Origin of the sequence: Leuconostoc kimchii IMSNU 11154, from assembly GCF_000092505.1 — a bacterium.
GTDB classification, from domain to species: Bacteria; Bacillota; Bacilli; order Lactobacillales; family Lactobacillaceae; genus Leuconostoc; species Leuconostoc kimchii.
In genome coordinates, this window is record NC_014136.1 from 288,358 (window position 1) to 346,028 (window position 57,671).

Genomic DNA, 57,671 nt, shown 5'->3' on the forward strand with positions numbered 1-57,671 from the left:
ACTACAAGAACCGCAACGACACTACCACCAATAGATCCTTCCCAAGTTTTGTTGGGACTAATCTTTGGTGCCAACTTGTGTTTACCAATTGCACGACCAACAATGTAAGCACCCGAGTCAGTGATCCAAACAATCAACATACCAAACATCACTGTTGCCAAGCCAACACCACGGGCTTGATAAAAGTAATGAAACCCTGTGCCAATATATAGCATGGCTAGCATAAGTGCCCCTGCATCATCAAAATTAAAGTGGTTACGCACAATGACTGTATTGAGCAACATCAGAAAAGCAAGTATATAAAATACGACGTGTGCACTCTTTATGAATGGTATACCATGCCAAAAACTATTTGGCAATATCATTGCAATAACACCAATAAAACTGATAAATGCCTCAGTTGAAACAAAAAAGCTATGTTTCATCCGTAAAATCTCACCGACGGCAACAACACCCATCATTAATGTGAGAATTAGCAAAGGTAATTTACCGATAACTAATAGCGGTACAAAAATAATTAAAGCTACAATAGCTGTTATAACACGCACTTTCATGTCTTAGGACTCGCTTTCGTATTTATCTAAACCACCAAATCGACGATCACGTGACGTGAAGGCGGTAATAGCCTGTAACAAATCATCTGCCGTAAAATCAGGCCATAGCACATCTGTAAAATAAAGCTCTGCATAGGCTGATTGATAGGGCATAAAATTACTTAAACGTAATTCCCCCGATGTACGAATCATTAAATCAGGCGCGGCCAGTTTTCCTAAACTAGCTGTTTGCAAGGCTTCCGAAAACAAGTCCCCGTTGATATCATTTGGTGAAATATCACCATCCGCAACTTGTTGTGCCAGCTTTTTTGTAGCTTCGACAATTTCTATTTGTCCACCATAATTTAAGGCAAAATTTAGGATCATGCCAGATCCTTGAGATGTTTGTACTATGGCATTTTGAACCGCATGACGCGTACTTTTTGGTAATTCATCAATGTTACCAATGATTTGAACACGAATATTGTTTTTAATTAAATCTGGTACAAACTCTGAAAAAAAATCGACAGGTAATTGCATCAAAAAATTGACCTCATCGTTTGGCCTTGACCAATTTTCAGTAGAAAAAGCGTATAATGTTAATACTTTCACACCCAAATTACTGGCTGCAGTCGCGATTTTTTTAACCGTATTCATACCTGTTTTATGACCAGCAACACGTGGCATTAAGCGCCGCTTTGCCCAGCGACCATTACCGTCCATAATGATTGCAATATGATCTGGTATTTTAAGTTGCGCATTAGCGACACTAACATTTGTTTTCGGTTTAAAAAGTGCCAAGATAGGCCCCCTCCTTCATGCATCAAAGCGCATTGGTATCTAGTATATTTTACCAGATGTTAGGCCTAGGTACAAAAAAACGTGATAGAATCTCTCTAATCACGTTTAAAATTACTGCACAGTGACTGACTTTGCCAAATTTCTTGGTCGATCAACATCAAGATGGCGATCTAATGTTGCATAGTAAGCAATTAATTGTGCAGGTATTACTGCAAGTAACGGCATTAATAATTCATTAACATCAGGGATTATATAGGCATCACCTGTTTTAGCTAGTGACTTGCTAGCAATAACGATCGTATTAGCACCTCGGGCTGCAACTTGTGCAATTTCACCACGAACTAATCCTGCCGTTTTTGATTGTGTGAGCAGTGCAAGGACTGGTGTATTCTCCTCGATTAATGAAATTGTGCCATGTTTTAACTCACCCGCTGCAAAACCTTCCGTCTGAACATAAGAAATTTCTTTCAATTTGAGTGCAGCTTCAACAGCTACTGCAGCATCTAAACCACGACCAATATAAAAAGCTGAACGACGATTTTGCAATGCTTGCTCCGCAATGTCCTTAAATGACTCTTTTTGGTCAATAATCACTTGCATTTCTACGGCAACTTTGGCTAATTCGTTTTTCAAATCAAGACCACTTTGACCCACTGCATGTGCCAAAATTGCCTCAACAATAATTTGTGCTGTATATGCTTTTGTTGAGGCAACGGCAATTTCTGGACCAGCTAACAATGGCAACGCAAAATCTGCTTCACGTGTTAATGTTGAATTCATCACATTAGCAATAGTCAACGAAGGATAGCCCTGTTTAACAACATTGTCTAATACTTCCCGTGAATCAGCTGTTTCACCTGATTGACTCAAGAAAATGAAGAATGGTTTCTGACTCAGCAAAGGTTGATCATAAGCAAATTCTGATGAAATATGCACTTCTGTGGGTATACCAGTCCATTGTTCAAAATAGCGTTTCCCAACAAGGCCTGCATGGTATGAGGTGCCCGCGGCAACAATGTACAAACGATCTGAACTTTGGATAGCTTCAATTATTGAAGCATCAATATTTTGAATATTTGCCTCATCATCAAAATAATGTTGTGATAATGTGTGCGCGACAATAACTTGCTCATCAATTTCCTTCAACATGTAGTAAGGATAAACACCCTTATCTGTTTCAGAAGCATTGATATCTAAATGAAATGCATCACGTGTCAACTTTTGACCTTGCGCATCAAACAAACGCACTTGATTTTGATCTACGATTGCTACTTCACCATCCATCAATTCAATAAAGTCTTGTGTGACATCAAGCATTGCAGCAGCATCTGATGTCACAACATTCCCTTGGTCAGATACACCGATTAACAGTGGTGACTTTTTCTTTGCAGCATACATTAGAGTTGGCGTTTCACGATCCATTAACAAAAAACCATAAGCAGAATTATCATCAAGCAAAGAAATCATTTTTCGCAAGGCATCAAATGTAGACACCCCATCTTCTTTTGAAAATTTATCAATCAATTGAACGGCAACTTCAGTGTCAGTTTCAGACTGTAGCTTGACCCCTTGTAAATAAGTATCACGTAATTCATCATAGTTTTCAATAACACCATTATGAACCAGATAAAAGCGACCATCTTCAGACATATGGGGATGCGCATTCTCAACTGAAACGCCACCATGAGTTGCCCAACGTGTATGTGCGATACCAGCTGTTCCGGTAATGTTTTTACCTTTGGTCGCTGCTTCTAACATTGAAACACGCCCTTTTTCTTTAACTAAAAAGTCTCCGGCATCGCCACCATTAACATAAACACCTGCTGAATCATAACCACGATACTCTAATTTTTCTAGTCCTTTTAGTAAGCTTGGTAACACCTGATTCAATCCTGTAGCACCAACAATTCCACACATATATATCATCCTTTTTTTAATTGGTTATGTTTATAAATTAATCTAACACCCAATATTTTAAAGCATACAGCCACCTTTGTCAACAATATAAAATAATTGGTATAGTTACGATTATAAGTTTTAAATGAGATATATTTGAAATTTATTCATCGTTTATTTTATCAGTTGTGGTAAACTATTAAAAAATTGAAAGTGAGCTTTATTGTGATACAAAACGTGACATGGCATATTATTAATGCCAAAATTTTAGATGTCTTTAATCTACGATTCGATGATACGGAACTATGGATTGATAAAAATCAAATTATTTACCGTGGTCATAGGTCAGATCTAAGTGCCATACACACATTTGATGCTCAAGGACAATATATCGTCCCTGGATTAATCGATGCGCACGTTCACATCGAAAGTTCTCTACTCGCACCCAGCGAATTCGGTAAACTCGTGTTATCTCATGGTATTACACGTATCTTTGCTGACCCACATGAAATTGCGAGTGTCTCTGGGGTTTCAGGAATCCAGTACATGCTAGAAGATGCGCGTCAATCGCCGTTACACATTCACTATATGTTACCCTCTTCGGTACCAGCCACACCATTTGAACACGCTGGTGCTACCTTACATGCAGATGCGCTCAAACCTTTTTATAGTGTGCCAGAAGTTAATGGTTTGGCGGAAGTAATGGATTTTCCTGCGGTATTTAATGAAGATGAAGATATGCATCAAAAAATTGTTGATGCCCAATCTGCTGGCAAACACGTTGATGGTCATGCTTCCGGTTTATCACGTCAACAGCTTGCCAGTTATCGTAAATACGGTATTGATACAGATCATGAGAGTGAAAATGCGCAACAGGCACTTGAACGCTTAAATGCAGGATTTTCAGTTTTTGTACGAGAAGGTACTGTAGAGCGTGACGAAATTGCTATTTTACCGGCAATTCATACAGCTAACCAGTCACATTTTTCATTTGCCACTGACGATAAAACAGCAAATGATATTCAAAATGAGGGATCCATTGATTTTAGCGTCAAATTAGCTATTAAACATGGCATGGAACCAGCTATGGCATTTACAATCAGTAGTTACAATGCTGCACAAGCGCAACATATACAAAATGTTGGCGCTCTGACAGATGGCTTTGTGGCTGACTTAGTAGTTATCGACAAACTAACTGATTTTACTGTCCAAAAAACAATGGTTAATGGTGAATGGTATACAGCTCCTGAAACCACAGTAACCCCCTTGGCTAACCAGCAACTTAATTTTTCTCTTAGTGCAGCAGACCTCACTTTACCCATCGATGCAACCAAACCCGCTCACGTCATTAATATTATGCCGCACCATATTACAACAGAGCATTTAGTGGAACACGTCCCTACAGTTGATAATCTTTTTACACCCGATGACATTTATGCTAAAATAATTGTTGCAGAACGCTACCATGATCTGGGACACGGTATTGGCATTATCAAGGGATTTGGTCTCAAGTCAGGCGCAATTGCATCAACGATTGCTCATGATTCTCACAATGTCATTATTGCAGGAACCAATGATGCAGATATTATTTTAGCAGCCGATACATTACGTGAAATTGGCGGTGGCCAGGTTGTCGTGAATAACGGAGAAATCACCAAACTTCCCTTGGCTATTGGCGGTTTGATGTCTGATCAGTCATTCCAACATGTCATTAAGGCTAATAAAACATTACAACAAGCTTTTTCTAATATGAGTGATATTTCCTATGATCCTTTTCTAACGCTGTCATTTATGGCCCTACCTGTTATTCCTAGTCTAAAAATAACGGACCAAGGCTTATTCGATTTCAATCGTTTTTCATTCATACAAATTCAGGATTAATTATGCAAACACTTAGTATCTCTCCAGAAAAATTACTCACAGTTTTAATTGGTAAACCGATCGATATTGCTATTGATTATACCGGTTTGCTACTACTCGCGGCTGAAAAAAATACCAAAAATAACTTACCTTCTGAAATGGCTGGCGCCATTGTTTACTATGATAATCAAACAATTACCTTTGTTTCTCTTGTACACCCAATCAGCATACCAACAAAATTAGGTTTATTTACCACAATAGACACAAAAATCCATCGTGAACCTTATAATTGGTTTGGACCACAGTCTTTAGTCATTGAAAAAAAATTAGCCGATTTTTCTAAAAATTATAATGGTCCGATCACCGAGACAGGCGATATTCCTCGTGGCCTTATCCCAAATAATATTGCTGAACCGGCTATTTTATCTGATCGTTACTGGCTGGATTACACAAAGTTTGTTAACGATCCTAGTGGCCTTTTCGCCAGTCAAATTAAACCATTATTTAAAAAAACAAAAATAAAAAGTCGTTCTTGAGAAACATATGTTTCTCAAGAACGACTTTTTAATTAAAACCAATTGATTAACTAATCATGCTCAACGCCTGAACTACCGTCACTAATATTCACACGACGTGGACGTGAACCGTCTGCTGGACCAATATAACCACCCGCCTCTAAATCATCAATCAAGCGTGCAGCACGATTGTATCCAATACGAAACCGTCGCTGAAGCAAAGATGTGGATGCTTTCTGTTGCTCAACGATAAATTGAATTGCTTCTTGAAACAATTCATCTTCGCTGTCACCTTGACTAGCATTTTCGCTAGTATCTTGCGCAATTTCGTCATCAGTCACAGTCATCGCCTCTGAATATTGCGCTTCCTGTTGCGCCTTAACAAATTCCACCACATTAGTGACATCTGTATTACTAATAAATGCGCCTTGTACACGTTGTGTCGGTTTGCCTGGCGGTGCAAAAATCATATCTCCCTTACCTAACAATTTTTCGGCCCCATTACTATCCAAAATTGTGCGTGAATCAATACCAGAGGCTGTTCTAAATGCTATACGTCCAGGAATATTGCTTTTAATGGTACCATTAATAACTTTAACATCTGGCCTTTGTGTTGCTAAAATCATATGAATACCAGCTGCACGTGCTTTTGCCCCCAAACGTGCAATTGACACTTCAATCTCAGAACCCACCGTACTCATCAGATCGGCGAATTCATCAACAATAGCCACAATATAAGGCATTTTTTGCATAATTGAGGCACCAGATGTTTTTGCCTCGGAATTTTGTTTATCAACTGCTAAATTATATTCCCCAATATTACGTTTACCAAATTGTGCGAGTAGCTTATAACGGTTTTCCATTTCATCAACCACTTTTTGTAGTGATCGAGCTGCTTTACGTGGATCAGAAACCACGGGTGTCAAGAGATGTGGTATACCGTTATAAACAGATAGTTCAACTACCTTTGGATCAACCATCATTAACTTGACTTCGTTTGGTTTTGCTTTTAGTATCAGTGAAATGATGATTGCATTTAACCCAACTGATTTACCTGATCCTGTCGAACCAGCAATCAGCAAATGAGGCATGTCTGCTAGGTTAGCCATAATGATGTTACCAGTGACATCACGACCTAATGGCACATTAAGCAAGTGTTTATCATCTTTGGGTGCCTGTTCTACCATGTCTCGGAAGCTTACAGTTGCTTGCGTATCATTGGGTACTTCGATACCAACATATGGTTTACCAGGAATTGGCGCTTCAATACGTATTGACTTCGCTGCTAAAGCCAATGCCAAATCATCTGCTAAATTAGCAATGCGATTAACTTTTACACCTTGTCCTGGCTTCAGTTCATATTGTGTAACCGTTGGCCCAAGTGAAACACTTGTCACCTCAGCTTCAACACCAAAACTTAATAATGTATCATGAACCAATCGTGATTTTTCAGTTAAACTTTGAAATTCTTGTGTTTGATCAGTCGGTGCCACTTGCGTTAACAAATCAAATGTCGGTAACTTGTAATCTGGATTATCTGTTGCTGGGGTACCGGTTGCCAGTTCAACTGACTCCTCATCAGATGTTGTTGATGTCTCATCATTTGTTACTGGATTATCTATTTGCTTCTCAGGCAGATCAACAACTGGTTTATTTTCAGACGTTGGTCCTTGCCATTTGATTTCCGGTTCAACAAAATCAGCTACTTTAGGTGACACCTGTTCAGAATTTTGCCTACTTAGTTCCGACGCATCCGCATCCACTGTTTTATGAACACCAAGTGGATCATCCCCATAATCAGTAATATCTTTTTTAGGACGGTTATTTTTTTTGAATAGTGGTGGACGAGCTGGCATATTAGCACGTTGCTCCTGAACGTAGGCTACACCCTCTTGTGCTTTTTCAATACCTTTTTGTGTCAAATCACGAGCTGGAATACGGAAGAAAATAATAATGCCGCTGAATAACAAAACAATGGTCACAATCCATGTCCCAATATTTGACATTAAAGTAAATAATAAATGATACAGCGCTGCACCAATGACACCACCACCTACCGGTGTGTTAGCTGATTTATTAACAAAATCTTGACCAATAATACGCAGTACTTCTTGCGTGTAGCCTTGACCATTTTTCAATGTGTACGTAAAAAATAATAGTGATGACATAATGAGTAAAGAGGTAAACATCATCAATAAGCCGAACCAAAAATGTGTCGCGATTTTAGGCAATTTTTTAAATACAAAGTAATAAATAAGACCTGCTGTTAATGGTACTAAAAACCCAAGATACAAGTTACCGAAGAAAAAACGGAAAATATTCGCAATATATGAACCTAGTAAACCTAGCCTAAATATACCTAACACACCAAGGAGTGCGCTCGCTAAAATAGTAACATTTTTACTCACAATACTGCCTGTGCTTACTTTTCTTCGTGATCTTGTTGTACGTCGCTTTTGTGGTGCTTTTCGAGTTGCCAATTATTTTCACCTTTAAGATTAATTAATTCCTGATACTTCATTTTATCACGAAATTCAGGCAAACAGCTATGCCTTTCGATTTTACAAGCCGTTAATATAATATAAAAAGTCGCAACCGAAGTTGCGACTTGATATAGCTCGTGAGAGAATCGAACTCTCGATTCCGCCGTGAAAGGGCAGCGTCTTAGCCACTTGACCAACGAGCCATGGTCAGTGTAATTTCATTGCTGAAACAACTATACTAGAATACCAAGAAATAAAATAACTGTCAAGAACTATTTTAACTTATCTTGTTCATAAGTATGAATCGTATCCAACTTGGGAAACGCTTGTTGTCGCAAGGCTTCATACAAAACAATTGCTACCGTATTTGATAAATTCAATGATCGAATATGTGTATCATTTTGTGGAATACGAATGGCCTTTTCTGGATTTTGTCGCATAAACACTTCTGGAAGGCCTGTCGTCTCCTTACCAAACAAGAAATAATGATCTCCCTCAGTTTCACCATAGTTTGGTTGTGTATAATCCATATTCGCAAATTTTGATACTAAGTAAAGATGATCTTGTTCACCTAAAGTATCTAAAAAATCAGGTAAACTATCATGCTTAACTAACTGCACATGCTCCCAATAATCTAGTCCAGCGCGTTTAACATGCTTATCATCGAGATCAAACCCCAACGGCTCGATCAAGTGCAAAACAGCATTAGTTCCAGCAGTTGTACGTGCTATGTTACCAGTATTTGCCGGCATTAATGGTTCAAACAATACGATATGATTTGTCATCTTAACTCTTCTTCCACTTCTACTTCATCTTTATAAAAATCAGAATTGGCGCGCCACCAAGTAAATAATCGTGTCACAATAACTTTTGCAACAGCATACGTTGGTACAGCTAATATTACGCCAAGCACCCCAAAAATATGGCCGCTACTCAATAAAACAACAATGACAGTGACAGGATGAATAGACAAGGCTTCACCCAATATTTTTGGTGCAATTACATGCCCTTCTATAGGTTGCTCAATAGCCAAAACAATAATGGCTAATAATAGTAATTTTGGTCCCCCAGCTATTAAAGCAACTGTCCACACTGGCACTTGTGCTATGATTGAGCCGACATATGGTATCATGTTGAAAAAACCTGCCATCAAAGCGAGCAAAATACCATATGGCAAACCAATAATCGTAAACCCTATACTGAACATAATCGTCACTGCAAAAGCCACACCAAGCTGTCCACGAATATATTGCGCAATTTGTTTACTGATGTCACTCAATAACTCCTGAAGTGAGTGTTTTGCTTTTGGGGGAAATTTTTCAGCTATAAATCCTGAAAATTTATGACCATCCAATAACATATAATACAAAATAAACGGTGTCGCCACGGCCGTGATACCAACAGTTGTCAAAGTGGATGCAAATGAACTAATTCCTGCCACGCCACTAGTCAGGTACTTGCGACTCCAATCAATCATATTTTGATTAATATCAGTGTTTGTGTTATTTAAAAACTCACGAACAGGCGCAAATTGACTAGACTTAAACGTTTCATTAATGAAGCGTTGACTGGTATGCCAATATCCAGGCCAATTGTCTATAAAAGTGACCACTTGGCTACGAAGCACCAATACAACTAATGTAATAATACCACCTGCTGCTGCAAGTAGTAATATTAAAATTAATCCAATCGATAAATTACGAGGTAATCGTGTATACTTACTAATAAATTTAACAGCTGGGCTTAAAAGATAATACAGTACACCAGCAATCAAAATAGGTGCGCCAACGGCTGTAAATAGTGCACGAACGGGTTCTAAAATAAACCGTACCTGCCACCCAAGAAATAGAATGAGTAGCAAGAGCAAAATAACAAGTAGCCCGTTGAGTAGGTTATTTCCTGAAAACCAACGTCTATACCATAATTGTTCTTCTTTGTTTTTTAACACAAGTTCCTCCAAGTTATGAATTGTTTTAAATCATCTAACCATGTTCTAATCAATCAATATGAATGATACTGTTACCTTATATATTACCATATTTCAAACAACTGATGGCGTGAAAACACCGTTATATTGTCACGAAAGTAGTCAAATATGATAATATTAAATTATCTTATATTTTTAGAAAGAATACTTATGCCTACAACAGCCACAGCACATACTAATATTGCATTTATTAAATATTGGGGTAAAAAAGATGCGCGCTTAAATTTACCGACAACCAGTTCTTTATCCCTAACACTCTCACAATTTTATACAACAACAACAGTCACACAAAACACCGACAAAGATCAACTTGTTTTAAACGGTGAGCTAGCCGACCCTACTAGAATACATCATTTTTTAAATACAATACGTGATATCCTTGGTGATTTTCCTGCTGTGACAGTCACTTCAGAAAACCATGTGCCAACCAGTGCAGGTCTAGCCTCTTCGGCTTCATCTTTCGCTGCGCTAACAGGTGCAGTAACAAGAGAAATGGGATTTGATTTGTCTAATCAATCCTTATCTCGGTTAGCACGCCGTGGATCTGGTTCCGCCTCACGATCGTTTTACAGTCACTTTGCTATCTGGCATGCTGGTATGGATGATGCCTCATCTTTTGCTGAAAGTTTAAATGCCCCTGACATGCCGATTGCCCTTGTCGTTGCCGAAGTGTCCACTTCAGCAAAGAAAGTGAGCTCAAGTGATGGCATGCAACGTGCAATCACTTCACCAAACTACGATGATTGGCTCAACCGCAGCGCGACACAATTTATGGATATGCAGTCTGCCATTCAACAATCAGACATCGAAAAAATTGGTACGCTTGCTGAAGAAAACGCTTTAGCTATGCATGCGCTTAATCTCACTGCACGCCATAAACCATTCACCTATTTCACGCAAGAAACCCAACAAATACTTGCCCTAGTATCAGATTTACGACGACAAGGGATCCTAGCCTTCGCAACAATGGATGCTGGTCCAAACGTCAAAATTATAACGACTTTAAATGATGCACCAAAAATTGTTACAGCACTACATTCTGCTTTACCATATATCCATCTCGAAACTGCTACAAGCGGATCAGGTATTACCTATGACTAAAGTTAATATTCCAGGTAAACTCTTTTTGGCAGGTGAATATGCGATTACACATCCTGGCAATACTGCTATAATTGCTACAATAACAACTGGTTTAACCATTGAGATACAGGATGCCCAGAAGAACCTATCTGTTGCCAAGTCAAACACAATTACAAAGTATTGGCAGTTTCAAATGGGTGTCACAGAAGACCAATATACTGATGACTGGCGTTATGTCCGTGCAGCCATTAAACTACTTGATGACTATGTCACTAACCATCAGATCCATTCTCATCTAAATAATGTTAACATTACTATTTCAAGCCATTTAAATAGTAAATCTGGTAAAATCGGACTAGGCTCTTCGGCAGCAGTTGTTGTTGGCATCATTGAAGCTTTGGATAGACACTTCCATCTTCAATTACCAATCTTGACGCGATTTAAATTAGCTGGTTTAGCCCATTTGCATGTCCAAAAAAATGGCTCATTAGGTGATATTGCAGCAATTACTTACGGTGGTATCATTGCTTACCAAAGTCCAGATTTGTCCTTATTGCCACACATCAACCAGCAGTGGCTTAACCCAGACATTGTTGACATGGCTTGGCCGTCTCTAGACATTATCTCGTTGCCATGGCCCGTAAATTGGCAAATACTACTTGGTGCTACACATGAATCAGCAGACACCAAGGTAGCTATTTCACATACCCAATTAACACCTCAATTTTTATCTCAAAGCCAACAAATTGTTCAAGAATTAATTAACACGATTATTGACGTTAATTATCATAAATTGACCATCAAATTACGTGCTAATCAAACACTGCTTACCAATCAACTGCCTACAGGCTATGTCACACCAAAGCTCGCCTTTCTACTGACTACCTTAGGCGATACTGCTGGTAAAATTAGTGGTGCTGGCTTTGGTGACAATGGATTTGCTATCCTTAACAGTCATAATGACATTTTAGCGAATACTTGGAAATCTTACGGTATTGATGCACAAATTATCAGTATTTCACCACAGAAACGGGGCTAATAATGCAGGAATCTAAACAAGCTCATCGAAAAGATGAACATTTATCACTTGGTGTTAACCTCTGGCGTCAAAGAAAGCATGTACAAATCGGGGCAACCTTTGAAGATGTCAGATGGTTACCTGAAACATTCCCAGAAATGGCGGTGACAGATGTTGACGTGAGCACCACCCTTTTTAATCACCAGTTCAAATGGCCATTTTATATTGAAGCAATGACCGGTGGGTCTAATTTAACTGGTCGTATCAACGGTCAACTTGCTGAAGTAGCAAAAAAAACAAATTTAGCAATGGCAGTTGGTTCACAATCTATTGCCCTAAAAGAACCAAATGCTGCAGAAACATTTAAACTTGTTCGCAAAAATCATCCAAATGGCTTTCTAATTGCTAACTTAGGTGCTGATCATCCCATCAAAAATGTCCGATCAGCCATTGATATGATTGATGCTAATGCGATTGAAATGCACGTTAACGTCGCACAAGAACTCGTTATGTCTGAGGGCGATCGCAAATTTTATTGGTTAGATAATTTAGCAACCATTATCGCCAAATCACCTGTACCAGTTATTGTTAAAGAAGTTGGATTTGGTATGAGTACAACTGCTTTTAATACACTTAAAGAGCTAGGCCCCGCTGCTATCAATGTTGGTGGTGGTAATGGCACGAACTTTGCAATTATTGAACGACGCCGTAATCGCCAGCCTGATTCGTTTAATATTGATCACTATGGTTTGTCTACAGTCGAAAGTTTGTTGTCTGCGAAACTGGTGCACAACCAGATACCTCTCATTGCAACGGGCGGTATTCAATCGGCTAACGACATTGTCACCAGCCTCATGCTTGGAGCAACAATGACTTCAAGCGCTGGCTTTATGCTGGAAACACTCATGGACCAAGGGCAAATAGCACTTATTAAACAAATTGAAGAGTGGCAACTCGCCTTACCGCGACTTTTTACACTATTAGGTGCAAAAAATAACACCTCACTACAAAAAAAAGACCGGATTTACACGCCGGCTCTTGAAAATTTTATATCACAACGAAAAAACGCGAACTTGTAAAGTTCGCGTTTTTTATTAATTAAAAATTTTCAACCAAAGTGACTTTATTTCTACCTTGAAGCTTGTATAAAGCCAATCCCAGAACAAACCCAATTAACGTTGTTGTTAACCATTCTAACCCAACGTTAGCCATTGGAATCGTATTGACATACCATGTTAAAAATGGTTTGAGTAACGCTATATTAAATGGTAAATGCTGAATACCATCAATAATTGCTGGTATAAATGTTAAAATCATTGTTGGTAAATAAACGATGCGTGCTTGATTGAATAATGGTGAGGCAATCCCTAAAATAATCAAGGCAATAGCAATTGGATATAAGAACATTAACAATGGTTCAGCCCAGCTGATAATCGTATCCAGCCCAAAATTTGAAGCACCAAATGACAAGCCAATTGTCAAAATTAACCACGAACGATACGAAACCTTCGGAAAAATGCGATGAAAATCTTGTGCAAATGAAGCCGTCAACCCAATTGCAGTTGTTAATACTGCTAGTGTCCCCATCACTGCTAAGAAAGCACTACCAAAGTCACCTAAATAATACATCATGATTTGCGTTAGCGCAACTGTGCCGTTTTCTGAGAACTTAAATTGTGACAATGATGTCGCGCCTAATAAGATTAACCCAACATAAACAATAGCTATGCCCAAAATAGCAATTAATCCAGTTTTAGCAGTAATTTTTGAAATAACCGCACTTTGTTGGAAACCCATCATTTGGATGGCACGAACAATTGTGATACCGAAGGCTAACGCGGCTAACGCATCTAATGTGTTGTACCCTTCCAAAAAGGCTGATGAGAAAGCTTCGGTTTGATAAGCTGCATTGGCAGCGTGAGATAAACTACCCATTGGATGGAGGATAGCTAATAAAAAGATCAATAGCAGTAATATAATGAAAAGTGGATTAAGATATTTTCCAATATATTTGGTAATATTTTGTTCTCGTGAACCAATCCAAAATACTAAGGCAAAAAAGATAGCAGAAAACAAAAACAATCCAACACCTTGTGCTTGTTTTGGCAACCAATTAGAAAAACTGAGTGAATAAGCAACTGTTGCAGTCCTAGGTGTCGCTATCATAGGTCCTAATGATACGTGCGTTGCAATTAGGAAAAATATTGCAAATCCACGACCAACTGGTTTCGCGATATCATAAATACCAGCGGATCTCGTTTGAGAAAGCGCAATCAATGCTAACCATGGAATAATAATAGCACTCATTAGGAAACCAGTTGTCGCTATCAGCCAATTTTGCCCAGCTAACTGGCCTAAATGTACAGGGAAAATCAAATTTCCTGCACCAAAGAACATCCCAAATATCAGTGATGATAATAATAATGTTTTTTTAAAATCTAATTTTTCTTTCATATCTATTCCTCGAAGTCTTATCTTGTAATTTATGGCATTTTATGTCACATTTTTGTGTGACTCGATACAAACCACCTACTGACTTTTCCATTATTTCTCTCCTCATTGAAATGATACTAGCTAATTTAGAACAAAGAAAAACCCGTTGTATGCCATAAAGACATACAACGGGCGAATTATCGCGGTACCACCGTTTGCATTAACAGGTTAATCACCTGAAATCTCTTAATTGCGGGTATATTGTACAAGTACCGACAACCATACGATGTAACGGTCGTAACCGGTTAGCACAAAGAATAACCCTTTGTGCTAACTTTCTCCAGAACTACTTTCAAGCAACTTATCTGACACCTTTTCACTTAACGGTGTTCCCTCTTCACAGATATAATTGTTTTACTCTTTCCTTCATTGAAAATGTTAACTTGAATACCATTTTACATGAATCTAGCACATTGTCAATCAAAATAAGACAAAAATATTAATCCTTAGCTCGCTATATATTATTTAATCAAATCTAATTTATCAAAATCTATGACAGCGATAACTGGTAAATTACGGAAAAAATTATTATAATCCATGCCATAGCCCACCAAAAATTCGTCAGGAACATCAAGACCAAAATAATCTACTTCAAAATCAACAACACGTGCCGCCTTTTTATCAGCTAAGGCCACGGTGGTAACACTTGAAGCACCTTTTAGGTTAAAATAATTGTTCAACCACTGCATGGTACGACCGGAATCAATAATTTCATCTACCACTACCACATCGCGACCAGTTAAATCCATACTGACGTCGTGAACAACTTTAACCTGACCAGTTGATTCATTCCCAGAATAACTTTTAACATCAATAAAATCAAAATCAACATCAAGCGGCATTTTACGTAATAAATCTGTGGCAAAAATAACCCCGCCTTTAAGTACTGCAATAAAAATCGGACGCTGCGCATGATCTTCAAATTGTGCTGTTAACTCATTGGCAACACGTTGTACCTGAGCTTGAATGTCCGTCTCAGTTGCTAAAACTGTTTTAATAGCTGGATGATTAATTAATGACCTCATGCTAAACCTACTCTCTTAAAAATTTCATCAATATAGCGCAGGTGATAGTGGTAATCAAAAGCATCATCAATTTGATTTTTACTTAAATGTGACGTGATCATCTTGTCGGCATCGACAAGATCTCTAAACATTAAACGTTCATCCCACGAACGGGCAGTTAAGGGCTGTACAGTATCATAAGCTTGTTCTCGTGACAATCCAGAATCGATTAAGCTAAGTAGTAGCCGTTGTGAGTAAATCAATCCGTAAGTGCGATCCATATTTTGACGCATTGTTTCAGGAAATACACCTAAGTTATTCAAAATGCCTGTATGGCGATGCAACATATAATCTATAATGGCCGTTGCATCAGCTAAAATAATGCGTTCTGCAGAGGAATGAGAAATATCACGTTCGTGCCATAACGTCACATTTTCTAAAGCAGTTACAGCGTATCCGCGTAAAACACGTGCCAAACCAGTAATATTTTCATCGCCAATTGGATTACGTTTATGTGGCATCGCTGACGAACCTTTTTGTCCCTTAGCAAACCCTTCTTCAACTTCATGTATTTCTGATCGTTGCAATGACCTAATTTCTGTCGCCAACTCTTCCATCTGCGTACCAATTAATGCGATTGTTTGAATATAATCTGCATGTAAATCGCGTGGTAAAACTTGCGATCCAATGGGCTGTGGTGTTAACCCCAGTTCCTGCATCGCCACTGCTTCAACATACGGTGGCACATTAGCAAATGTCCCGACAGCGCCAGATAACTTGCCTGTTTCAACCTCAGCCGCCACACGATCGAAACGTTCAATAGCACGCGTAGCAGAGGCATAGAAGCGGGCCATTTTCAAACCGAAGGTTGTTGGTTCCGCATGAACCCCATGTGTACGTCCCATCATGACCGTATTTTTATACTTCAAAGCCAATTTTTTAATCGCATCACGCCACGCTTGTAAATCTTTTTTAATAATGATATTAGCTTGCCGTAATCGTAACGCCTGAGCAGTGTCAACAACATCAGTTGATGTTAAACCATAATGAATCCATTTACGTTCATCACCTAATGACTCTGATACATTACGTGTAAATGCAACAACATCATGACGCGTTGACAATTCAATTTCAGCAATACGTGCCACGTCAAATGTCGCTTTAGCGCGAATTTTTTCTAAATCCTCTGCTGGAATGTGCCCAGCAGCCACCCAGCCAGCATCAACAGCAACTTCGACATCGAGCCAGGTCTGATATTGATTTTGCGTCGACCAAATATCACGGAGTTCTTGACGAGAATAACGTTCTATCATTTTTAGATTCCTTTTTTGTTTTATTTTTGTTAATAGTAGCGTTACGGTTAAAAGTTATCCCACCATCATTAAAACGGCACCATTGCCATAACCAAATCTTCTCTATATATTGTAACAGTAAAACCACTCTTTGCGTTCGCAATTTTATGAGCTTTATCTCACAAAATAAAATAATGTTCGTTTTTAGCGAACGCTATCATGCTTTTTTTAATAAAAGACGAACATTAATAATGTAACCGTTTTATTCAATAATGGTGCGTGTTGCTTTAACAACAAATCTTGATATTAAAAACGCTACGGTATACAACATCGCAATCGCCCCAAACACAACTTGATATGACATACCGAGGCCATGGACAATGAAACTAGCCAGTTGGTTACCCGACAACCCAGCCGCAGCCCATGCAGTGAGCGTCATACCATGAATTTTTGAAATTGCTTTCATACCAAAACGATCTGCCAATAAGGGTGGCAACGCTGAAAAGCCACCACCATAACCCGCATTAATCAAGAAAAATGTCGTAACAATCACAATTATTTCAACCGTACTCGTCTGAGGTGCGAAATAAGTCAGTAATACCATGATTAAGGACATCAAAAATATTAACTGATATACTGTATTACGATCCTTTAGTCTATCAGAAAACGTCGCAAAACCAATACGACCAGCGGCGTTGAAAAACGCATCAATACTCATAATTGTCGCAATAGCCGTCACTGAAAACGCCATTGTGCCACCTGTTTGTGTAAGTCCTGTCAAAATATCTTTTTCCTGTGAAATAATTGCCAGTCCTGCCGTTATATTAAGATAAAACATCAGCCAAATACCGATAAAATTAGTATTTTTAACCAGAGCCATTGGATTGAAGCGATGTACTAAAGGTTGTTCATGCCATTCTAACGGCTTTCTAATCAGTGCAACTGCAGTCAGCATCATGACAGCAAACACACCAGCTAAAATCACAAACATCTGCCATAACCCAACATGTGTTTGTAAGGCCATCATGATTGGCGAGAAAACCATTTTTGCTAATCCAAAGCCAGCAACCGCAAGCCCTGTCCCTAACCCTTTATTATCCGAAAACCACAGCATCAAATTTTTAACTGGCGTTAAATAACCAATACCTAATCCTATGCCCATCACAACACCATAAAAAATATAAATACCAATTAATGATTTTTGTTGAATACTGATTCCTGTACCAATCATGCCAATCACAAAAAACGCTGTTGATAATAGTGCTGATTTTTTGATATTACGTTCCACAAAATGACCCAGTGCTGCTGCCGATAACCCTAAAAATAAAATTGCAATCGAGAACGCCCACTCTACTTCTGGCACACTGGCACCTATTTGATCCGCCACTGCTTGTTTAAAGACACTCCATGCATATACTGTCCCAATACTGCCGTGAATTAGTAAGGCAGGCAAAGCCGCTCGTAACCATTTATTTTCCATGATATGTCAACATATGGCAGTATGTACATGGTTTCAACGACTATCTGCCACACGCTTTTCCTCTCGATTTCTGTTATTTTTATTTATTCAACGCAAGTACAAATAAATTGACATCATTTAATAATAAAGTAGCGAATTTTTTGATGTCATCAAATATAGAGCAGTTGATTTAAGACAAACGCTTTTCTTGATGATAATTGATAGGTAACCATTCTAAAACATGTTCAATTTGTTTATCCCAGTAGTACCATTCATGCTCACCTGGACTGGTTTCATACGTGACATTGTAGCCTAGGTCACGTATTTTGGGGATCGTATTTTGATTCATCTGGTATAAATAGTCTTGTTCACCAATCCAAGCATATAAATGCGGTAATTGTTGATGTGCTTGCGCTTGTTTTTTAGCCAGCGCAATGACATCATTTTCTGACCCTATAAAATCATCCAGATCACCAAAAACACCTTGCCAATACGCTGCACTTTGCCAAGTTTCCCGTTCAGGAAAGTTTGGGTCTCCCATGAGTGCCCCAGACAATGATGCAGCGTAACTAAACTGATTCCCGTTAAAAGCCATTTTGAACGCACCATAACCTCCCATCGATAAACCAGCTACAAAATTTTTCTCTCGCTTTGTTGAGATTTGAGGAAATAATTCTACTACTTTTTTGGGCAATTCAATTGATAGTGCATCAAAGTAAGCCATCCCATATTTCGTATTCGTATACCAAGCTAAATCAGTGGATGGCATAACAATTGCAATTGGCGTTTGGCGAATCAGACGCTCAATACTGGTTCTTCTTTGCCAAATTGCTTGATCGCCAGACATACCATGTAGCAGGTATAACACCGGAATATCTGTTAACGTCTCGTTTTTCCAATCAGGATTATGATCAGATAGCTCAGGGAGTATCACATTCATCATCCGATCCATTCCCAAAATTTTTGAATAATAATTAACTTGTAAAAACGCCATAGAACTCCTTATCTCATTTAATTTTCTAAGAGTTGATTATCAAGTTTAAAATAAGCCAGTAATGACACCCTGTTCGTCAATATCAATATCAAACGCTGCAGGGTGTTTTGGCAATCCTGGCATGGTTAAAATATTACCAGTCATAGCCACAAGAAAACCTGCACCCAATTTAGGCACAAACTCGCGAACACTGATAACAAAGTCTTTCGGTGCACCAAGTTGCGTCGCATTATCAGATAAAGAATATTGTGTTTTTGCCATGATGATAGGCAATTTATCCCAACCCCGTTGCTTAAATTCTGCCAATTGCTTTCGTGCCTTTGGATCTAATTCAACTTTTTTACCCCCATAAATCGTCTGAACAATCGCATTCAATTTATCAATAGCTTCATCTTCAGGCTGGTATAATGGTGTGAAATCAGACTCCTGCTCAACTGTTTCTATCACGGCTGAGGCTAGTTCTTGCGCCCCAGCACCCCCTTTGGCCCAAACTTCTGTTGTATAAGCCGTTGCGCCAAATTGACCAACGTAGTCCTTAATGGTTTGTAATTCCGTCGCAGTGTCTGCGGTGAATCGATTAATTGCTACAACAATTGGTACCCCGTAACGTCCCATGGCTGTTAAATGTTGCCCAAGATTTTCCAAACCAGTAGCAAGCGCACCCACATTTTCTGTGTTTAAATCTGCCAATGCCACACCGCCATGATGCTTTAATGCACGCACCGTAGCAACCACAACAATCGTATCCGGCGACTTGCCAAGTAATGGTACTTTCACATCCAAAAATTTTTCACCACCCAAGTCAGCGCCAAATCCAGCCTCTGTAACTGCATAATCTGCCAATTGAAGCGCTGTTTTAGTGGCCAAAAGGGAATTAGTTCCTTGGGCTATGTTGGCAAATGGTCCACCATGAATGATGGCTGGTGTATGGGCAATTGTTTGTACAAGATTAGGCTTAATCGCATCTTTAAGTAGGACAGTCAGTGCACCAGCGACACCTAGGTCTTTGACTGTCACCGGATTTTTTTCATATGTATAACCAACAACAATCCGAGCAATACGTGCTTTCAAATCCATTAAGTCTGTTGACAATGTTAAAATGGCCATCAATTCCGATGCCACAGTAATATCAAAACCATCTTCACGTGGTACACCAGAAGTTGGTCCGCCCATACCAATAGTCACATGCCTGAGCGCACGGTCATTAATATCCAACACGCGCTTCCACAAAATACGTCTCGGGTCAATATTCAATGGGTTTCCTTGCTGTAAGCTATTATCCAAAACAGCAGCTAATGTGTCATGTGCTGACGTTAAAGCATGAAAATCGCCAGTAAAATGTAAATTGATGTCAGCCATCGGCAAAACTTGAGCATAACCACCACCAGTGGCGCCACCTTTCATGCCCATAACAGGACCAAGCGACGGTTCACGGAGCGCAATCATAGTTTTTTTGCCAGCCAGTTGTAACGCATCAGCCAGTCCCACTGTGACAGTTGATTTTCCTTCACCTGCAGGCGTGGGATTAATTGATGTCACAAGAATTAATTTACCAAGCTTTTTTTTACGATCAACCGTTGGATCTAACGTTATTTTCGCCTTATCATACCCATAAGGCATAATTTCATGTGCCTTAAGGCCAACACGAGTTGCAATTTCAGTAATCGGTTTAATTTCGGCTGCTTGCGCAATTTCAATATCTGTTTGCATGTTGACTTCCCCTTAATTTAGATCTATCCATTATTTTAGTATTGTATCAATATTTTCAGCATTATATACCACTTAAAATATTCACAATGTTTGTCATTCCTTATGCACTGCTTGATAGGCAATATCATGTCGATATCGTAATTCTGTATCTAGACTATCTATTTTATTATAGACTTTTTGTTGCGCATATGTAGCTGTTTTGTCATGACCAATAATTGTCACGACACGACCACCATTTGCCCTTCCTGCTTTCACACCTGCAAAATTAATTGTCAATGGTAACACATCTTCCGCCAGTGGTACGCGTGCACCACGTATTGGTGCCTCGGGGTATCCTTCTGACACTAAAACCACCCCAACATAAACATCGTCAACTTGCCACTCGGCCGCTGATGATCGACCATTCAGTAAGTCTAAAATTAATGCATAAAAATCACCAGTGTACTGTGGCAAGACAACTTGTGCCTCAGGATCACCAAATCTCACGTTGAATTCGATGACCTTTGGACCCATCTTAGTCAACATCACACCAGTGTAGAGCACACCGGTAAATGGTGTCCCCTCTTGTTGCATTGCCCTAATTGTTGGTGCCACGAGTTCTGAAATTGCCTGTGATTTTGTGATTTCACTAATCCAACGTACTGGACTATACGCACCCATTCCACCAGTGTTTGGTCCTTTATCCTGATCAAAACGGCGCTTATGGTCTTGTGCCAATGGTGCATGTACCATTGCCCCATTTGGACCCACAAGCGTAAAAATAGAAAATTCAACACCTTCAAGATATTCTTCAATCACTAACACGGCAGTTGGATTACCTTGATACAAATGAGTTAAATACGTCACAGCTTGTGCCTCATCAAAAATAATGGTGACCCCTTTACCCAATGCTAAGCCATCTAATTTAAATACAATAGGTAATCCAAACGTTTTTAATACATGCTCTGCTGCTGCTAGAGAATGAACTGTTTGAGACTTTGCAGTCGGAATGTCGTACTTTTGTAAAAGCTCATTTGTGAATGATTTTGAGCCCTCCAATTGCGCTGCTGCCTTAGAAGGCCCAAAAATAGTTAATCCCGCTGCTTCAAATAAATCAACAATGCCTAAAGTCAGCGGTTCTTCATTCCCAACAAATGTCAAATCAACTGCCTGTGCTAACGCAAAATTACGCAAAGCGGGTAAGTTTGTCGCTGCGATGCTTTCACACTGTATCCCCGAATCAGTCATACCATCATTTCCAGGTGCGACAATTACCTGACTGACCTGCTGACTACGCAAAAACGTCTGCGCTAAAGCATGCTCGCGTGCACCGGAACCAATAATCAATACTGTTTTCATCGTATCCTCTAGCCTCTTAATATCATATTATAAGTCTAGTTTATCAGATTTAAACACTACTTTGTTCGTTTATAAATTATATTTTTCTCAAAAAACAAAAAAACGTTCGTTTTTTACGAACGTTTATCTAATATTTATGATCTTATCCGAACGTTTGGAATGTATCCGGTTACAACCAAGTTGTTTGACGCCGGCCCTCGATTGATGCACTCAGTGCCAACTCACTAATTTCCAGTGTATCGAATACCGGTAACATTTCCATGAATGTTTCTGGCGTTTGCATATTTTTTAAAGCATCACGCGTTGTCCAAAATATTTCACCCTCACGTCCAGAATGAATCTCACCTTGATAATTCGTCGCCTTAAATAGCATGACAATATATCGTGCACCATCTTGTATTGGCCATTCTTTTATACCAACTAATGTTGGATTTATCACTGTCAGGCCAGTTTCTTCATATGCTTCGCGAATAACACTTGCTACAATTGTTTCGTTAGTTTCAATATGGCCACCTGGAAAAGTAACACCCGGCCAAGATGGATTTTTTCGATCCTCAACCAAAACTTCCTTGGTCGTTGAATTTTCAATCATAATCATATTCGTTAATTCAACAGGTATTGTTCTTGACATGTGCATTCCTCTGTCAAAAATTATAACATAAAATGCTTACCTAACAAACGCACATGATATCGCTTTTAATGTTTAAAATGACGCGTACCTGAGAAAACAAGTACAACCCCTAATTCGTCTGCCTTGGCAATTGAATCCTTATCCTTGATTGACCCACCTGGTTCAACAATCGCATTAATACCGTGCTCAGCCGCGTATTGCACAGAATCATCCATTGGAAAAAAGGCATCTGAAGCCAAGACAGCTTCATCAAATCCCACTTTAGTGGTCGCTTTTTGAATTGAATAAACAACAGAATCAATTCTATTAGGTTGCCCTGCACCCATTCCTAATGTTTGCCCATCTCGAGCAACGATAATCGCATTAGATTTAACATGCTTCACAACTTTTTGTGCAAAAATCAGCGCGCGTAATTGTTCAGCAGTTGGCTGCGCTTTTGAAACGACTTCAAAATTTGCTTCTGTTTCCTCATGTAGATCACGTTCTTGCACAACAACGCCACCCAATACTGAGGTCACTTCCAATTTTTGAGGAATAACAGTTGTAAATGGTAATTTGAGTAACCGTAAGTTTTTCTTAGCTGACAAAATTTCAAAAGCCTCTGGCGTAAAGCTTGGCGCAATAATGATTTCTAAGAAAATACCATGCATCTTTTCAGCCGTTATGGCATCAACCTCACGATTCAAGGCAACAATGCCACCAAATATGGATACACTATCAGCTGCAAAAGCTTTATCCCAAGCTTCCTCTAATGTCTGCCCTTGGCCGATACCTGCAGGATTCATATGTTTAACTGTTACAACTGTTGTCTCTTTAAACTCGGCAATGATACGCAAGGCAGCATCTGCATCACGAATATTATTGTATGATAATTGCTTACCATGTAATATATCAGCATGCAACACCGAATATGTTTCCGGCAAGGCAACCTTATAAGCAGCGGCCTTTTGATGAGGGTTTTCGCCATAACGCATATCATCAAACTTTTCATATGGTAATGTTAGCTTGTCAGGAAATTCTGAGGTTGTTAAATAATCAGCGATTAAAGCATCATAACTCGCTGTATGTTGAAATACTTTGGCTGCAAGCAATTGACGATAAGTCGTATCTACTTCCCCAGCCTGAAGTTTATTAATTATAACATCATAATCATTTGGATCAACAATTGGTAAGACAGCAGAAAAGTTTTTTGCAGCTGACCGTAACATGGAAGGACCACCGATATCAATATTCTCAATAGCCTCAGCCTGGGAAACACCAGGTTTTTGAATGGTTGTTTTAAATGGATAAAGATTCACAACAACCATATCAATTGGCGTAATGTTAAATTCTGACAATTTCGCCATATGTTCAGGCAAATCACGTCGTGCTAGCAGTCCCGCATGTACACGCGGATGCAAAGTTTTAACGCGACCATCCAACATTTCTGGAAAGTCCGTTACATCGTCAATGGCAATAACATCAAGTCCTGCTTCAGTAAGCACGCGATGTGTCCCACCAGTTGAAACTAATTCATATCCTAATTCAACTAATTTTTTAGCAAATGGTACAAGACCACTTTTATCAGAAACGCTAAGTAATGCACGTGTCATTGTAAGAATACTCCTTTATTAAGTAACTGTTCTAAAGTGTTTGGATATAAAACATGTTCGACATTATGGATACGTGTCTCTAGGGCTAATAATGTATCTTCAGGTAACCTTGGCACTGACTGTTGGTCAATAATAGTCCCTGTATCAACACCACTATCCACAAAATGTACCGTAACGCCCGTCTCACCGACACCTGCTTCATAAGCATCTAAAATACTATGACGCCCAGGAAACTGAGGTAACATTGCTGGGTGTAAATTAATAATCTTACCAGGATATGCATCAATTAATTTTGGTGTCAAAATCCGCATATAACCCGCTAGCAAAATACCATTCACATCATCTTTTACTAATTGCTCAAGAATGACTTGTTCAGCCAATGATTTCGTGTCATAATCAGAATATTTAATGACTGTAGCTGGTACGCCAAATAATTTAGCAAGATTTAGCGCGCCCGCTGTCGATTTATCAACGATTAATCGCACAATTTCAGCATTTAATTGCCGTTGTAAAATCGCATCATGTAAGGCTTGAAAATTTGTGCCAGTCCCTGATGCAAAAACAGCTAATCTTACTTTTTTCACCATGGCTCATCTCCCGAAAAAGTTACTCTGGACCCTGATTCAGCAGTGATTTCACCAATAACGTACGCTGCTTGACTGTTAGCTTTTAATTGCGTCATAACTGCATCACGGTTTTCTAACTTAACCACTAAAATCATGCCCAAACCATTGTTAAACGTTAATAACATATCCTCAATAGACAACTGACCTGCAACCTGAAGTTGATTAAATATTGGCAATATTGGCCACGATCCCCAAATGATGTGAGCAGACAAATTTGACGTGTATGCACGCGGTAAGTTTTCAGTAATGCCCCCACCAGTGATATGAGCCATTGACTGTACCAAGCCCTTTTCAACCAACGGCCAAACTGTCTCAGCATACAAAGCAGTTGGTGTCATTAACACGTTTTGCTCATCGACAGACAAATTTTTAAAATCATCAGCTGTTTCAATCCCAAGCACTTGGCGGACAAGAGAGTAGCCATTCGAATGGATGCCGGAAGAAGGTAACCCAATCAAAACATCCCCAGCGGTGACATTTTCAGGTTTCAGAAGCTGATCTTGTTCTGCAATACCGACAGCAAACGCGGCAAGATCAAAATGATTTGGTGCGTATAATCCTGGTAACTCAGCACTTTCACCACCAATAAGTGCCATGCCAGATGCTTTAGCGGCTTTTGCAACACCAGTGACAATTTCTGCTACAACTTCTGGTCGCATTTTATCCACTGCCAAGTAGTCTAACATAAATGCTGGTTTAGCCCCTTGTGCCAAAATATCATTAGCTACCATGGCAACTAAATCTTGACCGATGGTGTCATGTTTATTGGCTGCAATGGCTAATAGCAACTTAGTGCCAACACCATCCGCGCCAGACACTAACACAGGATTTTGATAACCAGAACCTAGTGAAAAAGCTGCACCAAACCCACCAATACCATCCAATACACGTGGCGTGTATGTGTCAGCAACAGCATCTTTCATCAGTGCCACTGCTTTTTCACCAGCTTTAATATCTACGCCTGCTCGTTGATAGGCATTTTGTTCCGTCATGCTTGTACTCCCTGAATTGTTTGTGAATCTAAATGAATCGTCCCATCTGCCAACATTTCCTCATTACGTAACGAAGCAACTTGACGTGGATGGTAAGTATCTATTGGTTCGGGTGAAAAATGCACGTCACCAGACGTCACAAACTTTTCCAGACTTGCCGCGTAATCATAAATGGGGCTTGGGTATTGCCCATCAAAATAGGCAGTTGTCAATCCCGTCCCCTGCCCATCATATGGCAAGTCGATAGCTTTGACTAAGGCACCAACCGATAAAAAGCCAAGTGAATCAGCTTCAATTTTGTCGCGCATTTCTTCTAGTGTATTATTAGCACCCATTAATTCATCTGTCGTTTGCATATCAATACCATAAAATGAAGGGAACTTAAATACTGGACTAGCAATACGAACATGTACTGATTTAGCACCTGCCTCTTTAAGCATACGGACAATAAACATTGACGTTGTACCACGAACAATTGAATCGTCCACCAAAACAACATTCTTATTGCGAACAACTTCTTTAACAGCGCTCAATTTCATTCGAACTGCACGTTCACGCTTATCTTGTGTGGGTTCAATAAACGTACGCGCAATATATTGATTTTTAACCAAACCCATTTCATTTGGTAAACCAGTTTCTTCAGCAAATCCTGCTGCAGCTGACAAACTTGAATTTGGCACACCAACAACAATATCCGCATCTGGTACTGGATTTTCTCTGGCTAGTGCGGCTCCCATACGTTTACGTGCCTTATGAACATTGACACCGTAAATAGTCGAATCTGGCCGTGCAAAATAAATGTATTCCATCGCATCAATATTTAACGTTGTTTTATCAGTATATTTGTCAATGGTCAATCCAGTGTCATCAATAACAATTAACTCACCTGGTTGTACATCTCGAACAAATCGCGCGCCGATAACATCTAATGCAGCCGTTTCCGAGGTGACAATATAGTTTCCTTCGGCCATTTGTCCAATGACAAATGGCCGAAAAGCGTGCGGATCCAAAGCCGCGTACAAACCATGTGACGTGAGTAATAAATATGCAAATCCACCATGAACAGTACGAAGTGCCTCTTTTAATTTATCTACAAATGCGACCGCTTTTGACCGGCGAATTAAGTGTAGTAAAATTTCAGAGTCAGACGAACTTTGAAAAATCGCGCCGTCCTGTTCTAAATTTTGGCGTAATGTTTTCGCATTAGTTAGATTACCATTATGAGCCAATGCAATTTGCATGTCATGAAAATTAACCATAAGGGGTTGAATATTTTCAATACCATGTGAGCCTGCAGTAGCATAACGGACATGCCCAATGGCACTTTTACCGGTTAATGCCTCGATTCGTGCTGGATCACGAAAGACATCGCTTAATAAACCTAAACCACGCTCTTGCCATAGATGACCATTATTATTTGAAACAATTCCGGCACCCTCTTGGCCACGATGCTGTAATGCATGCAAACCATAATAAGTGATCTGAGCCGCATCATCACGCCCCCATACGCCAAAAATACCACATTCTTCATTTAAACTACGCACGTTGACCCGTGATTTTTCGGTTTGTTGGTCAACGTGTCGTTGCGCTAAGCTTCTAATTTCCATGAGATGCTCTCCTGATAAACCTTTTGAGTTTCTTGACGAGACAAGATGATTTGTTGTGTTGCCGTTGTCAGCATCATATCGTTTGTATTCGTTACCTGCCCGAGTAAGGTTGCTTTTTGACCAGCCAATTGTTCAAAAGCAACAACTTGACTTTCTGGTACACTGACAATAAACCGACTTGGTGTTTCAGAAAACAAGTATTTATCAGCCAACGTTGTTTTAACATCAAAACTCAACTGTCCTGAAAAACTACTTTCTACCAATGCAACAATCGCCCCACCTTCTGACAAATCATGCGCACTTGCTAAAAGATGTTGGGCAATTGCGGTACGTACTAACTTTTGAGATGACATTTCTGCTGCATCATCAAATTCAAAAAGTTGGCCACCAATGTCCCCTGTTTGCATTTTTTGAATTTCCGAACCATTAAAACTATCCAAAGTTTCACCAATAATATAAATCTTATCTCCGACATTTTTGAAGCCTATTGTTGTTGCTATGCTCACATCTTCTAACAAACCAACCATACCAACCATTGGTGTTGGATAAATTGCTTGACCATCTGTTTCATTATAGAGTGACACGTTACCAGAAATAATTGGTGTGTCCAATTTTTTTGCAACAGCATTAATCCCTGCCACTGCCTGGTCCAACTCATAGTATACTTCTGGATTATCTGGTGAACCAAAATTCAAACCATCTGTAATACCAATTGGCAATGCACCTGTTGCTACAATATTCCTAGCGGCTTCAGCTACTGCCATTTTGGCACCAACATAAGGATTTAAATATAAATAGCGCGCGTTGACATCGGTAGTCATTGCCAAAGCCTTTTTAGTTCCGCGAATACGAATTAAACTGGCATCCCCACCCGGCTTAATCACTGTATCTGAACGTACCATTGAGTCAAAATGACGAAATAATTTAGCTTTAGAAGCAATTGTTGGTTGGGCAAGTAATGACAAAATCGTCTGTTTCACATCTGATACATCCGGCTGATACTGCCTTTTTGACATGTCTAATAGACGTTTTGGTTCGACCATTGGTAAAGTTTGTTTAGGCGCATGTGTCAAAAAGTCAATCGGTACGTCAGCCACAACTTGATGGTCAAATTCTAAAATATAACGTCCATTATCTGTTACATCACCAATAATGACAGCATCTAAATCTGCGTCTTCGAATAAATCAATGATTGCCTGTTCTTCTCCACGTTTAACAACAAATAACATACGTTCCTGTGATTCAGACAACATCAATTCATAAGGCGTCATGTTTGTCTCGCGCTGTGGTACTTTGTTTAAATCTAACGTAATACCCATACCTGCTTTTGCGGCCATCTCCGAGCTAGAAGATAGTAACCCAGCAGCACCCATATCCTGAATACCAACGATAATATCCGAATGCAACTTAACTGCCTTAAGCGTTGCATCCATGACCAGTTTTTCTAAAAATGGATCTCCCACTTGAACAGCCGAACGATCTGAAGCATGCTCGGTTGAAAATTCCGCTGATGCAAACGACGCGCCGTTAATGCCATCACGTCCTGTTTTCGCACCGACATAAATAATTGAATTACCAACACCTTTCGCTTGTCCAACTTGCATGGCAGCTTGATCCATCAAACCTACTGCCATCACGTTAACTAACGGATTACCTGAGTAAACTGAATCAAATCCGATTTCACCACCAACAGTTGGAATACCAATCGCATTACCATAACCTGCAATACCTGCAATGACACCATCAACAATATGTCTTGTATGCGCATCATCTAATTCACCAAACCTAAGCGAATCCAGCACTGCAATTGGTTGAGCGCCCATTGAAAAAATGTCACGTAAAATGCCGCCCACGCCAGTGGCTGCACCTTCATATGGTTCTACAAAACTTGGGTGATTGTGACTCTCTGCTTTGAAAACAACTGCTTGACCATCACCAATATCTAAAATACCAGCGCCTTCACCTGGCCCTTGTAAAACACGCGCATTCGTTGACCAAAATTTACGTAAAATTGGTTTTGATTTTTTATAGGATACATGTTCTGACCACATGCCTGAAAATATGCCTGCTTCAGTAAAATTAGGTAATCGATTAAGTTCAGTGACAATGAGATTGTACTCTGATTCCGTCAGTCCCCATTGTTTATATACTTTTGAATCGCGAACTTGCTCAGGTGTTAGTTCTTTATTTTTGACGATTGTCATTTTTATACCTTTCGTTAACCCGTTCTACCAACCAATGACTGACTTACACATTTGTTAAAATGCTAGATAGTATACTTTTAAAGAAGTTTTGACCATCAATGTTGCCTGTTACCTCATCGACAGCACGTTCTGGATGTGGCATCATGCCAAATATATTGCCACGCTCATTCATAATACCTGCAATATCATGCACCGAACCATTTGGATTGTTTACGTATCGAAAAACAATTTGATTATTCGCTTCTAACTTTTCCAAAGTCACATCATCTGCAAAATAATTCCCTTCACCATGCGCAATTGGCACAATAATTGATTCAGACGTCTCATAGGCGTTCGTATAAGCTGTTTCATGATTAGCAATGCTTAACTCAACTTCATCACAAATGAAACCTGGGTTTGCATTCATGAGGAGTTGCCCTGGTAGCAATCCTGCTTCCGTCAAAATTTGGAAACCATTACAAATACCAACAATAACTTTCCCATCGTTTGCCGCTTGCGTAACAGCACTCATAATAGGCGAAAATCGCGCAATTGCACCTGTTCTCAAATAATCCCCATATGAAAAGCCACCAGGCAAAAAAATGGCATCAAAATCCTTTAAATCGGTTTGCTTGGGTGAAACAATTTGTGCATCGACACCGAAATCCTGCAAGGCATATAACATATCAAAATCACAATTAGAGCCGGGAAAGCTAATCACAGCCGCCTTCATGCATTCACCTCATCTGATACCAAACTCAAATCGAAATGATAGGTTTCAGTATTTTGATTAATGAGCAATGCATCTGTGAAACTCTCCACCTCAGCAGTAGCTGCATCAATGTTCTTAGCATCTAATTTGACTTCAAAATACTTACCTTGTGACACTTGCGCCACACCTGCGTAATCCAATCGCTTAAGCGCAGATTTAATAACTTCACCTTGTGGATCTAAAATTGATGGTTTATACGTAACATAAATTTTCGCTAGATACATGTGTTTTCTCCTTAGATAACCTGTTGCAATCGATTAAGTACATCACGATAACCCACTGTGACATCCCCACTGTGTTGTCGAAAAATATCTTTGTCTAATGATTTACCAGATAGTGTGTCTATCAATCGCATATTATCTGGTGACAATTCATCAGCCAGGCGTAGGTCACCGGTGGCCGTTCTACCAAATTCCAGCTTAAAATCAACTAAGCCAATCCCTATTTGTTCAAATAAAGCGTGTAATAATTGGTTAACGTCCTGTGAAACCCGACGCAATTGTGCTAATTCTTCACTAGTGGCAAGATTTAAAGCCAAAATTTGTGAATCATTTATAAACGGGTCATCCAAAGCATCTGATTTAAAATAAAACTCTTGCACAAGTGGCTCTAATTTTGTCATTGGTGTCACCGCATACTTACTCACAAAGTGCCCTGATGCATAATTTCTGCTGACCACTTCAATTGGTATAATATCCAAAGCAGTCACAAGTTCATCAGTCGCTGAAATTTTTTTAAGATAATGATTTTCAATGCCTTTCCTTGTGAGATAATCAAACAATAAATGACTAATTTCACTATTTAAAGCACCTTTCCCAGTAATTGTTTCTTTGACTTTACCGTTTAACGCAGTAGCTTGGTCTAAATAATGCACCCACAATATATCTGGATCATTTGTTGTGTAAACTGTTTTTGCTTTTCCAGTGTACTTTAAACTTTCTTGTTTAATGTTCTGGTTTTGATACGTCACGTTGACCATGTATTTGGCTCCATTCATATAATTTTTTAATATTTTCTTCACCAAGAACAGTAATATGACCCATTTTTCGATTGTGTTTCATCACTGACTTTCCATAGTCATGGAAATGCCATTCAGGATGATTTACAAGATCTTCTCGGGCTTGTTGGAGCTCATTGCCCAATAAATTGAGCATCAATGCTGGTTTTTCAGATACAATTTCTGGTAATGGTAGGCCCATAATACTGCGAATATGACCTTCAAATTGAGATATATTAGTCCCTTCAATAGTATAATGACCTGAATTATGCGGCCGTGGAGCTAATTCGTTAACCCATATGTGATCTTCACTAACAAATAGTTCAATGCCTAAAACGCCCCGTAAGTTCAAACTGTCAGCAATGCGGGTTGCAATATGACGAATTTTTTCGGCCTCAACCTCACTTATTTTTGCTGGCGCAAAACTCGTTTTTAAAATATGATTGACATGCACATTTTCAGCAATAGGCCATAATGATACATGATTTCCCACATCGCGTGTCACCATAATACTCAATTCTTTTTTAAATGCCACACGTTGTTCCAAAATCAAAGGCACGTTTGGAAAATCAGCCTTTAATTGCGCAATATCTGATTCACTTTCTACGGGCCACTGTCCGTGACCATCATAACCACCACTCACCGTTTTGAGTATTGCTGGCAAAGTTATTCGTTGAATAGCCGATTTAAAATCATCCAACGATTCAATAGCCATAAATTGTGTCACTGGTACTTTAGCAACATCACGAATAAATGCTTTTTCCGTTAAACGGTTACTTGTGATTTCAAGTAGTTTCGTACCTTGTGGCACATCTGTTGTTTGTTGTGATAATGCAGTCACATCAACATTTTCAAACTCATACGTTAAAATATCACTGTGCGAAGATAGTTCCTTTAGCGCAACTTGATCATCATAGTTCGCCACAATTTGAAAATCTGATACTTGCCCAGCTGGTGAATCAGCCGTCGGGTCCAAGATGCCAACTTTATAACCCATTGACTTAGCAGAAAGTGCCATCATTTGACCTAACTGTCCGCCACCAATAATACCAATCGTTGCAGGCGGTAATACAACATTTGTCATAATAAGTCAGCCTCACTATCAATTGATTTTTGTGTTTGTTGTTTACGAAATGCAATCAGATTATCCAAAATTTTTTCATCACGTAGCGCGATAATTTGTGCAGCTAAGATGGCGGCATTTTTTGCACCTGCATCGCCTATTGCAACAGTTGCCACAGGAACACCTGCTGGCATTTGAACGATGGATAGTAGTGAATCTAAGCCATTTAGGGCATGCGATTGCATTGGCACACCAATCACTGGTATTGTTGTATTTGCAGCAATCATTCCTGGTAAGTGTGCAGCACCACCAGCGCCTGCAATAATAACTTGTAGCGCATTTTTAGCAGCTGATTGTCCAAAACTTTGTAACTGATCAGGCATTCTATGAGCCGAAATAATATGCTTTTCATATGTTATTCCCAATTCATCTAATAACACCGTCGTTTTTTTCATGGTTTCCCAATCACTTGTTGACCCCATGACAACAGAAACTTGCGACATAATCTCCTCCATTGTTCGCCTTATATCACAAAAACAAAGTAACATTTAGCATTTGTTCGTTTACAATTTAAATTTAACAGATTTTAAACTTAAATACTTCGTTTTTAAATAAGAATATTCACACAAATAAAATAAATGTTCGTTATTTACGAACATTTTAACTTATTTTCAATTAAGCTCCGAACGTTTGGATTTGAAGCGTTTTCATTTCAGTAAAAACTTAATATTCGTTTTTACTGAAAAAAACCTCTAATTTGGAAAAAATCCAAATTAGAGGTTCACTATATTTTTTACGTATTGTTTTTTAACGACTTGTTCGGGCCATACGTTTTTCTGCATAACCCAATGCACGACTAATGCCAAACGTCAAAACAAAATAGATAAACGATGTAATTAATAACGGAAAGAACGGCTTAAAACTAGCACCTTGAACAACACCAGTTTGGAACATCAACTCCCCAACACCAATAACTGAAACAACCGACCCTTCTTTAATAATCGTCACAAACTCATTCCCCAATGCTGGTAAAATATTTTTAACTGCCTGAGGTAAAATAATATACCGCATTGCTTTTCCTTTAGACAATCCAAGTGATCGTGCTGCTTCTGTCTGACCATAATTCACTGAGTTAATCCCTGAGCGAATAATTTCAGCAACATAAGCAGCAGAGTTCAATCCCATAGCTAAAGCACCAGCAGCAAATGCCGATAAATTCAGACCAATAACTTGAGTACCAAAAAATACCATAAATGCTTGTACCAAAAGCGGTGTGCCACGAATATATTCGACGTATATATTACCAACTGCTTTAAGTATAAAATTTGGAGATAGTTTGAACAAAGCTAACAATGTGCCAAGAACGACACCAACAACAACTGCAATTGCAGCCAATGCCAATGTAATTAATGTCCCTTTGATAAATAAATTACCATACTTTGCCCAGAATGATTGTTTTGCAAACATCAATGTATTTGCTTCTTTTTGATAAGCTTTTAGTTTCCCAGATGATACAATATCATCAATAGCATGATTAATTTTTGATTTCAACACTGGTGAGTTTTTAGGCATCGCAACAGACACGGCACCTTCACCTTCATTTGGCTTAGGATAAATAACCTGCAACGCTTTATTCTGCTGTGCATAAGCTTTAGAAATCGGATCATTTAGTACAACACCGGAAATTTTTCCTGCTGACAATTGCGATACAAGGTCTGGTACCTTTTGCAAACTGACAAGCTTAGAGTCAGGCATATTATTTTGCACGAATGTTTCTTGTGTCGTTTGACGTTGTGCGCCAACTTTTTTATTAGAAAAAGACTTAACATCTTGGGTAAACGATGTGGCATTCTTTTTTAAAATTAAAACAGTCTGCTTGGGTGACAAATAAGATTTTGAGAAATCAACCACTTTTTCACGTTCAGGTGTTGCGTTAATACCTGAAATAATCACGTCAATCTTGCCAGTTTGCACCGCACCAACAAGGCCATCGAATCCCATTTCTTTAATTTGTAATTTGACACCCAAATCCTTAGCAATCTGTTTAGCCATGGATACTTCAAAACCAACAATTTGATCACGACCATTCACAGTTGCATGAAATTCAAAGGGAGCATAATCAGCTGATAAACCAACTACTAGTACACCACGCTCTTTAATTTTAGTATAAGCTGGGTCTGATTCCGCTGCACTCACTTGAGGTGCTAGCGATACGAGCAAAGGCACAAGTAGTATAATACTCATAACTAATGTAGCAATATTTTTCATCATTTTATGTTTCATATTGGTTATTCTCCTCTATCCTAAATCACGTAATTAATCATAACTTAATATGAATTTTTATGCAACAACGTCGTGATAATATCCATTATTTTACTGTATATTCCAGCAATAAATGTATAAATCTTCATAAAAAAACGCCACATCGTGACGTCACCTGTTGTAAGTATCTGTAGGCCATGTTTTGTTCCAGTAATATGCAGGTACATATTACCTTCGGTAATCATCTATCTAAGTTTGTTTTATCAAACTATACCAACCATCGCTTCAATTCGCTAGATTAGCCGCCCCTACCAAAAGTTTGGGTTGCCCGCTTGTGGGGTTTACCTCGTCTCAAACGCTAGCTTTCACTAACGCATACGTTTCTATGGCACCTTCGAGTCTATTAAGACATAGCGCGTAACACCTTAGCCTGTTCGACCGCCGTGACATTTCTGTCCCTGGGTTTATTCTTTATCCCAGCACAAACACTACAACCATCACAGGTTGTGCGAGCATGGACCTTCCTCACGTCAGAAATATGACGCGCAATTACCCGATACTTACAAAATAAAATATATTAGCGTGCTTTTATGTTACTTATGCATTATTTGAAGCATCATGTCCAAATACAGCACGTTCCAAATTAGCTACACGTTTGATTAAATCTAAATTAGTAACTGTTTGAACAGGCTTTGGTGCTGCTACCACAACTGGCTCTTCAGGTACCTCAACAATAGGATCGGCAGCCACAGCTATCGGCTTTGGCTGCTTCTGCAATGCAACTAGCTGTTCTTGTGATGACTTCAAAGCACCTTGTAGACGCGCCACTTCATTCTGCAATTGATCAACACGACCCGCATAAGCGCCATAGTCCTTGATAATATCATCCAAAAAGCTGTCGACATCAGCCGGATCATAACCAACGCCCATTCGCTTCTGCTTAAAAACGCGTTCTAAAATATCTTTTTGCGTGTATTTTACTTGTTCCACAAGTTCACACCTCATTTATTTTTTTACTTATTCTATATTACCAATAATTCTATACAAATACAAGGGCATTACGCTTTATTCATAAAAATTATGTTTTTCAGCCTGTATCTCTTCATATTCAGTTGCATACTCCTGCAAGCGATCCATATCAATTAATGTCAAAGGATAGGGCATAATGGCTTGTTGCTTCTGTATCACCCGGTAGTCATATACTGTCTTACCTTCAAATGCCGTATCATAAACAAGCAACGCACCGTCAGTGTGTGTTAACATAAACTTTTGATAACTTTGTAGTTGATGTGGACCCTGATAAGGTGCATTCGAGACACTTTCTGCAAAATCACTTTTAGCCAATAATTCTTTTAGCTTGGCTTGACTGTTAGCTTGCCACTGACTACCAAATGCTTGAAACGGCAGCATGATAGCTACTTTCAAACTCGGAAATTCCGCTTTTAATTCGATGACAACTTCAACCGTCCATTGCTCAATACCCAGTTGACCACCAGTAATTATCCACTCAAGGCCATTATCAATTTGTTCTCTTAGTACACGTTTTAAAGCATATTTAATCACAACTATTTTGGGATCTTTATCACCAAACGTCCCCATCTCATAACTTCGATAACCGGTAACCCAGAGTCTTAGCATCTCTTCACCTCTACAATAAAAGCCTTGCTCTCGCAAGACTTTTGAAATATTAATTGTTTCCAGTCGTGGCGCCAACAGCAGCAGATCCAGAAATACCAGCCTCTGCCGGTGTTTCTCCAGATTGTGGCAACGAATTCACTGCTGGTAACCCGCCATTACTCCATTTTTCACCTTTAACTTCATATTCAACAATATTGCCCTTCACACGTGGCGTCACCGTATCAGGTGCTGCCCAATCAGTATTTGGCTTATTTTGCATAGCATATGACATCACTCTTTGATAAAATTGTGCTGGCAAATCTTGGTAATTCCATGGAATATAATCCTTGTTAGGCCAATCATAACCAGTCCAAACTGACAAAGCATACGACTTTGTATACCCTGTAAACCATGCATCTTTAATCGCTTGGTTTGGCATATTTTCTTCATCGCCGTAACCAACTAAGCCTGACTTACCTGCTTGATGCAAACCGGCAATAGCCGCATCAGCCGCCGTGGCATTTGGTTTAATAACACCTTTCATCATATCAGTTAACATGAATGCTGTACTTGTCTTCATTGCACGTTTTCCAGTAACGTTATAATTATGTGTTGTGCCATCAGCAGTTACAATTTTACTAATATAAGTCGGTTTATAATAAGTCCCACCATTGGCAATAGCCCCAAAAGCACCAGCCTCTTCTTCGGTAGACACATCAATACCAATAGCCGCTGAACCACCAGGTGTCTCTTTTGTTGGCACACCCAATCCGTTCACAAATTTCTCTGCATTTGCACCGCCGACTTCTTCTAAAGTTCGAGCAGCCGGAATATTACGTGATTGCGTTAAAGCACTTCTCATTGTAATATTTCCCATATCTTTTCGATCCCAGTTATAAACAGTTGTACTAGTACCAGGATACTTATACTGCTTATCTTCAACGGTGCGATTAGTGGGCCAATTTAGATATTCAATCGCTGGACCGTAATCCAAAAGTGGCTTAACAGATGATCCACCCGACCTACCTGTTAACGTTGCATGATTAGTGCCCTGCAAAATTGGCATATTACGCCCACCTACTTGAGCTACGACACGTCCCGTATTTGGGTCTGTCATTGTGGCACCAATTTGAGCGTCTTCTGAAGGAAATGCAACAGTATTACCATTAGCATTGTCATACATAGATTGCTGTAACTTTGAATCCATGTTTGTATAAATTTTCAAACCAGCTTTAGTTGTATCATAGCCTAATGCCTCTGCTTCCTTTAACGTTGACTGAACATAAGCATCCGCCACCTTACGGTTGTTATTAGCTAGCTCTGCTTTAGATGTTAAGTCTTGTAGTCCATCAGACACTGGCTTATTAATCGCCTCGTTAGCTTGTTTTTGAGTCACCGCGCCGTATTTAACCATTGCATTCAAAACAGTATCACGCCGTTCTTTAGCTCTTGAATTATCTTTCAAATAAGGATCATAATTAGTCGGCGACTGTGGCATACCTGCTAATAATGCAATTTGATCCAAAGATAATTCTGTTAACGGTTTGCCATAAAAATACTCGGACGCAGTTTTCATACCAGAAACACCATGTCCCATATAGACTTTATTCATATAAAAAGTTAATATTTCGTCTTTTGAAAAATTTTTCTCAACACGCATTGCCAGCCAAGCTTCTTGTGCTTTCCGTTTAATTGTTTGATCAGCAGTTGACGTACTAAACACAGATAACTTAACCAATTGCTGAGTCAAAGTTGAACCACCTTGCATGCCCAAAGAAGAACCACGAACATTGGCCAATGCTGCCCCCGCAATACGAATCGGGTCAACACCGTTATGTTTATAAAAACGTCGATCTTCAGTCGCAACAACAGCCTGTTTTAACGCTTTTGGAATCTCATTAGAATTGGCATAATCACGCTCAACGGTTGATAACTTCCAAATTGATTGACCCTGTGAGTCATAAATAGCACTTGACGGTTCGGAGGCTAAATTAGATTCTGTAATATTTGGGGCATCGTTTGCATACGTGATAAACACCGCAGTTCCAGCCAAAGCACCTATCACACCTAACACAAGTAACCATAGAAATATGATCAGAAACCATCGTCGTTTCTTTTTTGGCTTTCTCGGTTTTTTAGGGCCATCAGAATTTCCTGGACGTGGCGTTCGTGGGGGCTCAGTTGCTGGATGATTGTCATACATATTTTGGTTACGATTAACACGTGACCATTGATTCTCATTTGCCATAATTGCTGGAGTACTCCTAATTGTCAGTTTAAATGTTCAAAGTATCGGTCAACTGCTTTTAAATAATCCAAACTTGGATTTAAGCTGTTCGGCACAACGTAGCTGTCACGCACAATATCTTGGTAAGAAATTGACTGTTTTCCTTTTAATTTTTGCCACTGTGCAATTAAGTGCTGGGCTGGATAAACATACGTTTCATTTAAAGTTGTAAATTTAATAATCACAAAACCGATACCATTTTGAGCCAAAATACTGCCTAAATGAACGATTTGATGTTCATGAAAATTTTTCAATGGAAAAGATGTTTTATTCTTGGTTTCTTTTGCATCAAAATCAATATAATGCCCTTGGTAAACACCGTTGTAGTCTGTGGTAGACGCCTGTTTGAAGTAGGCCTCAGTAACTTTTGCTGCAGACCGCGCTGGATAATCAACTTTCACAATTGTGATTGGCGTGGGCTTTTTGTGAATAACGGCTAAATGATTCGCTAAATAATAATCATTGGCTAAATTGATCTCTTCTTCAAGTCCCATACCGCGTTTACCAAACATCAAAGCTTTTTTCGTTGTTTTACCGGTACGTATCGTGTTTTTAACGTCTGCTGTATGATGTGTTCCAATAGGATAATTGATTGCCATTAAGATCCTGATCCTTATTTTTAAACTATATACTTACTATTTTACCATAAAACAAAAGATGGTAAATTTTAATTTACCATCTCCTGCATGATATCAATATTACAACTGTTCAATTAGTCTACTTAAACATTATTTTTTATCACTTTTAGTGTATTTAAATCCCTCTGTCAGGCTTGCTAATCCATCAGCAGACTCAACAACAAAAGACTGTTTATCATCTGATAATTTAGCTGTCATATTGTACGAATCAATTGTCATCTTTAATTCATTACCAGAAATTGTATATGTGCCAGAATGTGTTTTTTCTCCGTCAGAATATTCAATTACCTTGTCCCCATCGAATTTTAAAGTATCAGTTGATGACACCAATATCAAATTTGTTGTGTGTGAGTATTCACCTGTCAAATGTTTGGGAAGAGAAAAAAATATGCAAAGACCAATAATCACGACCAACACCGCGCTACCAGAAATTATTATATTTTTATTAATTTGACCATTTGCGTTTTTTATTTTTAAAGCACTCATTATTTTATTCCATTTCATTATAATCATACTAAGGTACTTAACTTGTTTAACATAGCAATGTTAAGGTTTAAGAATAGCGTAGGCTTGTCCAATAAAGTCTTCAACACTTTTAGAATCTGACAATATCAAAGAGATTTTTGGATAAGAAATAAAATCAGTTAAGATATCAAAATGCCATTCATAATAATCAGTGGTATTTGCTTGTGTAGCAGTCTGAGCACCACCAACGGATAGGCCAGATTTTCCTACTGCAGTTGCAAGACCGACGGAGTTAGATGTGCTACTCGTTTGTGCCCCAGTATGCACACGTTCTCTACTGACTTCTTTGATATTATCTTTATGATAGGCAACTAACAATTCTTTATCCACATCAAAATAAACACATCCTTGGTTGCCATAAATCAAACATCTTCTGCCAATTCTATAGCTTTTCCACTGGTCCACCATCAATTTTTTTGCTAGTGGTTGAATAAACATATCCGTATGTTCATACCAAGTTAACATCAAATCATTATGAGCTGCGTTTAATTCAACAGTCAGTTTTTGACTGAAACCACCTTTTTTTCTAAACATAAAAGATGCAATTAGCAATAACAAACCGCCAAATGCCATAAAGCATATACCAGCTATAAGACAACTAATACTCACCCATTTGTATATTTTTTGTTTGTTCTCTATCTCTGCTTTTTTTTGTGCATAAATCTGATTAGCTGTGATACCTTTATCCCAATGATCAAAATTTGGGAGATCTACAAATTCATACAAATGCCATTTTCCTGGCATATTTTCTGATACCATAAATTTTTTCTCTCTTCCATCCATAATAGTCAATCAAAAAAATGCTACCATGTTAGGTAGCTATTCTTTCTGGCTCACGCCAATACGATATATTACTATTTAGTGACCTTAATTAGTTCCAACCATCATTATCAAAGTAAGTACCATTTGGTGCTTGCGTCCCTGTATCAGGGTCAACAGGGTTTTCAGGTGAGCCAGCTTCGGCATGCTTAACACCTGAATTATCTGTTGATGTAGCAGGTGTTGTTGTACCCTTATCAGTTGATGCGGCTGAACCATTATTAGTTGATGTATTGTTTTTTGATGATATAGCTGGTGTATTCTGCGTAGTCGTCGATCCAGCAACTGCTGGCGTGCTTGATGCAGTGGTTGGTGTGTCACTAACTACTGGTGTGCTTGATGTAGTGGTTGTCGTGCCACTAACTGCTGGTACACTGGCAGGAGTTTCCGTGCCACTAACTGCTGGTGTACCTGATGCAGTGGTTTCTGTACCAGTCACTGCTGGTGTACTTGTTGTTACTTTGGTGCCAGCAGTTCGATTACTAGATATCACAGCCGTGATGTTAGCAACTTGACTATTGAACTCTTTTTGATGCACTAAGGTAACACCTGCAAAGATACTGTTGGCATCGGGAATACCATAACGTGAAGCCAAATCATTTACACTGATACCAGTAGCTACTGAAATGGTTCCTAATGTATCACCCCATTGCACTTCGTAATTGTCTAAGTCATTTGATTTCTTTTGACTAGCAATATTTTGCTTAACCGTTTCTGTGGAATTCGCTTGCCAATTGACTTTTTTAGCTGTACTTTGCTTTGAAGAGTCTGTGTTGGTACTTACACTCGCCATTACAACACCACTCCCAACAACCAATGTCATCATACCAACACTGACAAGATACTTACCAAACTTTACTAATTTCCACTTGTGATTTTCATTCATCATTTCAATTCCCCGCTTTCAATTATTTGTTTAATAACAAAATTATAATACCACATTTTTCAGAAAGTATCAATTTAACTATTACTTTATGCACCCAATACTGGTATGTGACTCTGATATTCTAATAGGAAAGGTGAATTTAACATGCAGACAGACTTTTTCGGGGAAAAACTTAAAGCAGTAAGAAAATCTAAAAATCTGACACAATTAGAATTATCAAAACGTTTAGAGGTAAGCAAAGGCACTATTTCAGCCTATGAACAAGGCCTATCATATCCGTCACTTGAAACACTAGTTAAAATTTGTGAAATTTTAAATACTTCTTCTGATTACCTACTAAGCCTATCGGATAATTTAACGTTTAAAATGGGTGGATTAACGAGTGAACAGATGAATAGTGTTTTGCAATTTATTGCCACAATCGAACGGGCTAACAGAATACTTGAGGAAAATTAGTAACTAAAAAACTTTAAAATGATACCAAATAATTAACTTATATCACAAAAAAAGATTACGATAATATCACATTATCGTAATCTTTTTTGATAGAAGCACATCAAATATGGCCTAAAAGAAAAGCACTATCTGTACATTATTTAAATTTTATTCCCATTCAACTAAAATACCGATATTGTTTCGTTCTATGTCTTGTGCAAGCATTGAATTTACTGGTTTTATAGCTATTAGATACCACTGGATATTAATAGTAAGTCCCCAGAACGTCCCCAATTTATAGGTATCTTTTATATGCAAAATAACTAGCAACTTGTAAGTGTTTTTTAATTCAATCTCGTATCATTAGTTGAAAGGAAATAATATGAACAACGAAAAAACAATACGAGCCATCTTAAGAATCATGCCACCCACGACAATTCATAAACGGACCGGCATTGATATTTACTTGATTGATGCGCACCAGAAATACAATGAGCCACTTGACTTAAACAACGAGCAACAACGTGCATTAAATGACTGGGCTAGTGAAATACTTGAATAGAACGCAAATAAAAACACCTGCGAGGATTTTTCCGAGTAGGCGTTTCTTTAATATGTACGGGTATTGCAATACACCGGCTTGTGCACAACAGCTGAGATATAAACATATTAATCCCGACATGTATTGGCTAATGTACCCTTATGTCATTATAATAACAAATTTATTTAAATCACGCAATACTATTTTCCAAATTCTTTATAGGGAAAATGTTGTCTTGTGCCAATTCTTGGACGTATTTTATCAAGAAAAGGCTCATAATTGTATTCGAACTTACATTGAATGGCGTGTGCAATGAAATCAGCAACCTGAATTCCCTCGAATTTATGTGATTTAACAGATTTAACCTCGATCCCTAATGTGTATTTTTTCATTTCAAACCAAGCTAAGTGTTTTATATATTCATCAATGTTAAATCCGTTTTTCACGGCTTGATTTCTTTCATCGATATAAAATTCTAACCTATCACCATCGCCTAAGTGTTTTATAACTGGTTTAACTATGTATGAGACCAAATAATTATACAAAATATTCTGATTTTCAAGTAACTTGCTGTCAATTTTGGTTAAGTCAACGGTTATATAACGAACAACAAAATAAGAATTTACTATTTTACGAATAACGTATTCTCTAATTACTATGTCACTATTTGCTGCCTTTACTTCGCCAAGACTTGTAGCAATGCTTGGAAAATTTCGTTTTACTTGACCAGTAATTCTTCTCATATTTCTAATTAATTTTTGATGGTTGGATTCACTTACTTCAATGGCCGCAATTGTGAAATAGCGCCCATCACTCCCAAAATTGCCTGATTCATCAATATATACAAATTTTTTCGACATTTTTATTTTCACTTTATTTTTTTAATCATTATATCACAAAAAAACACCCAACCAGATTATGAAGTGAACCCAATAACTTGGACAGAATAAAAATCTGTTCAGAAAGTTATTGGGTTCACATCAATTATCCAGTTGGGCATTTTTGTGGTTATTCAGTTTTCTTTTCTTCGGACTTTCCAAATCCATTACTAAATCCATCAATGATTGAAGTAATAGATTTAGTGGCTGTCTCATTTAATCCGGTTGATGCGAACCCAGCCCATACGCCAAGTACAACATCTTGAACTAGCTTGGTATCTTTGGTGTATAGCGATAGCGCTACCGCTACCAAAGCGCCAATGATGACCGCTACGAGTGGCAATAAATGATTGTTTATTTTGGTAGGCTTTAAAACTTGAACCACCAACCAAGTGATGATTAGAATTGCAATGTTTGAATCAATATTAAATGTCATTATTTCCCCTTATTATTTGATTATTGCGAAACTCTTCATCATCCAAACAGGTTCACCGCCAATTTGAACTTGAACTGCTGTAGCTGTTTGACTTAGCACTTTGTACTTACCAGCCAAAGTGAAGTACTCCATTTGACCATTATTACCCTTAATTGTTTGGTTGCTCAATTTGTGGCCATAACGGTCAGTCAACGTAAAGGCGCTGATTGGCATGTAGTTGTTGTAATCGATGACTGGAATGCCCATGTCGTTGTTCACGCCGTAAATCTTGTTATTCCAAGTTGTCCAGTAATCAGCCACATACACGCCACTGAATGTTGCATATTGTGTCTTAGCTGGTTTAGTTGGTATCGTTGTTGATTGCGCAGGCTTAGCAGCTACTTGTTCAGCAGGTTTAGCATTATCAAGGCTGCCGTTGACCATAACATTACCATCAACACCATAGTGGTTATCTGCATACTGCCAAATCTTCACGTTTGAATAATTTGGGAAGTATTGCATAGGTGGTGTTGCTTGGTGTGCTGTAGTCAAATACCACGCTAACCACAAAGCATTAGGGTAACGTGCGTTGATACGGCTCAAATCGACATATGAGTTCACGTATGACGTGTAGCTGTAGAACATAGGCTTGTAACCCGCGGCGTAAATGGCATCCATGAATGTCAAAATAGCTGTAGTATTGTTAGCCTTGTTGTAGCCTGCGCCTGCCTCGTAGTCTAAGGCAATATATGACCCTTTAGCTAGTCCTGCATTCCGCGCGTCTTGAATGGCTAATTGCGCGTGATAAGCGGCTTCACTGACTGAATCACCAAATTCACCCCAGAAATAGCCTGCGGTTTGCATGCCTGCTCGATCAGCGTTTTGGATCTGATTATAGGCTTTAGGGTTAGCATAATGCGCACCCTCACCGCCGCCACGTCCGCCCAACTTAACAATGGTAAATTGATCGCCAACTTGTTTAAATGAGCTGAAATACTGTTGTGAGTCTCCCTGGTAACTAGCGACATCAATGCCGTTCGTATTGGCTGATGCACCTGTTGCAACGGCAACAAAAAAAGCAACTGCTCCGAATAAGGCAACCGCTGTGCGTTTTAGTTTATTCATTTTTTCTCCTCAAAAAAAAAGACAACTAAGCTGTCTTCATTAGTTCATCAATTTTTCTGGTCAATTTCTCGACTTGCTCGCGCAAAGCCTTATTTTCCAGTGTCAAATTACCGTTATCATTGCGTAAATCTTCAATTTCGCCGCTTAAATTAGAAACCTGATTTGACAGCTCTTTAACCAATGCGCCTTGCGTCGCGAACATTTCACTAACCGTGTCATCGTGATTTTTAACAGTATCTTCTTTTTTGCCACGCCACGCAAAGAAACCAGTGGCAATGGTGCCAATAACTGCTAGTGTTGGGGCTAAATACTCAATACCGATCACCGCCTTTCAATTTGTACCGCGGTTCCTCCCAAGCACTCAGGAACACATTAATCGTGATGACAATAAATATGAATGGTGCAATGGTCACATTACCAGTGACGACAATATTCATGATGTAACTACCTGCTAGTAACGCCCACATGCCCCCCGATAACGCTATCAGCACCAAACGTATGCGATACCAATAAAAGTCCCACAATGAGTTAACTAGCAAGGTAAAGCCAATCAAGACGTAAATAAGTCCCAATATCGGGTTATCCAACAAACCTAGCGCCCACGGTAAACGACCGTCTAATTGCTGATAATGCAGCATGATAATAGCCCCAATGATGATTTCTTCAACCGCTACCGTGACCCAGTTTCTATTTTTCCAAAAATGTTTTTTCATTTAATACACCTAAATCGTCTGTTTGATAGCAGCATACATCACGTCCGCCATCTTCTTGTAACCTATTTCAGAGGGGTGGAAGTGGTCTATTCCAATATAGTCCACTCTCTCTGGCTGGTATTCATTAGCTGGTATTTGCTGATATTGCATATCCCAAAGGGTATCGATATTCAAATAATATGGCGCAATATAAATACGCTCATCAGTGCGATTGTCGAAATCTTGAATTGTTTGATTGAGCAATGCTGCAATGTTATCTCTACGGGCATCATTTCGGAAATTGCCAAATGATGAGTAGATGTGTGTTAAACCAATAACAATCACCGTATCTGGTTTAACAGCCCTGATTTGACTAATGAAAAAGTTGTAGTGGTCTGTTTGAGACAACGACGTACCATTAGTAACATACCGGTTGGGATCGTTTAATCCAAAATTAATGACGACAATATCAGGCGCTGCCATGTTATTCTGTGTCAAGTACCAAGCCCAATCAAATTCCTTCTTTTCTGGATTGTAGAATGAGTTCGTATTGCCTGTATCATCGGTTTTGTCAACATAGTGCAACGCACCAGCACCCCATCCACTTCGTGCTTCGTGACTAACGCCATCTTTTACCCGTGTGCCAACTAAGGTAAATTTAGTGGCATCAGACGCCAAACGATCACGAATACTATCCAACAAATAAAGTGATTCAGATGTTGACTCACCAATAATCATGACTGACTTATTTCCGCCATTTTTAGTGGCATCAACACGCTGAACAGGGATATATTGATAAGGGTCTTCATTCCTTGTCTTAACGCCTAATTGCGTGTCTGCTGCTTCAACCAATCCTATCTTTTGAGTACCAAGTGTTTTAGTTGCAATGACATTCTTATCATCATAAACACTGCCTGATTTTAACAAATTAGTTAATACGACATTAGCAGTCTTGCCATTCATGACAGGATAAACAGATGGTAACATTAGCTCGTCTTGTGTCTCATTTGTAGCGTCTGCCCATTTAAGAACTTCTGAAACATTTTTAACACCGTAGAACACCGGTTTAAACGTAAAGATGTCACCACGCATTTGTGTAATTTGCATCTTAGCCATCTTTGGGTTGGCAATTAGTGCCTTCTTAAAATCAAACACAACATCAGTGCCATCTAAGTAGAGAAAATCTAGTGTCTTAGTACCATCATTGTATTGTGTACCAAAATTGGCAATGACCTTCCCTGTATTGTCAAACAACATAATGAATTGACCACTGTCTAATACTGTCTGTTTGAATTTCATCAAACCTTTGTCGGGCAAATTAGTTAATTCCATGGCAGCATAGACATCACTGTTACCAAAATTCAGCTCGCCTGTCGTGGTATTCCAAGAGATATTACGTTGACGGTAGAGTGGCTTAATATCAACTGGCAAGTACTCATTTGAAAGCTCGGTCAGTGCCTTGTTAGTCACATTATTAGTGTCACTCAGCGCCATTAAATCAGTTAAATATTGCTCCTTGCTTACTTTGACATATAGCTGAGACTGCTGAGTGTATGGCTGGGCAATATAGATGTATTTTTCAGTCAATTGATTGAAAACATATTGCATATCAATTACTAATTCAGAGTCAGTAACTGTGTACCCTTGACGTGTGAATGATGACCCACCAGCATTTAATTCATCGACTGTTTTTTCAAACACCAAAGTGTTGCCGTCTGCCAAGGTGGCTGCAATAAATTTAGCGTTGATGGGCAAGATTGGTAATCTCATCGTCCCTTGTGGCAATACTGGTATCTTAGTTACGAAAAAATTAGGCGAGGTAATATAAGCAATGTTCACGTTGCTAGTCGATATATAGCGATTAGCTAATACGGTCATTTGATTAGTCACATCTGTGCGCTTAGCTATTTTTCGTGAATCAACTACACCATCAGCTAAGCCAACCGCTTGATAAACACCACCATCAACCCATGAGCCATTTGACCACAAGTACTTGTGACCATTATCAGACGTGATAAATATACCTGCCTTACCACTTGGATAGGTACTCTTTAGCGCTGCCAAGTTAGCAAATACTTCAGGTGTTAGGCTAATTTGTGCTAACTTGGTGTCAATTTCACTGTCTTGGTGGTCTAAGCGGTTTTTAAGTGTGCTGTACCCATTACCTGCATTGTCCGAACGTGCCTCAATGACTTCTGATTTTGTTTCACGTCCTTCATTCAATGCTGTTTCAGCTGTTGCTTGGTCAGCGTCACCACGTGATTTCAAAGTCTTATAAGACTTTCCTGAACGGTCAATCCGTGCTTGTGTCACTTCGTTTTGACTGGCTAATGGTACGCCACCCAACATGTCTAATATTTGCTTGTTGAGTGTGTCGCCTTGACCATCAACCGCGACTTGTATTTTTTCAAAGTTATCGCCTAGTTGGGTTCTTAAGACCTGTCCTAGGTTCAAGTCAAGATTTGTTTCTAATTTTTCCATGTGTCTCCTTAAGCAACAACCCATGTTGCTGATATTCTAATGGTGGTACCTACCGGCAATGTGCCACCAATAACATTTGTTTCACCGATTGACACGTCATCTAGCGTGACACCACCATTAGTTTGAAATACTAAGTCGCCACGGACTTTTTGTTTACTACTAGGTGCGTTAGTGGCTATTGCAACACGATATTCTGCAAATGGCAAGCAGTCACTAGGAATGAGCGTTTCGGCATGATATGAGTTCAAATCAGTAATATCTATTGCAATTTTTAAATTGCCATATGCCGTCACGATCTTGCCTGAACGAACAAATATGATTGAAGAACTGGCGTCGTAATAAGTTCCTAACCCATTAACTTTTGTTTGAACGCTTTTAACTTCTTGAAGTAGTGCCCCGCTTGGTGCTTTGATATTGCCACTGGAGTCACTCGTGATAACTCTGCGCCACGGACTCCATATGTTGTTCACGTCATAATATGAGCGTATGAACGTCCCTGCTGAGTCATTAGTCGTGTATTCAGTGACGATTTGAACAACACCCGCCGCACGATAAACTTGCATTGTCAAGGCATGTGTTGTCGGTGCATTTGTCATACTAACAACATCTTTATCTTTGTCTGAATAAAAAAATCCCTCTTGGGTGTAAGTGTCTAAATCACTACCTGCTGGTATTTTTTCTGATTTCAAGGCAAACTTAGCATTTTCATCAACTAATATTTTGCCGTCAACTAATAAATGACCTGAATCGTCAAATGATAACTCGTGATTACCACTATTTAACGCTTCAAAAGTGACCTTGTCAAATTTAAAATCACTGAAATCTGATTTGGTGAAGTGGAACCCATCGGGTAACGCAAGTGACCTTATTGATCCGTCTTTTGCATCTGGAATTATGGTAAGGCCATCGTCCGGGGATACACTTATTTTAGGTAGAAAATTCTCATCTTCAAAAGACAATATTGGTCTAGTGTTCCAATTGTTCGACATTATCATTCATCTCCTTTTTACTTATATAACATGTCCGCCGCCGCGATAGTCATACCATATGCCATCTGTAGTGATTACGTTGATCTTATCACTTGTATTTTTAACTGAAATTGCTAGATCCTTATTCAAATTTTTAGCTTGGTTAAGTGCATTACGATTACTGCGCTGGTAATCTAGCACTGTTTTAGCATTGCTATTTAAAGTTAGTGACGTTTTTTGGGTGTCATCCAGTGGGTAATAACTGTAGGCTACAACCATTACGTTGGTCACAAATCCCGTATCTAATATTTCTAATCTTCTAATTTCACCTGGAACGGGTTCATCACTATCTAAATAATCTAATGAAACAGAAATGGAGGGTTCAACAATAAATTTTTCTTTTGCAGCTTCATCTGCAGCCTGCACGTCATGAAAACGTTCATCTGAAAAATCTCCACCGTCCCATACACCGTATTTGGCTATGGAGTCGTCATCTTTAACAATATGGGGCTGAAACCATACCGAATTGTTATCTTTAGTTGCACTAACTACTGTTAGCTGATTAACTAGAGATGTTGAATCGTAAGTCAATGACATATTGTCAGTGTTATATCCATATCCTAATCTGTTGCCAAGATTTTTAGAAAATGATTGTTTAGAGTAAATCAAAATTTTCTTGTTATCTGGATAAATGATGGCGTCCGGCCATGTAGAAATAATTTGTGACAAGCCGTCAAACACGTTGTTGCCACCCAAATCAGTTATTTGTTGTTTTGAAAAATTTCCCTTGACCTCATATGTGTAACCAAATGTGTTCTTGTCCAAATAAAAAGCAAGCACATCATTAACTGAATAAGTCAATGTGCCTGCCTTTTTATCGTGTTTGAAGATTTTACGGACATCTAAATAAATATGAGTGGCGGTTATGCCAATCGTATTGTAACCAGCTGAATAGTTGGGTATCATTTGTTTGATTGCAAACTGCTGGTCATGCCAAGTAATGATATTTTCAGGTATTAATAACGTGAAACCGGCTGAATTATCTGCATAGGCAGTAAATGTCATTTGATAACTGCTGTTGTTTTCCCAACTGACATTAAACGATGAATTAATTAAGCTAGTAATCGGTTCTTTTAGGGTGCTGTCTCGATTGCTAACTGTTAACATATCGTATTTAATCAATGTAAACGAACGGAAAACTAAAAATAGTACGATGACTGGTAGCACCCGTTACCACTATGTCATTCCAACCCTTTTCTAGCTTTAAATAACCAAAATCACTATCCTTTGAGTCAGGTAACCCGTTAAGGCTAGTTTTCAAACCGTTCAACATCACATTTTCGTTCATTGTTAACGCGCGGTTAAATTGATACGCTGTCGCGTTTGTTTTATTTTCAATTCTATAAAAATCACCTTCAAAATTAATTCTAAGCAACAAATCATGTCGCTGATAATAAGGATCTATCGCGATGTCACTTGGATTATAAATTCTAAATTTGTTCTCTGAATGTGTGTATGTGGGTCTCTCGGGTAGTTTGAAATTCATACCAAATGAGATATCATCGCTAGATATTTGATCACTGCGCGTTAATGAATACTTGTAACCACTAGGTATTTCAAATTGAATCGAAAAAACTGAATCACTATTGCCATCTGATATATGTTTAATATCAAAAGATGCTGGCCTGCCATACATCACTTTTTGAAAATCAATATCAGTCCTGAACCGTACTAGGTCCCTATCACCGAATATCTGATACATTTCATGTCTCAATAACTTTTGATCGTAGTAGCTCTTAGCTATCATTAAAAAATCAGCGGTAAATACTAATTTGCCAAAAGTTGTTGTTGTAAAGCGATTCCCATCACGTGAATTAGTGTCATCCTGGTATAAATTATTAAATGCAGGCGTTGAATCTCCTCCCAAATATTGAATATTGGGCAAACGGACATTAAGATCAAATTCTTCTTGACCTTTTAACTTTATTAAAAATGTCGGCTTGATGATAAGCCTCCTTTCCTATCAAAATGCTTGATAATCCCTTAAATTGCCATCGCTGGCCTGCTTTCTGTACAAGTCACTTCTGTCTAAAACGGCATATCCTTGCGTTGGGTTATTACCCTGTGAAACTAGCTGAGATAAGAACCCTATCATTTGATCAAACTTACCTTCTAATTTAGAAATTACCTCACTGTCATTGCTGTTTGACTGATTACTATTATTCGATGATACGCTTGGTGTATTCTGAGCGAAATGCGTTACTGTTTCGCCCAATAACTCCATTGCACGAGATTTCTTAGATAGGTCCCAAGGAATAACAGCTTCCGTCATGCCACCTTCTGCAATGTTTGCAACATGCGGAACATTTGTAATTGTGCCGTTAGCATATCCATGACCTTGTCCTAAGAACGATAAGTCGTTTCCATATCTATTTTTAGCATAATTTAATCCTGCGAGAATGTTGTCATAGCCATTCATGATGTTAGTGTGTCCTGCTGCTGCATAAGCTCTAAACGTTCCAGGCTTAACTTGCATCAATCCCGTAGCATTACCATCAGCAAGTCCATCATTTCCACCCATTGCGCTAGCGTTTCCACCAGACTCAGTTTGAATCTGGCGCAATACCTTGTTAACCATGCTTGAGCTAGTGCTTAATCCGACTTGTCCCAATGCCTTAACAACATCACCGCGCCAACGTCCGACACCATCTCCTGCTGGTTCTGAACCACCACTATCTTGCAAGGGCGCAATAAACTTCTTGATCCAATCAAACATACCGCCGACTTGTGACCTAACCAGCTTATTCAATCCAGATTCCTGTTTGTTGCTACTATCATCAGTTTTCATGCCAGGAACACGACGATATGGACTAGCTGCTAGTTTTTCAGACCAATCAGATACATTAGCCCACCCGATGTTTGGGTTAGATTGCGGTGATTGCGCGCTATACATGCGACCATTACCACCGTATACGCCAACGTGTTGACTTCCACCTTCACCAAAGAACACTAAGTCACCAGATGATGGATTTGAAACAGCTGTAGAACTGTTATATTGGTCTCCTGAATAGTGAGGAAATGATTTACCCAACTCATCTAAGGCTGCCTGCACAAGTCCTGAACAATCATATCCATCAGGTCCTGTAGCTCCCCAAACGTAAGGCTTGCCATTGCCTAACTTAATCATCTTGCTCAGCAGAGCGGAGTTACTAGCGCTATCATCTCCAGCATCTTTAGCCATGCCCCACAGTGTTGACCACCACGGCTTTGCTTGTTCTTTAACAGGCTTATCGAACACGTGATCCTCTAGCGCATTAAATACATCGCCATTATCGCGATTGCGCTTTGGATTAAACGTTTTCGCCATGCTGTCTATTGGATGAGCCACTGCATCTGTTATAAAACTAAACATCTCCGTAAAGCGCTTAGTGCTATCTTTAATGCTATCCCAAACGTCAGCAAAGAAGCCTGTGCCGCTAGCGAATCTGCTTATTTTTTGTTGACCCAGCATCATAGCTGTTTCAGTTGCGTTTAACACCTCTGTGCCAGGCAACAATGGGCGAATGACGTTTGTCCCTTGTACTAATTCGGGCTTACCGTTTGGATGTATTAACATCTCGCGGTTTCCTGTTTGAGGGCTATCATTGCCATCATTCAGCATTGCCATAATTGGTGATGTTATTGGTTTCCTGATTTTAGAAAATAAACCAGTTCCTGATGCAAACTTCGTAGGTGGCGGTGTGATCGTTTGTTTGCTACCACCAAATTTACTGACCAGAGCGTTTATGGCTTTAACACCAACGCCTATCGGTCCAAACGAGTTTCCTAATCCGCCAACAACAATCTTTTTAAACGTTTCCCAAAATGAGCTACTGCCACTTTTAACATGAGAATGCGTTTCGTCAGAACTTTTAGTAACACCTTTTTTCTGATCTTCGGCAGCTTTTTTAACGTCATCTCTTTGTTTTCTAGCTGATTTTACCGTGCTATTGTACTTGTCAGTGGCTGCGTTAGATACTTTGTTGCGCTCGTCTCTAGCTTTATCAATCGTGCCGTCTCGTTGGTCTTTGGCGGCTTGAATTGTATCATCACGCTTTTTGTTAGCCTGTTTGGTTACCTCTGCCCTTTGTTCTTTAGCGTATTGAGAATTACCTTTAAATTGCCTATTGGCAGAATCAATGGTGTTTTGAGCCTCTTTTTTAGCAGCATCAGAAACAGAGTTGAATTGGTTGTTTGCTGCCTTTGAAATATTCTTAAATTTCTTTTCAGCAGTTTCAGTTGTCGACTTATATTGCTTATCGGCAAAGCCTTTGACTGCATCATATTCTTTTTTAGAATTAGAGTAAGCTTTTTTTAACTCACTGTCAGACAACTTTCCCTTCTTCTTTACTAAATCACTTAAAATCTTATTTTGTTGATTTGACGATAACTGTATCTTTCCTGTTAAGGTGGTGTGGAGTTTAGCCTCTGCTATGGTTGTTTGAGTGGCATCTTTAATAGTGAGCTTGTTAATGGCTTTCTTCTTGTCTTTATCGACTTGAGCCACAGCTTGTTCTTTTTTCTTGTAGTCCCTTTGGACTTGTAATGACGTATCGCCGTACTTAGCAGCATCCTCGCCAATTATCTTGTCCCACTTATTACCAACAGTTCTTTTATCTTTGGCTGCTTTTTCCTCCAATGATGTACGCTTTTGAGCGTAATATTTAGTTAATGCTGTACGATCAGACTGGCTCAGTTTTTCAATATTCCCAGACTTTTTCGCTTCATCTTGAATATCTTTGAGACGTTTATCGTACTCCACCTTAGTTAAATAGCCATTTTTGTAAAGCAAATCAACGTCTTTTTTGTCACGCTTTGCTTTATCATCGTAGTATTTCTTATTGGCCTTATCTAAATCTTTATAAGCATCTTTAACATCTATTTTAGGAACTTTAATCGGATGCTTTTTGAAAGCATTAGACAATTTTTCAGTGATGGACTGCGCTACCTTGGTGCTTCCTAAAGCATCACCAATGCCAGCACCGAGCATTGCACCTGCAGCTGTTCCGGCACCGGGAATAACACTACCTAATACTGCACCTATGCCACCACCAATAACTGTTCCTGCCGTCTTCCCACCAGCTTTATAAGCATCGTCAGCCTTTTTAGATTTAAAGGCCGTTACAACACTTGAACCAACGTCCCAACCAGCTACAGCAGCACCTAGAATGCCAGTTACTTTACCAGCTATCGGCAATACTTTTGATGCGATTGATGTTGTTTTCAAAGCACCGCCGGCACCAGCGACACGACTAAGTCCAACATCAGTAGCAACTTCTCCACCGACATTAGCGGCAGTTTTAGTAACTGATGCTTTACCGCCGCCTATACCAGCCGCGTTTAATGCCGCCGTTGTCTTCAATACACCGTTTAATTCACGATAAGTTCCAATGGCTGTTTTTATCCATCCAATGGTATCACTTATCTTTTTAAATGCCCATATCCCTGCAAATATAGAGGCAAATATTTTAACTTCGGTTGTGTGCGTTCCGATAAACTTAATCATATTAAGTAATGCATCAGAAACTTTAGCAATGCCACCGGCTATAACTTCTAATCCGTGTTGACCGGCTTTAGAATCAAAAGCTTTAGTCATTGATACAGCGGTATCAGCTAATACCGGTAACATTTTTTTACCAAGCATGATCATAGCTGCTTCGCCGGCCATTTTGAATTGAGACAGTTCGGCTTTGACTGATGCCATATTTTTTGTGGCCAAGTTGGCTACATACCCTTGTCCATCAGCTGATTTTTTAACCTTGCCATTCAACTCATCAAGCTCTTTGTTGTTTTGAGCAAGGATAATACCAGCTTGTTGACCGGTCGTGCCAAATAGGCTATTAAATACAGAGTTCTTTTGAGCAGTACCCATGTGCTTAGTAGCTTCATTGATAACTTCCATCTGCTTAGTCAAACTAACCAAATTTCCGTTTGAATCAACCAATTGACTTTTACTAATTCCAAGACTGCTAAGCATGTCACCAGTGCCACCAGATTTGACAGCTTGCACCTTGCTTTCTAATTTATCAATGGCGTCTTGCTGCGTTTTAGTAGCTGATGCTGATGCTTTTTTACTCTTTGTGCCATCTTTTTCAGCGGCTGCGATTTCTTCAATTTTCTTCTTATGCTCGGCTATCTTAGAATTGTAGCCTTCAACCGCTGCGGTTTGACCTCGTTGTGCAGCATCTTGGTCACTTATCGCACTAGTTAATGAATTAATAACTTTACGAAGTCCAGTACCAGCTTTATCAGCTTCAAGTCCGTGGTTAGACAAAATACCCATTGCTGATGATGTTTCAGATAGTGCATAACCGGCACTATGAGCAGAATCACCGACATATTCCATCCCTTTTCCAAGCGATTGGAAGTCAGTTGCGGTCATATCAGCGGCATAGGCTAGTTGGTTAACGACATCTTTGGTGTTTTTGGTCATCTTAGCAGCGTTATCAGTACGCATGCCATACGCATCAACAACTTGCGATGTAACACTCAAAACGTCATTAAAATCATCCCCAGATGCAACAGATGCTTGCAATTCGGAACGCATAGCTCCTAAAGCTTCAGCTGATGTATAACCTCGTTTGATTAATTCTTGATAACCATCAGCAATGTCTTTCTGTGACTTTCCGTATTCGACAGAATACTTAGAGCCGTCTTTTTGCATTTGGTTAACATTTTTTTGAGCTTCAGCAGCTTTCTCACCACCAGTAGTAGCTAGGTTAAGAGTCTTGATGTAAGACTCTTGCAAGTCAGCAGCTGTTTGCGCGCCTTTAATAGAGACTGCACCGATACCAACAGCTAGCAGTCCACTGCTTCTAGCTAATTCTTTCGCTTTTTGAGTAGCAGCGTGAAAACCATTGCCCATTTTATCAGCTGCACGATAAGCGGCGTTTGCTCCTGATGAAAAACGTCCAAACCCATACGGATTAGCGTTATTAACTTCACGTTGTGCAGATTTAAACTCGTTCTTCATCTTAGCTACGCTTGTAGCCGTTTCGTTAACTCTTACACTTTGTTTGCGATATACCTCGTTTGTCGTGCCACTTTCAGCAGCTATACGCTTGAGTTCATCTTCTTGCTTAACGTACTGCTGAGAAAGGTTTGATAATGATGATTTGAGAGAATTGGCATGTGAGATATTAGCTTGTCGTTCCTTACCCTCGGCTTTCAGGCGATCGACATACGATCCAGAAACGGCATTCATCTGTTTATACTCTTGTTGCAACTTTGCTAAACCGCTAGTCTGATATTCCATTGACGACTTAGCACGCTGTTGCTGTGATTCCAAGCTCGCTAATCTTTGGTTAGCTTGTTGAATATTTTTTTCGTACTTTAAGAATGATTCGGCGCCTTCTTTTGTGGTGGTATCTAACCCTTTTTGGCGTTGTTGTAACTCGCTTATCTTATTCTTTTGGGCGTCCATTTCACGTCCAAGCCCTTGATAGCGTTCTTGAGATGCCTTTAAGTAATCACCAGATGATTTTGCAGCTGCTTCTTGTGCCTTCCAAGCATTTTTAACAGACGTAACAGCATTGCCTAGGCCGCGTAAACTATTGGTAGCTTTAAGTGTATCTAACGCTATAGCCGTTGCCATCTCGGCTTGTATTCTCTCAACCATTTATTATCCTTCCTCTGGTAATTTCAGACCCATTTGTTTAGCGATTTCAAGCGGATCACCAGCGCGTTTATCAGGTTCTTTTGCATTCATCATGTTCATGAATGCGAAGTAATCTTGATTATCTAAATCTCCCGGCAAAATACCATACTCTTTAAATAATTGTTTTTTGAAGTAACGCAACTCTTCAAGTTGGTTTTTTTTGTCGAATACTAATCTTCTGATTCGACTGGTTCTGCTTTTGGGTCTTCTGCTTCTTCCTCTGCTTTGCGCTTTTGTTCTAGAACAGCCAAGTTATAATCAGAATCGCTCATACCTCGCATGCGCATTGTAACGTACCAATATGCCTCACCAAATTGAGTTGGGTCAATACTATCTTTAATCTTGGCGATTTCTTCATCTGACAAATCAAATACATTTTGAATAAGGTCAACCATTATTTTGGTAGACTTTATTCTGTTTTTCTTAGCTTCTAACTCTGAAAGATCTTCTTCATCTTGAAGTTCATCTATTTCGATTTCT

51 protein-coding genes, 1 tRNA gene, 1 other RNA gene and 1 other annotated feature (2 of these 54 only partly in view) are annotated in these 57,671 nt (G+C 39.1%); of the genes, 7 read left to right on the forward strand and 46 right to left on the reverse strand.

Annotated elements, in window-relative coordinates; translation table 11 throughout:
• The 3 genes from LKI_RS01885 to glmS all read right to left on the reverse strand — a co-directional run.
• Window positions 1-554 carry the 5' portion of a phosphatidate cytidylyltransferase gene (locus LKI_RS01885; RefSeq protein ID WP_013102442.1) on the reverse strand. Its footprint begins 241 nt before the window's first position, so 554 of the gene's 795 nt are visible here — the first part of the coding sequence; it begins with the start codon at window positions 552-554; its stop codon lies off the left edge, out of view.
• 3 nt (window positions 555-557) lie between these two features.
• Window positions 558-1,334 (reverse strand): isoprenyl transferase, encoded by a 777-nt coding sequence (locus tag LKI_RS01890; protein ID WP_013102443.1) that lies wholly within the window; start codon window positions 1,332-1,334, stop codon window positions 558-560.
• A gap of 111 nt (window positions 1,335-1,445) precedes the next feature.
• Window positions 1,446-3,251 carry a glutamine--fructose-6-phosphate transaminase (isomerizing) gene (glmS, locus tag LKI_RS01895; protein ID WP_013102444.1) on the reverse strand — a complete coding sequence of 602 codons (1,806 nt, stop codon included), beginning with the start codon at window positions 3,249-3,251 and terminating at the stop codon, window positions 1,446-1,448.
• Window positions 3,252-3,455: 204 nt separating this feature from the next.
• On the opposite strand from glmS, the gene ade reads away from it, so the two are divergent.
• Together ade and LKI_RS01905 are read left to right on the forward strand one after the other, a co-directional pair.
• Window positions 3,456-5,111 carry an adenine deaminase gene (gene ade / locus LKI_RS01900; RefSeq protein ID WP_013102445.1) on the forward strand — a complete coding sequence of 552 codons (1,656 nt, stop codon included), beginning with the start codon at window positions 3,456-3,458 and terminating at the stop codon, window positions 5,109-5,111.
• Window positions 5,112-5,113: 2 nt separating this feature from the next.
• On the forward strand, window positions 5,114-5,626 hold the full coding sequence (locus LKI_RS01905) for a hypothetical protein (protein WP_013102446.1): 513 nt from the start codon (window positions 5,114-5,116) through the stop codon (window positions 5,624-5,626).
• Between the two features lie 50 nt (window positions 5,627-5,676).
• Here the strand turns inward: LKI_RS01905 and LKI_RS01910 are convergent, their stop codons facing one another.
• The 4 genes from LKI_RS01910 to LKI_RS01925 all read right to left on the reverse strand — a co-directional run bounded on the left by LKI_RS01910 (window position 5,677) and on the right by LKI_RS01925 (window position 10,036).
• Window positions 5,677-8,085, reverse strand: a complete 2,409-nt coding sequence (locus LKI_RS01910; protein ID WP_013102447.1) for an FtsK/SpoIIIE family DNA translocase — start codon at window positions 8,083-8,085, stop codon at window positions 5,677-5,679.
• 134 nt (window positions 8,086-8,219) lie between these two features.
• A tRNA-Glu gene (locus tag LKI_RS01915) sits at window positions 8,220-8,291 on the reverse strand.
• A 69-nt stretch (window positions 8,292-8,360) separates the two neighbouring features.
• Entirely contained in the window at window positions 8,361-8,873 is a 513-nt protein-coding gene (locus tag LKI_RS01920) for a tRNA (cytidine(34)-2'-O)-methyltransferase (RefSeq protein WP_013102448.1), read from the reverse strand.
• Entirely contained in the window at window positions 8,870-10,036 is a 1,167-nt protein-coding gene (locus LKI_RS01925; protein ID WP_013102449.1) for an AI-2E family transporter, read from the reverse strand. Before LKI_RS01925 ends, LKI_RS01920 begins: the two co-directional genes overlap by 4 nt.
• 189 nt (window positions 10,037-10,225) lie before the next feature.
• On the opposite strand from LKI_RS01925, the gene mvaD reads away from it, so the two are divergent.
• From mvaD to fni, 3 genes are read left to right on the forward strand one after another with little or no spacing between them, the layout of a single operon-like run.
• Complete coding sequence (gene mvaD, locus LKI_RS01930; protein ID WP_013102450.1) at window positions 10,226-11,176, forward strand: diphosphomevalonate decarboxylase; 951 nt, start codon at window positions 10,226-10,228, stop codon at window positions 11,174-11,176.
• The gene (locus LKI_RS01935) at window positions 11,169-12,194 is read left to right on the forward strand and encodes a phosphomevalonate kinase (protein WP_013102451.1); all 1,026 of its coding nucleotides are present in this window, start codon (window positions 11,169-11,171) and stop codon (window positions 12,192-12,194) included. The genes mvaD and LKI_RS01935 overlap by 8 nt, the downstream gene beginning before the upstream one ends.
• Before the next feature lie 2 nt (window positions 12,195-12,196).
• Window positions 12,197-13,252, forward strand: coding sequence for a type 2 isopentenyl-diphosphate Delta-isomerase (gene fni / locus LKI_RS01940; protein ID WP_013102452.1), 1,056 nt, complete (start codon window positions 12,197-12,199; stop codon window positions 13,250-13,252).
• Window positions 13,253-13,271: 19 nt separating this feature from the next.
• Here the strand turns inward: fni and brnQ are convergent, their stop codons facing one another.
• From brnQ to LKI_RS02070, 27 genes are all read right to left on the reverse strand, one after another.
• Complete coding sequence (brnQ, locus tag LKI_RS01945) at window positions 13,272-14,627, reverse strand: branched-chain amino acid transport system II carrier protein (protein ID WP_013102453.1); 1,356 nt, start codon at window positions 14,625-14,627, stop codon at window positions 13,272-13,274.
• A 164-nt stretch (window positions 14,628-14,791) separates the two neighbouring features.
• Window positions 14,792-15,045: a binding site (T-box leader), on the reverse strand.
• An 82-nt stretch (window positions 15,046-15,127) separates the two neighbouring features.
• Entirely contained in the window at window positions 15,128-15,691 is a 564-nt protein-coding gene (hpt, locus tag LKI_RS01950; protein WP_013102455.1) for a hypoxanthine phosphoribosyltransferase, read from the reverse strand.
• Entirely contained in the window at window positions 15,688-16,983 is a 1,296-nt protein-coding gene (purB, locus tag LKI_RS01955) for an adenylosuccinate lyase (RefSeq protein WP_013102456.1), read from the reverse strand. Before purB ends, hpt begins: the two co-directional genes overlap by 4 nt.
• Window positions 16,984-17,224: 241 nt before the next feature.
• Window positions 17,225-18,442 carry an OFA family MFS transporter gene (locus tag LKI_RS01960; RefSeq protein ID WP_013102457.1) on the reverse strand — a complete coding sequence of 406 codons (1,218 nt, stop codon included), beginning with the start codon at window positions 18,440-18,442 and terminating at the stop codon, window positions 17,225-17,227.
• 169 nt (window positions 18,443-18,611) lie between these two features.
• The gene (locus LKI_RS01965) at window positions 18,612-19,415 is read right to left on the reverse strand and encodes an alpha/beta hydrolase (RefSeq protein ID WP_013102458.1); all 804 of its coding nucleotides are present in this window, start codon (window positions 19,413-19,415) and stop codon (window positions 18,612-18,614) included.
• A 45-nt stretch (window positions 19,416-19,460) separates the two neighbouring features.
• The gene (locus LKI_RS01970; RefSeq protein WP_013102459.1) at window positions 19,461-21,125 is read right to left on the reverse strand and encodes a formate--tetrahydrofolate ligase; all 1,665 of its coding nucleotides are present in this window, start codon (window positions 21,123-21,125) and stop codon (window positions 19,461-19,463) included.
• Between the two features lie 93 nt (window positions 21,126-21,218).
• Window positions 21,219-22,463 carry a phosphoribosylamine--glycine ligase gene (purD, locus tag LKI_RS01975; RefSeq protein ID WP_013102460.1) on the reverse strand — a complete coding sequence of 415 codons (1,245 nt, stop codon included), beginning with the start codon at window positions 22,461-22,463 and terminating at the stop codon, window positions 21,219-21,221.
• A 169-nt stretch (window positions 22,464-22,632) separates the two neighbouring features.
• A complete protein-coding gene (locus tag LKI_RS01980) occupies window positions 22,633-23,094 on the reverse strand; it encodes an 8-oxo-dGTP diphosphatase (RefSeq protein WP_013102461.1) in 462 nt (153 codons plus the stop codon).
• Window positions 23,095-23,159: 65 nt separating this feature from the next.
• On the reverse strand, window positions 23,160-24,686 hold the full coding sequence (gene purH / locus LKI_RS01985; protein WP_013102462.1) for a bifunctional phosphoribosylaminoimidazolecarboxamide formyltransferase/IMP cyclohydrolase: 1,527 nt from the start codon (window positions 24,684-24,686) through the stop codon (window positions 23,160-23,162).
• Complete coding sequence (purN, locus tag LKI_RS01990; protein WP_013102463.1) at window positions 24,683-25,273, reverse strand: phosphoribosylglycinamide formyltransferase; 591 nt, start codon at window positions 25,271-25,273, stop codon at window positions 24,683-24,685. Before purN ends, purH begins: the two co-directional genes overlap by 4 nt.
• The gene (gene purM, locus LKI_RS01995) at window positions 25,267-26,304 is read right to left on the reverse strand and encodes a phosphoribosylformylglycinamidine cyclo-ligase (protein ID WP_013102464.1); all 1,038 of its coding nucleotides are present in this window, start codon (window positions 26,302-26,304) and stop codon (window positions 25,267-25,269) included. The genes purN and purM overlap by 7 nt, the downstream gene beginning before the upstream one ends.
• Window positions 26,301-27,911, reverse strand: a complete 1,611-nt coding sequence (gene purF / locus LKI_RS02000) for an amidophosphoribosyltransferase (protein ID WP_013102465.1) — start codon at window positions 27,909-27,911, stop codon at window positions 26,301-26,303. Before purF ends, purM begins: the two co-directional genes overlap by 4 nt.
• A complete protein-coding gene (gene purL, locus LKI_RS02005; RefSeq protein WP_013102466.1) occupies window positions 27,893-30,115 on the reverse strand; it encodes a phosphoribosylformylglycinamidine synthase subunit PurL in 2,223 nt (740 codons plus the stop codon). Before purL ends, purF begins: the two co-directional genes overlap by 19 nt.
• A 43-nt stretch (window positions 30,116-30,158) precedes the next feature.
• The gene (gene purQ / locus LKI_RS02010; protein WP_013102467.1) at window positions 30,159-30,827 is read right to left on the reverse strand and encodes a phosphoribosylformylglycinamidine synthase subunit PurQ; all 669 of its coding nucleotides are present in this window, start codon (window positions 30,825-30,827) and stop codon (window positions 30,159-30,161) included.
• Entirely contained in the window at window positions 30,824-31,090 is a 267-nt protein-coding gene (purS, locus tag LKI_RS02015) for a phosphoribosylformylglycinamidine synthase subunit PurS (protein WP_013102468.1), read from the reverse strand. The genes purQ and purS overlap by 4 nt, the downstream gene beginning before the upstream one ends.
• Before the next feature lie 11 nt (window positions 31,091-31,101).
• Window positions 31,102-31,845: a phosphoribosylaminoimidazolesuccinocarboxamide synthase gene (locus LKI_RS02020; protein ID WP_013102469.1), complete on the reverse strand. Its 744-nt coding sequence runs from the start codon at window positions 31,843-31,845 to the stop codon at window positions 31,102-31,104.
• On the reverse strand, window positions 31,811-32,947 hold the full coding sequence (gene purK / locus LKI_RS02025) for a 5-(carboxyamino)imidazole ribonucleotide synthase (RefSeq protein ID WP_013102470.1): 1,137 nt from the start codon (window positions 32,945-32,947) through the stop codon (window positions 31,811-31,813). Before purK ends, LKI_RS02020 begins: the two co-directional genes overlap by 35 nt.
• Window positions 32,944-33,429 carry a 5-(carboxyamino)imidazole ribonucleotide mutase gene (gene purE / locus LKI_RS02030; RefSeq protein WP_013102471.1) on the reverse strand — a complete coding sequence of 162 codons (486 nt, stop codon included), beginning with the start codon at window positions 33,427-33,429 and terminating at the stop codon, window positions 32,944-32,946. Before purE ends, purK begins: the two co-directional genes overlap by 4 nt.
• A gap of 304 nt (window positions 33,430-33,733) precedes the next feature.
• On the reverse strand, window positions 33,734-35,209 hold the full coding sequence (locus tag LKI_RS02035; protein ID WP_013102472.1) for an ABC transporter substrate-binding protein/permease: 1,476 nt from the start codon (window positions 35,207-35,209) through the stop codon (window positions 33,734-33,736).
• Between the two features lie 165 nt (window positions 35,210-35,374).
• Window positions 35,375-35,749: RNase P RNA component class B (rnpB, locus tag LKI_RS10720), an RNA gene on the reverse strand.
• A 36-nt stretch (window positions 35,750-35,785) separates the two neighbouring features.
• Window positions 35,786-36,178 carry a cell division regulator GpsB gene (gene gpsB, locus LKI_RS02040; RefSeq protein WP_013102473.1) on the reverse strand — a complete coding sequence of 131 codons (393 nt, stop codon included), beginning with the start codon at window positions 36,176-36,178 and terminating at the stop codon, window positions 35,786-35,788.
• A 75-nt stretch (window positions 36,179-36,253) separates the two neighbouring features.
• Window positions 36,254-36,826: an SLOG family protein gene (locus tag LKI_RS02045; RefSeq protein WP_049762265.1), complete on the reverse strand. Its 573-nt coding sequence runs from the start codon at window positions 36,824-36,826 to the stop codon at window positions 36,254-36,256.
• Window positions 36,827-36,875: 49 nt separating this feature from the next.
• A complete protein-coding gene (locus LKI_RS02050) occupies window positions 36,876-39,053 on the reverse strand; it encodes a transglycosylase domain-containing protein (RefSeq protein ID WP_013102475.1) in 2,178 nt (725 codons plus the stop codon).
• Between the two features lie 23 nt (window positions 39,054-39,076).
• Window positions 39,077-39,691 carry a Holliday junction resolvase RecU gene (gene recU, locus LKI_RS02055; protein ID WP_013102476.1) on the reverse strand — a complete coding sequence of 205 codons (615 nt, stop codon included), beginning with the start codon at window positions 39,689-39,691 and terminating at the stop codon, window positions 39,077-39,079.
• Window positions 39,692-39,820: 129 nt separating this feature from the next.
• Window positions 39,821-40,234, reverse strand: coding sequence for a hypothetical protein (locus LKI_RS02060; RefSeq protein ID WP_242651979.1), 414 nt, complete (start codon window positions 40,232-40,234; stop codon window positions 39,821-39,823).
• Window positions 40,235-40,276: 42 nt separating this feature from the next.
• Entirely contained in the window at window positions 40,277-41,014 is a 738-nt protein-coding gene (locus LKI_RS02065; protein ID WP_013102478.1) for a hypothetical protein, read from the reverse strand.
• Between the two features lie 112 nt (window positions 41,015-41,126).
• Complete coding sequence (locus LKI_RS02070) at window positions 41,127-41,963, reverse strand: LysM peptidoglycan-binding domain-containing protein (RefSeq protein ID WP_013102479.1); 837 nt, start codon at window positions 41,961-41,963, stop codon at window positions 41,127-41,129.
• A gap of 141 nt (window positions 41,964-42,104) precedes the next feature.
• Here LKI_RS02070 and LKI_RS02075 point away from each other — a divergent pair, with 141 nt between their 5' ends.
• Together LKI_RS02075 and LKI_RS02080 are read left to right on the forward strand one after the other, a co-directional pair.
• Window positions 42,105-42,416, forward strand: coding sequence for a helix-turn-helix domain-containing protein (locus LKI_RS02075; protein ID WP_013102480.1), 312 nt, complete (start codon window positions 42,105-42,107; stop codon window positions 42,414-42,416).
• A 361-nt stretch (window positions 42,417-42,777) separates the two neighbouring features.
• Entirely contained in the window at window positions 42,778-42,957 is a 180-nt protein-coding gene (locus tag LKI_RS02080; RefSeq protein WP_013102481.1) for a hypothetical protein, read from the forward strand.
• Window positions 42,958-43,136: 179 nt separating this feature from the next.
• On the opposite strand, the gene LKI_RS02085 is transcribed toward LKI_RS02080, so the two are convergent.
• From LKI_RS02085 to LKI_RS02135, 12 genes are all read right to left on the reverse strand, one after another.
• Window positions 43,137-43,796, reverse strand: a complete 660-nt coding sequence (locus LKI_RS02085; protein ID WP_013102482.1) for a DUF3800 domain-containing protein — start codon at window positions 43,794-43,796, stop codon at window positions 43,137-43,139.
• A 148-nt stretch (window positions 43,797-43,944) separates the two neighbouring features.
• Window positions 43,945-44,250: a hypothetical protein gene (locus tag LKI_RS02090; protein ID WP_013102483.1), complete on the reverse strand. Its 306-nt coding sequence runs from the start codon at window positions 44,248-44,250 to the stop codon at window positions 43,945-43,947.
• Window positions 44,251-44,262: 12 nt separating this feature from the next.
• On the reverse strand, window positions 44,263-45,354 hold the full coding sequence (locus LKI_RS02095; protein ID WP_013102484.1) for a GH25 family lysozyme: 1,092 nt from the start codon (window positions 45,352-45,354) through the stop codon (window positions 44,263-44,265).
• A 25-nt stretch (window positions 45,355-45,379) separates the two neighbouring features.
• Window positions 45,380-45,679 carry a hypothetical protein gene (locus tag LKI_RS02100; RefSeq protein ID WP_013102485.1) on the reverse strand — a complete coding sequence of 100 codons (300 nt, stop codon included), beginning with the start codon at window positions 45,677-45,679 and terminating at the stop codon, window positions 45,380-45,382.
• Window positions 45,666-46,067, reverse strand: a complete 402-nt coding sequence (locus LKI_RS02105) for a hypothetical protein (protein ID WP_013102486.1) — start codon at window positions 46,065-46,067, stop codon at window positions 45,666-45,668. The genes LKI_RS02100 and LKI_RS02105 overlap by 14 nt, the downstream gene beginning before the upstream one ends.
• A 9-nt stretch (window positions 46,068-46,076) precedes the next feature.
• A complete protein-coding gene (locus tag LKI_RS10590; protein ID WP_013102487.1) occupies window positions 46,077-48,527 on the reverse strand; it encodes an SGNH/GDSL hydrolase family protein in 2,451 nt (816 codons plus the stop codon).
• Between the two features lie 8 nt (window positions 48,528-48,535).
• Window positions 48,536-49,516 (reverse strand): pyocin knob domain-containing protein, encoded by a 981-nt coding sequence (locus tag LKI_RS02115; protein WP_013102488.1) that lies wholly within the window; start codon window positions 49,514-49,516, stop codon window positions 48,536-48,538.
• 21 nt (window positions 49,517-49,537) lie between these two features.
• Window positions 49,538-50,662 (reverse strand): prophage endopeptidase tail family protein, encoded by a 1,125-nt coding sequence (locus LKI_RS02120; protein ID WP_083774971.1) that lies wholly within the window; start codon window positions 50,660-50,662, stop codon window positions 49,538-49,540.
• A gap of 7 nt (window positions 50,663-50,669) precedes the next feature.
• Window positions 50,670-51,422, reverse strand: coding sequence for a phage tail domain-containing protein (locus LKI_RS02125; protein ID WP_013102490.1), 753 nt, complete (start codon window positions 51,420-51,422; stop codon window positions 50,670-50,672).
• A gap of 96 nt (window positions 51,423-51,518) precedes the next feature.
• Window positions 51,519-57,152 carry a phage tail tape measure protein gene (locus LKI_RS02130; protein WP_013102491.1) on the reverse strand — a complete coding sequence of 1,878 codons (5,634 nt, stop codon included), beginning with the start codon at window positions 57,150-57,152 and terminating at the stop codon, window positions 51,519-51,521.
• 3 nt (window positions 57,153-57,155) lie between these two features.
• Window positions 57,156-57,290: a hypothetical protein gene (locus LKI_RS11170; RefSeq protein ID WP_278183704.1), complete on the reverse strand. Its 135-nt coding sequence runs from the start codon at window positions 57,288-57,290 to the stop codon at window positions 57,156-57,158.
• Between the two features lie 71 nt (window positions 57,291-57,361).
• Window positions 57,362-57,671: the 3' portion of a phage tail tube assembly chaperone gene (locus tag LKI_RS02135; RefSeq protein WP_013102493.1), read on the reverse strand. It continues 101 nt past the right edge of the window; the window shows 310 of its 411 coding nt (coding positions 102-411); the start codon falls outside the window, past its right edge; its stop codon occupies window positions 57,362-57,364.

Bases quoted from the DNA above. Each gene is read 5' to 3' on its own strand.
- LKI_RS02130 (WP_013102491.1), bottom strand. From the start codon at position 57,152: ATGGTTGAGAGAATACAAGCCGAGATGGCAACGGCTATAGCGTTAGAT.
- LKI_RS01905 (WP_013102446.1), top strand. From the start codon at position 5,114: ATGCAAACACTTAGTATCTCTCCAGAAAAATTACTCACAGTTTTAATT.
- purK (WP_013102470.1), bottom strand. From the start codon at position 32,947: ATGACAAATGTTGTATTACCGCCTGCAACGATTGGTATTATTGGTGGC.
- LKI_RS02085 (WP_013102482.1), bottom strand. From the start codon at position 43,796: ATGTCGAAAAAATTTGTATATATTGATGAATCAGGCAATTTTGGGAGT.
- LKI_RS01960 (WP_013102457.1), bottom strand. From the start codon at position 18,442: ATGGAAAATAAATGGTTACGAGCGGCTTTGCCTGCCTTACTAATTCAC.
- recU (WP_013102476.1), bottom strand. From the start codon at position 39,691: ATGGCAATCAATTATCCTATTGGAACACATCATACAGCAGACGTTAAA.
- brnQ (WP_013102453.1), bottom strand. From the start codon at position 14,627: ATGAAAGAAAAATTAGATTTTAAAAAAACATTATTATTATCATCACTG.
- LKI_RS02035 (WP_013102472.1), bottom strand. From the start codon at position 35,209: ATGAAACATAAAATGATGAAAAATATTGCTACATTAGTTATGAGTATT.
- purE (WP_013102471.1), bottom strand. From the start codon at position 33,429: ATGTCGCAAGTTTCTGTTGTCATGGGGTCAACAAGTGATTGGGAAACC.
- LKI_RS10590 (WP_013102487.1), bottom strand. From the start codon at position 48,527: ATGGAAAAATTAGAAACAAATCTTGACTTGAACCTAGGACAGGTCTTA.
- purL (WP_013102466.1), bottom strand. From the start codon at position 30,115: ATGACAATCGTCAAAAATAAAGAACTAACACCTGAGCAAGTTCGCGAT.
- LKI_RS01920 (WP_013102448.1), bottom strand. From the start codon at position 8,873: ATGACAAATCATATCGTATTGTTTGAACCATTAATGCCGGCAAATACT.
- LKI_RS02065 (WP_013102478.1), bottom strand. From the start codon at position 41,014: ATGGTATCAGAAAATATGCCAGGAAAATGGCATTTGTATGAATTTGTA.
- purM (WP_013102464.1), bottom strand. From the start codon at position 26,304: ATGACGGAACAAAATGCCTATCAACGAGCAGGCGTAGATATTAAAGCT.
- purS (WP_013102468.1), bottom strand. From the start codon at position 31,090: ATGTATCTAGCGAAAATTTATGTTACGTATAAACCATCAATTTTAGAT.
- mvaD (WP_013102450.1), top strand. From the start codon at position 10,226: ATGCCTACAACAGCCACAGCACATACTAATATTGCATTTATTAAATAT.
- LKI_RS01935 (WP_013102451.1), top strand. From the start codon at position 11,169: ATGACTAAAGTTAATATTCCAGGTAAACTCTTTTTGGCAGGTGAATAT.
- glmS (WP_013102444.1), bottom strand. From the start codon at position 3,251: ATGTGTGGAATTGTTGGTGCTACAGGATTGAATCAGGTGTTACCAAGC.
- hpt (WP_013102455.1), bottom strand. From the start codon at position 15,691: ATGAGGTCATTAATTAATCATCCAGCTATTAAAACAGTTTTAGCAACT.
- purB (WP_013102456.1), bottom strand. From the start codon at position 16,983: ATGATAGAACGTTATTCTCGTCAAGAACTCCGTGATATTTGGTCGACG.
- LKI_RS02045 (WP_049762265.1), bottom strand. From the start codon at position 36,826: ATGCTAAGACTCTGGGTTACCGGTTATCGAAGTTATGAGATGGGGACG.
- purF (WP_013102465.1), bottom strand. From the start codon at position 27,911: ATGGAAATTAGAAGCTTAGCGCAACGACACGTTGACCAACAAACCGAA.
- LKI_RS02105 (WP_013102486.1), bottom strand. From the start codon at position 46,067: ATGAAAAAACATTTTTGGAAAAATAGAAACTGGGTCACGGTAGCGGTT.
- LKI_RS02080 (WP_013102481.1), top strand. From the start codon at position 42,778: ATGAACAACGAAAAAACAATACGAGCCATCTTAAGAATCATGCCACCC.
- LKI_RS01965 (WP_013102458.1), bottom strand. From the start codon at position 19,415: ATGGCGTTTTTACAAGTTAATTATTATTCAAAAATTTTGGGAATGGAT.
- LKI_RS02070 (WP_013102479.1), bottom strand. From the start codon at position 41,963: ATGATGAATGAAAATCACAAGTGGAAATTAGTAAAGTTTGGTAAGTAT.
- LKI_RS02050 (WP_013102475.1), bottom strand. From the start codon at position 39,053: ATGGCAAATGAGAATCAATGGTCACGTGTTAATCGTAACCAAAATATG.
- LKI_RS01970 (WP_013102459.1), bottom strand. From the start codon at position 21,125: ATGCAAACAGATATTGAAATTGCGCAAGCAGCCGAAATTAAACCGATT.
- LKI_RS02060 (WP_242651979.1), bottom strand. From the start codon at position 40,234: ATGAAATGGAATAAAATAATGAGTGCTTTAAAAATAAAAAACGCAAAT.
- LKI_RS02020 (WP_013102469.1), bottom strand. From the start codon at position 31,845: ATGGTCAACGTGACGTATCAAAACCAGAACATTAAACAAGAAAGTTTA.
- purQ (WP_013102467.1), bottom strand. From the start codon at position 30,827: ATGAAGGCGGCTGTGATTAGCTTTCCCGGCTCTAATTGTGATTTTGAT.
- LKI_RS02090 (WP_013102483.1), bottom strand. From the start codon at position 44,250: ATGACATTTAATATTGATTCAAACATTGCAATTCTAATCATCACTTGG.
- purN (WP_013102463.1), bottom strand. From the start codon at position 25,273: ATGGTGAAAAAAGTAAGATTAGCTGTTTTTGCATCAGGGACTGGCACA.
- purD (WP_013102460.1), bottom strand. From the start codon at position 22,463: ATGAAAACAGTATTGATTATTGGTTCCGGTGCACGCGAGCATGCTTTA.
- LKI_RS02095 (WP_013102484.1), bottom strand. From the start codon at position 45,354: ATGAATAAACTAAAACGCACAGCGGTTGCCTTATTCGGAGCAGTTGCT.
- LKI_RS02115 (WP_013102488.1), bottom strand. From the start codon at position 49,516: ATGTCGAACAATTGGAACACTAGACCAATATTGTCTTTTGAAGATGAG.
- fni (WP_013102452.1), top strand. From the start codon at position 12,197: ATGCAGGAATCTAAACAAGCTCATCGAAAAGATGAACATTTATCACTT.
- LKI_RS02120 (WP_083774971.1), bottom strand. From the start codon at position 50,662: ATGTTAACAGTTAGCAATCGAGACAGCACCCTAAAAGAACCGATTACT.
- LKI_RS01980 (WP_013102461.1), bottom strand. From the start codon at position 23,094: ATGTCAAGAACAATACCTGTTGAATTAACGAATATGATTATGATTGAA.
- purH (WP_013102462.1), bottom strand. From the start codon at position 24,686: ATGACACGTGCATTACTTAGCGTTTCTGATAAAAGTGGTCTTGTACCA.
- LKI_RS02075 (WP_013102480.1), top strand. From the start codon at position 42,105: ATGCAGACAGACTTTTTCGGGGAAAAACTTAAAGCAGTAAGAAAATCT.